The 57,671-nt window shown below is 54.4% G+C and carries 55 protein-coding genes, 1 tRNA gene and 1 riboswitch (2 of these 57 running past the window's edge); of the genes, 21 read left to right on the forward strand and 35 right to left on the reverse strand.

Annotated elements, in window-relative coordinates:
* From NM686_RS17345 to NM686_RS17370, 6 genes are all read right to left on the reverse strand, one after another.
* A protein-coding gene (locus NM686_RS17345) for an MxaP protein (protein ID WP_269021875.1) crosses the window boundary here: on the reverse strand, positions 1-67 show its start. 575 nt of this gene lie to the left of the window's left edge; only the first 67 of its 642 coding nucleotides appear in the window; its start codon is at positions 65-67; its stop codon lies beyond the left edge, outside the window.
* 765 nt (positions 68-832) lie between these two features.
* Positions 833-1,852 (reverse strand): AAA family ATPase, encoded by a 1,020-nt coding sequence (locus NM686_RS17350; protein ID WP_255190443.1) that lies wholly within the window; start codon positions 1,850-1,852, stop codon positions 833-835.
* Between the two features lie 164 nt (positions 1,853-2,016).
* Entirely contained in the window at positions 2,017-2,298 is a 282-nt protein-coding gene (locus NM686_RS17355) for a methanol dehydrogenase [cytochrome c] subunit (protein ID WP_255189109.1), read from the reverse strand.
* 60 nt (positions 2,299-2,358) lie between these two features.
* Positions 2,359-2,835, reverse strand: coding sequence for a cytochrome c(L), periplasmic (gene moxG, locus NM686_RS17360; protein ID WP_255189110.1), 477 nt, complete (start codon positions 2,833-2,835; stop codon positions 2,359-2,361).
* A gap of 13 nt (positions 2,836-2,848) precedes the next feature.
* Positions 2,849-3,691, reverse strand: coding sequence for a methanol oxidation system protein MoxJ (gene moxJ, locus NM686_RS17365; protein ID WP_255189111.1), 843 nt, complete (start codon positions 3,689-3,691; stop codon positions 2,849-2,851).
* A 246-nt stretch (positions 3,692-3,937) separates the two neighbouring features.
* Positions 3,938-5,746, reverse strand: a complete 1,809-nt coding sequence (locus NM686_RS17370) for a methanol/ethanol family PQQ-dependent dehydrogenase (RefSeq protein ID WP_255189112.1) — start codon at positions 5,744-5,746, stop codon at positions 3,938-3,940.
* A 371-nt stretch (positions 5,747-6,117) separates the two neighbouring features.
* On the opposite strand from NM686_RS17370, the gene NM686_RS17375 reads away from it, so the two are divergent.
* Entirely contained in the window at positions 6,118-6,780 is a 663-nt protein-coding gene (locus NM686_RS17375; protein ID WP_255189113.1) for a response regulator, read from the forward strand.
* 101 nt (positions 6,781-6,881) lie between these two features.
* Here the strand turns inward: NM686_RS17375 and NM686_RS17380 are convergent, their stop codons facing one another.
* From NM686_RS17380 to rplU, 12 genes are all read right to left on the reverse strand, one after another.
* Positions 6,882-7,382: a hypothetical protein gene (locus NM686_RS17380; protein ID WP_255189114.1), complete on the reverse strand. Its 501-nt coding sequence runs from the start codon at positions 7,380-7,382 to the stop codon at positions 6,882-6,884.
* A 20-nt stretch (positions 7,383-7,402) separates the two neighbouring features.
* Positions 7,403-7,927 (reverse strand): SRPBCC family protein, encoded by a 525-nt coding sequence (locus tag NM686_RS17385; protein ID WP_255189115.1) that lies wholly within the window; start codon positions 7,925-7,927, stop codon positions 7,403-7,405.
* Between the two features lie 146 nt (positions 7,928-8,073).
* Entirely contained in the window at positions 8,074-9,990 is a 1,917-nt protein-coding gene (locus tag NM686_RS17390) for an ankyrin repeat domain-containing protein (RefSeq protein ID WP_255189116.1), read from the reverse strand.
* A gap of 306 nt (positions 9,991-10,296) precedes the next feature.
* Positions 10,297-10,680, reverse strand: coding sequence for a hypothetical protein (locus NM686_RS17395; RefSeq protein ID WP_255189117.1), 384 nt, complete (start codon positions 10,678-10,680; stop codon positions 10,297-10,299).
* A complete protein-coding gene (locus NM686_RS17400) occupies positions 10,680-12,419 on the reverse strand; it encodes an Hsp70 family protein (protein ID WP_255189118.1) in 1,740 nt (579 codons plus the stop codon). Before NM686_RS17400 ends, NM686_RS17395 begins: the two co-directional genes overlap by 1 nt.
* A 16-nt stretch (positions 12,420-12,435) precedes the next feature.
* Positions 12,436-13,086, reverse strand: coding sequence for a nucleotide exchange factor GrpE (locus NM686_RS17405; protein ID WP_255189119.1), 651 nt, complete (start codon positions 13,084-13,086; stop codon positions 12,436-12,438).
* Positions 13,083-13,418: a J domain-containing protein gene (locus tag NM686_RS17410; protein ID WP_255189120.1), complete on the reverse strand. Its 336-nt coding sequence runs from the start codon at positions 13,416-13,418 to the stop codon at positions 13,083-13,085. The genes NM686_RS17405 and NM686_RS17410 overlap by 4 nt, the downstream gene beginning before the upstream one ends.
* A gap of 9 nt (positions 13,419-13,427) precedes the next feature.
* Positions 13,428-15,923: a hypothetical protein gene (locus NM686_RS17415; RefSeq protein ID WP_255189121.1), complete on the reverse strand. Its 2,496-nt coding sequence runs from the start codon at positions 15,921-15,923 to the stop codon at positions 13,428-13,430.
* 65 nt (positions 15,924-15,988) lie between these two features.
* Complete coding sequence (gene proB, locus NM686_RS17420) at positions 15,989-17,110, reverse strand: glutamate 5-kinase (protein WP_255189122.1); 1,122 nt, start codon at positions 17,108-17,110, stop codon at positions 15,989-15,991.
* The gene (cgtA, locus tag NM686_RS17425; RefSeq protein WP_255189123.1) at positions 17,097-18,155 is read right to left on the reverse strand and encodes an Obg family GTPase CgtA; all 1,059 of its coding nucleotides are present in this window, start codon (positions 18,153-18,155) and stop codon (positions 17,097-17,099) included. Before cgtA ends, proB begins: the two co-directional genes overlap by 14 nt.
* Positions 18,156-18,241: 86 nt before the next feature.
* Positions 18,242-18,499 (reverse strand): 50S ribosomal protein L27, encoded by a 258-nt coding sequence (rpmA, locus tag NM686_RS17430; RefSeq protein ID WP_255189124.1) that lies wholly within the window; start codon positions 18,497-18,499, stop codon positions 18,242-18,244.
* A gap of 17 nt (positions 18,500-18,516) precedes the next feature.
* The gene (gene rplU, locus NM686_RS17435) at positions 18,517-18,828 is read right to left on the reverse strand and encodes a 50S ribosomal protein L21 (RefSeq protein ID WP_013819936.1); all 312 of its coding nucleotides are present in this window, start codon (positions 18,826-18,828) and stop codon (positions 18,517-18,519) included.
* A 210-nt stretch (positions 18,829-19,038) separates the two neighbouring features.
* On the opposite strand from rplU, the gene ispB reads away from it, so the two are divergent.
* Positions 19,039-20,043: an octaprenyl diphosphate synthase gene (ispB, locus tag NM686_RS17440; RefSeq protein ID WP_255189125.1), complete on the forward strand. Its 1,005-nt coding sequence runs from the start codon at positions 19,039-19,041 to the stop codon at positions 20,041-20,043.
* A 3-nt stretch (positions 20,044-20,046) separates the two neighbouring features.
* On the opposite strand, the gene NM686_RS17445 is transcribed toward ispB, so the two are convergent.
* A complete protein-coding gene (locus tag NM686_RS17445) occupies positions 20,047-20,451 on the reverse strand; it encodes a hypothetical protein (RefSeq protein WP_255189126.1) in 405 nt (134 codons plus the stop codon).
* Positions 20,452-20,649: 198 nt separating this feature from the next.
* Positions 20,650-20,760: riboswitch (TPP riboswitch) on the forward strand.
* A 32-nt stretch (positions 20,761-20,792) separates the two neighbouring features.
* Between NM686_RS17445 and thiC the strand changes: the two genes are divergently transcribed.
* The 3 genes from thiC to NM686_RS17460 all read left to right on the forward strand — a co-directional run bounded on the left by thiC (position 20,793) and on the right by NM686_RS17460 (position 26,749).
* Positions 20,793-22,661: a phosphomethylpyrimidine synthase ThiC gene (gene thiC, locus NM686_RS17450; RefSeq protein ID WP_255189127.1), complete on the forward strand. Its 1,869-nt coding sequence runs from the start codon at positions 20,793-20,795 to the stop codon at positions 22,659-22,661.
* Between the two features lie 574 nt (positions 22,662-23,235).
* Positions 23,236-24,765 carry a metallophosphoesterase gene (locus NM686_RS17455; RefSeq protein WP_269021876.1) on the forward strand — a complete coding sequence of 510 codons (1,530 nt, stop codon included), beginning with the start codon at positions 23,236-23,238 and terminating at the stop codon, positions 24,763-24,765.
* 1 nt (position 24,766) lies between these two features.
* Positions 24,767-26,749: a CHAT domain-containing protein gene (locus NM686_RS17460; protein ID WP_255189129.1), complete on the forward strand. Its 1,983-nt coding sequence runs from the start codon at positions 24,767-24,769 to the stop codon at positions 26,747-26,749.
* A gap of 50 nt (positions 26,750-26,799) precedes the next feature.
* On the opposite strand, the gene NM686_RS17465 is transcribed toward NM686_RS17460, so the two are convergent.
* Complete coding sequence (locus NM686_RS17465) at positions 26,800-27,201, reverse strand: hypothetical protein (protein ID WP_255189130.1); 402 nt, start codon at positions 27,199-27,201, stop codon at positions 26,800-26,802.
* 232 nt (positions 27,202-27,433) lie between these two features.
* Between NM686_RS17465 and metG the strand changes: the two genes are divergently transcribed.
* From metG to NM686_RS17500, 7 genes are all read left to right on the forward strand, one after another.
* Positions 27,434-29,452 (forward strand): methionine--tRNA ligase, encoded by a 2,019-nt coding sequence (metG, locus tag NM686_RS17470; protein WP_255189131.1) that lies wholly within the window; start codon positions 27,434-27,436, stop codon positions 29,450-29,452.
* 6 nt (positions 29,453-29,458) lie between these two features.
* The gene (locus NM686_RS17475; protein ID WP_255189132.1) at positions 29,459-30,019 is read left to right on the forward strand and encodes an RnfABCDGE type electron transport complex subunit B; all 561 of its coding nucleotides are present in this window, start codon (positions 29,459-29,461) and stop codon (positions 30,017-30,019) included.
* Positions 30,020-30,077: 58 nt separating this feature from the next.
* Positions 30,078-30,154, forward strand: a tRNA-Arg gene (locus NM686_RS17480).
* Positions 30,155-30,536: 382 nt separating this feature from the next.
* Positions 30,537-30,686, forward strand: coding sequence for a hypothetical protein (locus NM686_RS17485; RefSeq protein ID WP_255189133.1), 150 nt, complete (start codon positions 30,537-30,539; stop codon positions 30,684-30,686).
* A 214-nt stretch (positions 30,687-30,900) separates the two neighbouring features.
* The gene (locus tag NM686_RS17490) at positions 30,901-31,557 is read left to right on the forward strand and encodes a thiopurine S-methyltransferase (RefSeq protein ID WP_255189134.1); all 657 of its coding nucleotides are present in this window, start codon (positions 30,901-30,903) and stop codon (positions 31,555-31,557) included.
* 167 nt (positions 31,558-31,724) lie between these two features.
* Positions 31,725-33,314 (forward strand): alkaline phosphatase, encoded by a 1,590-nt coding sequence (locus NM686_RS17495; RefSeq protein WP_255189135.1) that lies wholly within the window; start codon positions 31,725-31,727, stop codon positions 33,312-33,314.
* 199 nt (positions 33,315-33,513) lie between these two features.
* Entirely contained in the window at positions 33,514-34,269 is a 756-nt protein-coding gene (locus NM686_RS17500; RefSeq protein WP_255189136.1) for a hypothetical protein, read from the forward strand.
* 68 nt (positions 34,270-34,337) lie between these two features.
* On the opposite strand, the gene NM686_RS17505 is transcribed toward NM686_RS17500, so the two are convergent.
* From NM686_RS17505 to NM686_RS17525, 5 genes are read right to left on the reverse strand one after another with little or no spacing between them, the layout of a single operon-like run.
* Complete coding sequence (locus NM686_RS17505) at positions 34,338-35,048, reverse strand: phosphate signaling complex PhoU family protein (protein WP_255189137.1); 711 nt, start codon at positions 35,046-35,048, stop codon at positions 34,338-34,340.
* A gap of 50 nt (positions 35,049-35,098) precedes the next feature.
* Entirely contained in the window at positions 35,099-36,628 is a 1,530-nt protein-coding gene (locus tag NM686_RS17510) for a carbon-nitrogen hydrolase family protein (protein WP_255189138.1), read from the reverse strand.
* Positions 36,600-36,956, reverse strand: coding sequence for a hypothetical protein (locus NM686_RS17515; protein WP_255189139.1), 357 nt, complete (start codon positions 36,954-36,956; stop codon positions 36,600-36,602). Before NM686_RS17515 ends, NM686_RS17510 begins: the two co-directional genes overlap by 29 nt.
* 53 nt (positions 36,957-37,009) lie before the next feature.
* Entirely contained in the window at positions 37,010-37,279 is a 270-nt protein-coding gene (locus NM686_RS17520; RefSeq protein WP_255189140.1) for a hypothetical protein, read from the reverse strand.
* Positions 37,272-37,919: an HAD family hydrolase gene (locus tag NM686_RS17525; RefSeq protein WP_269021877.1), complete on the reverse strand. Its 648-nt coding sequence runs from the start codon at positions 37,917-37,919 to the stop codon at positions 37,272-37,274. The genes NM686_RS17520 and NM686_RS17525 overlap by 8 nt, the downstream gene beginning before the upstream one ends.
* Before the next feature lie 365 nt (positions 37,920-38,284).
* Between NM686_RS17525 and NM686_RS17530 the strand changes: the two genes are divergently transcribed.
* On the forward strand, positions 38,285-39,244 hold the full coding sequence (locus NM686_RS17530) for a GNAT family N-acetyltransferase (RefSeq protein ID WP_255189142.1): 960 nt from the start codon (positions 38,285-38,287) through the stop codon (positions 39,242-39,244).
* Positions 39,245-39,694: 450 nt separating this feature from the next.
* Here NM686_RS17530 and NM686_RS17535 read toward each other — a convergent pair whose 3' ends face one another.
* Entirely contained in the window at positions 39,695-39,988 is a 294-nt protein-coding gene (locus NM686_RS17535) for a hypothetical protein (protein WP_255189143.1), read from the reverse strand.
* A 549-nt stretch (positions 39,989-40,537) separates the two neighbouring features.
* On the opposite strand from NM686_RS17535, the gene NM686_RS17540 reads away from it, so the two are divergent.
* Positions 40,538-40,888, forward strand: a complete 351-nt coding sequence (locus NM686_RS17540; RefSeq protein WP_255189145.1) for a hypothetical protein — start codon at positions 40,538-40,540, stop codon at positions 40,886-40,888.
* A 3-nt stretch (positions 40,889-40,891) separates the two neighbouring features.
* Here NM686_RS17540 and NM686_RS17545 read toward each other — a convergent pair whose 3' ends face one another.
* A complete protein-coding gene (locus NM686_RS17545; protein WP_255189146.1) occupies positions 40,892-41,512 on the reverse strand; it encodes an SOUL family heme-binding protein in 621 nt (206 codons plus the stop codon).
* Positions 41,513-41,955: 443 nt separating this feature from the next.
* Between NM686_RS17545 and NM686_RS17550 the strand changes: the two genes are divergently transcribed.
* Complete coding sequence (locus tag NM686_RS17550) at positions 41,956-42,816, forward strand: sugar phosphate isomerase/epimerase family protein (RefSeq protein ID WP_255189147.1); 861 nt, start codon at positions 41,956-41,958, stop codon at positions 42,814-42,816.
* Positions 42,817-42,921: 105 nt separating this feature from the next.
* Here the strand turns inward: NM686_RS17550 and NM686_RS17555 are convergent, their stop codons facing one another.
* The 7 genes from NM686_RS17555 to NM686_RS17580 all read right to left on the reverse strand — a co-directional run bounded on the left by NM686_RS17555 (position 42,922) and on the right by NM686_RS17580 (position 47,012).
* Positions 42,922-43,581: an SOS response-associated peptidase gene (locus tag NM686_RS17555; protein WP_255189148.1), complete on the reverse strand. Its 660-nt coding sequence runs from the start codon at positions 43,579-43,581 to the stop codon at positions 42,922-42,924.
* Positions 43,582-43,626: 45 nt separating this feature from the next.
* Positions 43,627-43,863 (reverse strand): TIGR02450 family Trp-rich protein, encoded by a 237-nt coding sequence (locus NM686_RS17560; RefSeq protein WP_255189149.1) that lies wholly within the window; start codon positions 43,861-43,863, stop codon positions 43,627-43,629.
* Positions 43,864-43,917: 54 nt separating this feature from the next.
* Entirely contained in the window at positions 43,918-44,226 is a 309-nt protein-coding gene (locus NM686_RS21830) for a DUF6515 family protein (RefSeq protein ID WP_407942362.1), read from the reverse strand.
* On the reverse strand, positions 44,147-44,314 hold the full coding sequence (locus tag NM686_RS17565) for a hypothetical protein (protein WP_255189150.1): 168 nt from the start codon (positions 44,312-44,314) through the stop codon (positions 44,147-44,149). Before NM686_RS17565 ends, NM686_RS21830 begins: the two co-directional genes overlap by 80 nt.
* A gap of 86 nt (positions 44,315-44,400) precedes the next feature.
* Positions 44,401-44,751 carry a Spy/CpxP family protein refolding chaperone gene (locus tag NM686_RS17570; protein ID WP_255189151.1) on the reverse strand — a complete coding sequence of 117 codons (351 nt, stop codon included), beginning with the start codon at positions 44,749-44,751 and terminating at the stop codon, positions 44,401-44,403.
* A gap of 114 nt (positions 44,752-44,865) precedes the next feature.
* Complete coding sequence (locus NM686_RS17575) at positions 44,866-45,564, reverse strand: response regulator (protein ID WP_255189152.1); 699 nt, start codon at positions 45,562-45,564, stop codon at positions 44,866-44,868.
* A 2-nt stretch (positions 45,565-45,566) separates the two neighbouring features.
* Positions 45,567-47,012, reverse strand: a complete 1,446-nt coding sequence (locus tag NM686_RS17580) for an ATP-binding protein (RefSeq protein ID WP_255189153.1) — start codon at positions 47,010-47,012, stop codon at positions 45,567-45,569.
* A 96-nt stretch (positions 47,013-47,108) separates the two neighbouring features.
* On the opposite strand from NM686_RS17580, the gene NM686_RS17585 reads away from it, so the two are divergent.
* Genes NM686_RS17585 through NM686_RS17600 form a run of 4 tightly spaced genes read left to right on the forward strand, consistent with a single transcriptional unit; the run spans position 47,109 to position 53,535 of the window.
* The gene (locus NM686_RS17585; protein ID WP_255189154.1) at positions 47,109-50,783 is read left to right on the forward strand and encodes an ATP-binding protein; all 3,675 of its coding nucleotides are present in this window, start codon (positions 47,109-47,111) and stop codon (positions 50,781-50,783) included.
* Positions 50,776-51,408 (forward strand): condensin complex protein MksE, encoded by a 633-nt coding sequence (locus NM686_RS17590; protein WP_255189155.1) that lies wholly within the window; start codon positions 50,776-50,778, stop codon positions 51,406-51,408. The genes NM686_RS17585 and NM686_RS17590 overlap by 8 nt, the downstream gene beginning before the upstream one ends.
* Positions 51,405-52,637 carry a hypothetical protein gene (locus NM686_RS17595; RefSeq protein ID WP_255189156.1) on the forward strand — a complete coding sequence of 411 codons (1,233 nt, stop codon included), beginning with the start codon at positions 51,405-51,407 and terminating at the stop codon, positions 52,635-52,637. Before NM686_RS17590 ends, NM686_RS17595 begins: the two co-directional genes overlap by 4 nt.
* 1 nt (position 52,638) lies before the next feature.
* A complete protein-coding gene (locus NM686_RS17600) occupies positions 52,639-53,535 on the forward strand; it encodes a DUF7281 domain-containing protein (RefSeq protein ID WP_255189157.1) in 897 nt (298 codons plus the stop codon).
* 216 nt (positions 53,536-53,751) lie between these two features.
* On the opposite strand, the gene NM686_RS17605 is transcribed toward NM686_RS17600, so the two are convergent.
* A complete protein-coding gene (locus NM686_RS17605; protein ID WP_255189158.1) occupies positions 53,752-54,012 on the reverse strand; it encodes a hypothetical protein in 261 nt (86 codons plus the stop codon).
* Positions 54,013-54,264: 252 nt separating this feature from the next.
* Between NM686_RS17605 and NM686_RS17610 the strand changes: the two genes are divergently transcribed.
* On the forward strand, positions 54,265-55,857 hold the full coding sequence (locus NM686_RS17610) for a phospholipase D-like domain-containing protein (protein WP_255189160.1): 1,593 nt from the start codon (positions 54,265-54,267) through the stop codon (positions 55,855-55,857).
* A gap of 251 nt (positions 55,858-56,108) precedes the next feature.
* On the forward strand, positions 56,109-57,671 hold the beginning of the coding sequence (locus tag NM686_RS17615) for a CHASE domain-containing protein (protein WP_255189161.1). The gene runs 2,415 nt beyond the window's last position; 1,563 of the gene's 3,978 nt are visible here — the first part of the coding sequence; the start codon lies at positions 56,109-56,111; its stop codon lies beyond the right edge, outside the window.

The following is a 57,671-nucleotide window of genomic DNA, read 5'->3' on the forward strand; positions in this document are numbered from 1 at the left end:
GGCTTAGGCCGGATTTGGGGATGGCTTGTTGTGCGAGTTCTTTGATGTTCATGAGTTTTGGGCTCATTGGCTTGTTCTTGTTATTTGGTGTCGCTGTCGCGACGGTTTATTTTGTAAGTCGGGTCTCGGCCCGACAGCCGAGGTACTTTTCTTTGCTTGTCCAAAGAAAAGTACCCAAAAGAAAAGACACCCCGATGCCGCTTATTCCCTGCGCTCCTCAGGTTTGAACGGGGTTTTCCGAAGGGGCTTCCCAGCCCCTACGTAAAACGCGACGCATCCCTGCGTCGCCCCCTAACGGGCAAATCCGTTCAAACCCTCCAGTGCTCGGCGCGGCAGAGGGGTGAAAAAACCACTCCACATTTAACATTTGATCCGTTTTCTTAGTCTTTCTCTTTTCAAGGCTCGAAATTTCATAGTTTGTTAGAAAAAGTAGGGTACGCACCGCGCACCTTTTACTAACAGCCTCTGCGATCGGGACGAACTGATCCCCTGATGCCGCGCCTAGCACCGGGGCTTTTGTCAGGAACAGCCCGAAGGGGTGCGGCATGGATGCCGCACGTTTTTCGCAGGGGCTGGGAAGCCCCTTCGAAAAACCCCTGACAAAAGTCACGGCGCGCAGGATTGACGCGGCATGGGGTGCCGTTTTCTTTGGGTACTTTCTTTTGGGCAAGCAAAAGAAAGTACCTCGGCTGTCAGGCCGAGACCCGACTTCAAAAACAATCCGTCGCGACAGCGACACCACACATCAAGCCTACAAGCCTCTCAAAAGCTCAACCCCGGAAACGCCTATCGGCTTATTCCGGGCTACAAATCTAAGAAATCATCGCCGCTATCACGGCGCCGCAATCCCCTCCAAAATCCCCTTCACCAATTCCGGCATCAACTCCTCCTTCCGATATCCATAAACCGGATGCAAGAATATCCTGTGCGCCATCGTCACGTTGAATACCGCCTGCATATCCTCCGGCAACAGCATGTCGCGGCCTTCGAGCCAGGCCCTGACTTTGGCGGCGCGCAGGAAAAAACTCATGCCCCGAGGGCTGGGGCCGGCCTGTAATAACTGTTCCATGTCGACATCGCTCAAGCGAATGCCATAAACACCCGGACGGCTGGCGGCCTTCCATAAATCCAACGCGTATTGGTGCAACGTAGGGCTGGTCTTGATGCTGCGCTGCAGCAGCGCCGCGAACTCGTTCAGTTGGTAGTAAGGCACGATGTCCTTGTCTATGCCGGCTACCAGCGTGTCGACGTCGTGAAATCTGGGATCGAACATCAAGGCGTCCAGCACCGTATCGTCGGTCGGCGCGTCCATGCCGATTTCCATCATGAATCGGTCACGGGCCGCGGCCGGCAATTCGAAGGTTTCCTCGCGCTCGACCCGGTTACGGTCGGCAAACACCTGCACATGCGGTATTTGATATTCGCGGTTGAAGGCGCTGACGCTGCGTTCGGCCATGACCCTGAGCAACAACGAATGCACCTGTGGGCGGGCGCGGTTGATTTCGTTGAAGAAGAAAATCGACAGCTTTTCGCCTTGTCTCAACAAAGGCCCCGGGTCGACACACGGACGGCCTTCGCTGTTCAGATAGGTGTAATAAATCAAATCGGACGGCATTAAATCTATGGTGCCCTCGATGCGCTGGTAATGGCCGCCCAGGCCTTGGGCCACGGCGCGTAACAAGGTGGTTTTGCCGACACCGACTTGCCCTTCCAGCAATACATGGCCGCGGGCGAACACCGCCAACAACAGATGGCGGACGACGGCTTGCTGACCGATCACGGTTTGATTGATTTGCCGTTCGAAATGCAGCGCCTTGTCGCGCCAGTCGCTGAGTTGATGCTCTGAATTCATAGTCATAAAAAAACTCCGACGCATTGCTTTGCCGGAGCAGAGTGGTTTTAATCTTAAGGGTTGGCGTTTACCACAGGTTCCGTTGCGGCAAACGCCGGGGGGTAGCAAAGGACGAATCAATTCGTCCCTACAGCCGTAGGGTACGCAATGCCTACCTACGTTTGTTATTGCTCTTCGACGTCGTAAACAAACTTGCCGGTTTTGGCCATGAGCTCGACACGTTTGGCATTACGGGCTTCCATTTCCTTGATCGATTGCGCTTGCTTGTCCAGCTCGGCAGGATCGTGTTTCGGGTCGTATTTGCTGCCCGCCACTTTTTCAGGGTAACCCGGCTTGGGTTCCCAGCAGTTGCCGGCTTCCTTGCATTTGGTACCGTCATAAGCCTTCGCGGCGCCGTTCAAGCCCAAAAACAACAGCACAGCGCTCAAAATCAATAATCGTTTCATGTTGATCTCCTGATAAATCAATTGGATTTCCCCTCACCCCGGAGGGCGAGGGGCGAGGCGTTATTTCAACCATTCAGCCTTTTTCGGATCGCCTTTGTAAATGCTGCGCAGGAAAGCCATGATGTGCAGCATGTCGTCGGTGCTGAAGTTGACGTATTGCGGGCCCATCATGCCATTGGCACCGCCGAACAGGATTTCGAACAAGCCCTGGTCGGTCAGGCCGCGCGGATAGGTCCAGTAGTCGTCGGCCAGACCGGGGCCCAATTTGCCTTCGGCTTCGTGGCCGTGGCAGCCGGAGCAACCGGTCATGTACAGGCTTTCGCCTTTTTTGGCGGCCTCGGCATCGCCGTTGTAGGGGTTTTTACCGGTTTGCATGAACTGCTTGAACTTGTCGGTATTGCCGCCTTTTTTGGCGAAGCTCAAATCCAGCACTTCGCCGGTCAAGGCGTGACGCAAGGTAATATCGGCCTGGGCGGATGCCGCTGCCGTGATGGCGAACGTCACCGCGACGCCGCGTAAAAAGCTCTTCAATTTCATTCAATGTTTCCTGTTAATTGATGGACAAGGCGGTTTCGGGTTGTTCCAGCAGCGGAATGCCTTCCGCTTCCAGCAGTTCCTCGATGTCGTCTTGTTGGTCTTTGATGATGTTGTTCAACTGCGCCAGCAGCGCGCTATCGCCTTTACGCACCCCGATCGAAGTGCTGTAGTGAAATCCGACCGGCTCGCCGTCGGCCCGTTTGGCATTGTCGGGAATCACCGTCATGGTCAGCGGCGTCGCCGATGCCTTGACGTAACGCGCGGCAGCCGGCCCCCAAAGGATCGCGATTTCGGCTTTACCCGAAGCCACTTCGTTGACCAGTTTGTCGTTGTCGTACTTGACGTACTGGTTACGCCGGGATTTGAAACCGACCAACTCTTGCTGGTAGTTGAACATGTCGTTATAGCGACCGATCGCCCGCAACATGGTTTCGGCTGGGGTTCCAGGCGCGAAAGCGATGCGTTTGGCGCTTTTCAAAGCCGGACTGTTCCAGTCTTGCAAATCCAGCTTGTCCTGTTCACGGCTGATGAACACGTAGCCGGAACGGTAATACGGCGCGGTGGTCAGCAAACGTGGGTCGCCGGCATCGACACCCATCGCCACGTCGCACAAGCCTTTGTCCAGGTAATCGCGGATAAAGTAACGCGGATCGGACCAGGTGACGGTTTCCAGCTTGCGGCCCAATTGCTCGGCCAGATATTGCGCCAGCTTGTTCTCGAAGCCTTCGCCGGCCTGGTTGGAATACGGCATTTCGTTTTCGGCGGTACAGACTTTCAGCGCTGGCTGCTCGGCTTGTGCCGTCGCGAAACCCAGACCCAAAGCCAATGCGGTAAAAATGCGTGTCGTTGTTTTCATTGATGTTATTTGAATAAATTTCTAGGTTGGGTTAGGCGAAGCCGTAACCCAACTATTGGCAATCAATGTCGGGTTACGCTATCGCTAACCCGACCTACGTTGTTCTCATGGATACTCTTCAATTAACGTAGGGTATGGTTCCCATGCTCAGGCGTGGGAACCCAGCCGGGGACGCTCCAGCGTCCCGAACCGCGGAGCGGTTCAGCGTAAGTTCCCTCGCAGAGCGAGGGAACGATGACCGTTTACCTACAGGGAGAACACCATCACCCCGCCGCCCATTTGGGTGTAGTGCGCCAATTCTTTGAACGCGCCCACCGCACCCAGACCTGCGGTCGGATCGGCCAGGTCGAATACCAGACCAACGCCGGGCCAGCCGCCGACACCGTAATAAATCGCAACGTATTGTTTGTTGTTGTGTTTATAGGTGATCGGGTGGCCGATGACGCCGGAAGGCAATTTGAACTTCCACAGCTCTTCGCCGGTTTTGGAATGGCGGGCCTTGATGTAGCCATCCAGCGTACCGTAGAACACCAGATCACCGGCGGTGGCCATGGTGCCGCCCCAAACCGCAAATTTCTCCTGAACTTCCCATTCCATTTTGCCGGTCACGGCGTTCATGGCTTTGACTTGGCCCAGGGTGCCCTTAGGACCCGGATACATGTTCAAGGTCGCACCGACGAAGAACTGACCCGCGCGGTAAGGCAGCATGAACGGTTCCCAGTCCATGCAGATATGGTTCACGCCCATGAAGAACAATTGCTTGTTCGGGTCGTAGGATTCGATACCCTGGTTGTGGTAACCCATCGCCGACGGGCAGATGCCGGTGGCTTGGTGGTCCATGTGGGTCGAATACTCGGGATCGCGCACCGGCAAGCCAGTTTTCAGGTCGACTTTTTTCACCCAGTTGACGGTGTCGTCGATCTTGAAGGCGTTGACCAGGTCGCCGTTTTCGCGGTTCAGCGTGTAGACGATACCGTTACGGTCTGGGTGAGTCAGCAACTTGGTCATTTTGCCGTTGACCATTTGCTCGGACAACCCCATGTAGTTGACGCCGGCGTAGTCCCACTCGTCATGCGGGGTTTTTTGGTAGCCGAATTTGGCTTCGCCGCTGTTGATGTCGCGACCCCAGATGGTCATGGTCCATTTGTTGTCGCCGGGACGCATGGTTTCGTTCCAGGGCGCGGGGTTGCCGGAGCCGTAGTACAGCATTTCCAGGTCGCTGTCGTAGGCATACCAGCCCCAGTTGGTGCCGCCGCCGATCTTCCAGGCATCCCCTTCCCAGGTTTTCAGGCCCAGTCCGAACTGGCCGTAGTGCGGGTTGTGGCTGTTGAAGTCTTTCGACAGTTTGATGTCTTCGTCCGGGCCGGTCGCGTAAACCCGCCATTCCTGCTTGCCGTCCTTGATGTTGAAAGCGGTGGCGTAGCCGCGCACGCCCAGCTCGGCGCCGGAAGTCCCGACGATGACCTTATCCTTGGCCACGAACGGCGCGACGGTCAACGTAGAACCCATGGCGATGTCGGAGTTTTCCATTTTCCAGCGCACTTCACCGGTCTTGGCGTTCAGCGCGACGATGTGACCATCCAGCTGATTCAGGAAGATGGTGGCAGGGTAATCCTTGCCAGCCGGCGCATAGGCCAGGCCGCGGTTGACCACGTCGCAGCAAGCCACGGCGCGAGCCGCCGGGTTTTGCTTGGGCTTGAACTGCCACAAAATTTTGTCCGGCTCGTCCAGGCTGATCGCGAACACGTTGTTGGGATACGGAGTATGCACGTACATAATGCCGTCGACGACCAAAGGGCCGCCTTCGTGACCGTTCAATACGCCGGTCGAGAACGACCACGCCACTTTCAGGTTTTTGACGTTGTTGGCATTGATGTCGATCATTTCGCTGAAATGGGTCGATGCGTAATCTTTGGTTTGCATGACCCAGTTGGTGTTTTGCTTGGAGAGCTGTTCCAGCTCCTTGTTCGCCGATGCGGGTTGCGCCACGCTCAGAAGGCCACCAGCCAACAAGGCCGCGGTTTTCCCGACTATGCGCAAATCGAGTTGTTGCATGTTTCCTCCAGGATTTTTATCGCTATAAGTGAGGCGCGACCTGAAGATCAGAATTAGTCGTTGAAAACCAGCTTTGTTGATCATAACCGCATCACGGGTTACCGACCACCAGGCCACGCTGGCGCAAATGTTATAGAAGCCGGGCTGGCTAACGTTACGGAACAATCCATGAATTCGATGGGAAATTGACGCAATCATGCACGGAAATATTCCTATCTCGGCAAGAAGCGAAATTGGAAACGGGAAAAGCTCCCATGGTTTAAGCACGGATAAAGCGTCATCATAAAAAAAGGCACACCAAGTCCGCCTGGCATCAGACTGGACTTGTCCCATATCTTTATCCCTTGACGACCTGAGGAGGAAATTTTCCAGTGGCGAGTAAAATCAGCGTTTTATTGGTAGATGATCACGCCGTGGTTCGTACCGGCTACAAGACCTATCTATCGCTGTCGGATCGTATCGGCGAGATCTATGAAGCCGATCGTGGCGAGACCGCTTGCCAACTCTATTCAAAGCAATTGCCCGATGTGGTGGTCATGGATTTATCCATGCCCGGCCTCGGCGGATTCGAAAGCATACGGCGCTTGATCAGCAGACACGGCAATTGCAGGATTCTGGTATTCAGCATTCACAACGAACTCGTGTTCGTCACGCGCGCCATCAAGGCCGGCGCCAAGGGTTACATCACCAAGAGCAATGCGCCAGAGACCTTGATCACCGCGGTTTGCACGATCGCCGAAGGCGGCACCTACGTCGACCCCGAACTGGCGCAACAATTGGCCATAAGCTCGGCCATCGAACAGGACGAGGCCGCCCGGATCAAATCGCTATCACCCAGGGAGTTCGATATTTTTTGTTTGTTGGCAACCGGCGTGACCACCCGACAAGCCGCCGAAAGTTTATGCTTGAGTTATAAGACTGTCTGTAACCACAGCACGGTGATCAAGGAAAAGCTGGGCGTGAAAACCCTGTCCGAACTGGCCTTGCTGGCCACTCGCCAAGGCATCGTCAAAAGCGCGGAGACTTCGATTTAACAAAGCCAGGGAGCCAAAACAATTGCACGCCTGGCTTTGAGCCACGACGTGCAAAAGTTTTGGCTTTTTCGGTGAAACGCTGGCTGGCTCGAAGCGATTGCTTACAATTTTTGCTGCCTGGCCAAATATTTGGCCACGCCCGTGACCGGCGTTTCCACCTGCCGCTCCAGATACTTCTCGACTCCGGTTTTCTGCCGCGGCAGTCCTGCAAGGTATCGCTCCACGCTGGTTGGCGTAGCCGTTTCGGCACAAACACCAACCGGTTGCAAACCTTGTTTGCGCCGGCTTTTTTGGAACACGAAAAAAACGGCAGCCAGCAAAATGCCGGGCAACCAGATCATTTTGCTGGATTTAGCGGATTCTTGAGCTGGAGACTCGGCGCGCCGGCTGGATGCTGGTTTCTCGACGTGCTGTTTTTCAGCCGTGGCGTTTGGCTGGTTTACGGCAGCTTTGGCTGACGCGGGCGCAACAGCCGCTGGCGACGCGGCATAATCGATTTGCGGCCGGTACTCGGCTAGCCCATAGCTTTCTTCGGCAAAAACCGCGGCACTAACCAGTAGCAACAAACCCGTCGCAAGCTTGGTATGCGATCTGATATTCATACTCTCCCCCTTCTTTCAATTCACTCGACTTTCTGCTTCAGGCCAGCCAAACCGTTTTTGAAAAACTGGGTCATGGCTTTGACGGCCGCTTCGTCATTCAGATTTTCCGGTGGTGTATTGCCGGTATCGCCGCGATAGAAACGGCTTTTCAGCGTCACCGTGCTACTGCCCTCGCCATCGCCATCGCTGACTTTCAACTCCACGGTATGGGAACTGGTTGGAAAAGCCTGCGGGTTTTCGGTTTTCAACCTGTAGCTGTACTCGTGTTCCTGCTCGTTGTAATAATCCAGCTCCTCCACGATGCTCTGATCATTTTGAAAGGTCAGCGTGCGTTTGCCGCCCGACTGATTGCTGCCATCGCCTTCGCTCTTTTTCAAATCCGGGTGCCAGTTGGCTATCGCATCGAATTGCTTGACTTCCGCCCAAACCTTGGCGACCGGCGCATGAATGACGATGGATTCCTTGGCTTTTTGCGGGGTGGGGCCGTGCGCGTAAGTGGGCAGAGTGGCGCAAAACAGCGCAATGGATAAGCAGAGATTTCGCATATCGTTTCCTTTTAAAAAAAGGATAATTATCATGCGTTTACTCCTACGGACATCGGGATAAATTCTCGACATCGCCGGGGATATTTCATTTTTTCATAGCTTTCTGGCAGCTTGGCCTGCAGCCTGAATAGATGTCCAAGCCCCCCTCACTGAGACTTCAACAACTTCACCAGTTTTTTATGGCCCGCAGCGTCGGCGATGCCCAAAGCCGTGTCGCCTTCGTCATTGCGCACGGCGGCATTGGCGCCATGCCGCAGCAACAATTCGGCGACTTCGACGGCGCCCGCCTTGGCCGCGTACATCAAGGCCGTCCAGCCTGCATCGTCGACGGCGTCGAGCTTGACGCCGCTGCTGAGCATCCACTGCAGTTGTTGCTCGTTCAGCACGAAATAGCGAGAAGCGGCGGCCTTCATCAAAACGGTCTCGCCGGCATCGTTGGTGACGGTGACATCGGCGCCAAAGGCTTTAAGCAATTCCAGGAGTCGATCGCCGTCGGGGCTGTCCGCCGCGATCAACAAAGCGCTATCGCCGTCCGCGTTTTTGAAATTGACCTCGGCACCCTTTTCCAGCAAGGCGTTGACCACCGCTGTCATGCCCTTCTCTACCGCCAGCGTTAATGCCGACGATCTCGCGGTTCCATCGGACTCGACGGATTTAGCGTTGACCTGGGCGCCTTTATCTATCAACAACAAGGCAGTTTCGGCTTGATTGCGATGTATCGCGCTCAGTAGCGGCGTCGGCTTGAAGTCATGCATCCAGTTGGCCCGCACGCTGGTGTCCGCGCCTTTTTCCAACAGCATTTGCACGACTTGCAAACGTTCCGCTGCCTGTTCATCGCCGCTCAACGCCGAGACTATCGCCTCATGCAACGGCGTGGAACCGTCCGCATTGTTGCCATTGACATCCGCGCCATGGGCCAGCAACAGCTGGACGATTTCGCCATTCAAGCGTCTGGCAGCGACGATCAGCGCTGAGTGTTTATCCTCGCTGCCGAGCTGGTTGACCTCAGCGCCTTGGGCCAACAACAAACGAACGTTTTCCAATTGCTGGTGATCGCAGGCCTCTATCAAGGCCGTCGTGCCGCTTTCCGGATCGACGAAATCGACTTTTGCGCCCTTGCTCAACAACAATTCAAGCACCTCGGGGTACTTTGCAGCCGCTGCCCTGTGCAGGGCGCGATTGAGGGATTCTGGGCCAGGCCCGTGCTGCAACAGAGTGAGCAATATCGCCTTTTGCCCCCGGTTCGCCGCTACCGGCAAGGCTTTGTCGATGTCCGCGCCGCGTTCGATCAGATAATTCACCAGCTTGTCATGACCGTTCGCCGTCGCCCACATCAACGCCGTTTCACCGTTTTGATCCGGCGCCTCGGGCGCCATGCCGGCATGCATAAATAACTTGATGGCCTGCATGTCGTTATGCTTGGCCCGCTCGACCAGGGTGTCGGCGTTGAATGACAGCCCCATTTGCACCAATTGGATGCGGGCTTTTTCCGGCGTGAAGGCGATTTCGGGATAAATCCAGACAGCCGTCAGCGTCAACAATACAATTGCCGCAGCCGCATAGACCGGCCAACGCGCGAAGATACGCACCAGTTCATAGCGCCAGCTCGGGCCGATATTTCGGATCAGTTGCGTGGTATCGAGATCGAAATTGGTATCCCTGATTTCTATCGCGTTTCGTTGCGCCAGCTTGCTCAACTCGCCAGGCAGATCTTTGGCCTTGGGCATCGTCGCACCCTGTAACAGCACCGGAATCACGCGAATATTGCGGTTCAACGCCGAAACGATCTCGACGCGCACCAAGTCATTGGGATCGGCCAGACGCCAATGTCCCTGCTCATCGGTCGCTGTCAACCAGCGCGGCCCGATCAACGCCAGCAGGATGTTGGATTGATTGATTTTTTGTCGCACCGCCTCGACGAAATCCGCGCCCGGCGGAATGGTGTCGATGTCGCGGTAGACATGATCTTCGCCAAAGCGCTCGGCCAAGCGATCATATAGCCGTCCGGCATGGCCGACGCTGTCTTCCCGCCGGTAACTGATGAAAATGGTTGGACTCGCCATTGTTTCCGCTCCTGTCCGCTGCCACCAACGGAATGCCGGATCGTTTCAAATCCGGCGCCTCAACTATCGATTCATCCTAACGCTCATGAAGGCTCGGCATCGCCCCGGCAAGTGAAAATAGTCTTCAGGGTAAGATTGGGTGTCGCAATTTAACCGGATAACCGTTTGAAACATTTCGTGCCTTTTGTGTCATTCGTGGATCGAGAGCTTTTTCTAGGTTCATCCCCAAACCATCCAGAAATATTGCGATTTGGCTAGAACCAAATCGGCTCAGGGACTTGATGTCCATACCTATGACGGATTCAGTCAGTCTGCGGCGGAAGCATATTCGATCAACTCGTAAAACCTGCGTAGGGCCTCGTTTTCTCCCTGTAGCAAAACCAGGCATGCCAGGGCATCACGCGCGGCTTGCCAGTGCTGGCGCCGTACATTGCGGTAAAGCGTATCGTACTGATGTCGGATCAGAAACCCCTTGACCAAGCTGGCTTCCGGAGTTTGCTTGAAACTCAATGAGCGCCGCACCGCGTTGGCGGCAATGTCTGCCCTGCCCGCCTGTAGCGTCTGCAATGCCACACTCAGCCATGTCCTGGCCAAATCTTCACAGCGAATCATGCGGCTCAGATCGGCGCCACAGCGCGGACATTGCGGCGCTTCGCCCAAACGGGCATTGCAGGCCGGGCAACGCCGCATCAGGATTCCAGATAATAGATGATGTCGTTCAAGCGCTCGACCGACTCCTTGAGCCCGGCATCGTCGCCGCTTTCAAGGCAATTCGTAATGGTTTCGATTAGATCGACCAGGTCTTCCTTGTCTTCGGTCGATACGGTTTCGAACAGCGACTCGGCTTTCTTGATCAATTTTCGCGCTTCGGCAGCCAACGCGCTTTCCGGCGCACGTGCTTCGCCCTCGCTTTCACTTTCACCAAACAAACCGCCGATACGCTGTTTGGCGGCGCTCAGTTCCTCGGTTTCGAAGCGGGAAATGGCGTTGCTGATAGTGATGGCTTTTTCCTTGCCGGAGGCTTTTTCCCGGGCCGACACATGCAAGATGCCGTTCAAATCCAAATCCAGCGTCAAGGTGATGATATTACCGGCCGGTACGTCCAGCAAATCCTCGACCATGAACTCGCCGATTTCGACATTGTTCAAGGCATCGGGGTCTTCGCCCTGAAAGATACGGACCTTCACTTCACGCTGACCGTCCTGAAAGGTCATGAAGGCTTCCGACTTACGCGCCGGCAACACGCTGTTCTTGTGAATGATGGGCACGAATTGAAACGGATACGGCATGCCGTCCAGATAACCCAGCGCGCTGGTGCCGTAGGTGTACGGCGTCACGTCGACCAAAACCGTGCCGATTTCCTGGCCGCCTATCATGGCCGCCTGCATCGCGGCGCCCATCGCCACGCACAAGTCGGGATCGACTTCGCCGTGCGGTTCGAAGCCGAATTCGTCGAACAGGCGCTCGCGTATGCACGGCGTGCGGGTCGAACCGCCGACCAAAATGATTTCGTCGATGTCGGATGCGGTCAGCTTGGCGCCTTTCAGCGCGATGTGGGTCGCGTCCATCGTCGCGTTGATATAGTCCTCGATCATGTCTTCGTAGGTCGAACGCGCCAATTCCAGGGTCAAATGAATCGGCGCCCCCTCGTGTTCGAGCAGATATTCTTCCTCGATCTGCACGAAAGGCTCGTCGGACAATACCAGTTTGGCCTTTTCCGCCGCGCGGGTGATGCGGGCCATCGCCTTGCTGTGCGCGTCGATCTCGATGCCATGCTTTTCGCGAATACGGCTTTGAATATGCTCGACGATCAGTTGATCGAAATCGTCACCGCCCAGATGGTTGTCGCCGTGGCTCGACAAGACTTCGACGACGCCCCCCTGCACGTTGACCACCGAGACGTCGAAGGTACCGCCGCCCAAGTCGTAGACCAGCATGCGCTTGGCTTCGTCCTTGCCGGTGCCGTAAACCAGGGCCGCCGCGGTCGGCTCGTTGACCATGCGCACGACGTCCAGCCCGGCGATTTCGCCGGCTTCGCGCGTGGCTTGGCGCTGGGCGTCGGAAAAATAGGCCGGCACCGTGATCACGGCCTTGCGGATCGCCTGGCCGACGTAGTTCTCGGCAACGGCTTTCAGGCGCTTCAGAATGATCGCGGAAATCTCTTGCGGCGTGTAATTTTGCCCGGCCATGACGACATGGGTATCCTGCCCCATCAGGCGTTTGATCGATTTGACGGTGCGCTCCGGATAGATCAAATATTGATTGCGCGCGGTTTCGCCGACCAGAATGTCGCCGTTGTCGGCTATGCCGACGACTGACGGCAGGATTTTTTTGCCGGCGTCGGCGATCACGCTGACTTTGCCGTTTTCGACGATCGCCACTTCCGAGTTCGTGGTCCCAAGGTCTATGCCGATGATGATGTCGTTCATAAATTTCAGTGTGAGGTTAGAGTTTATTGACTTTGACTTCGGCCAGACGCAGCACTTGCTCGTCGAACAGAAAGCCTTTGCGTAATTCTTCGAGTACGACGGCGTTATCGAACCTTGAATCGTTGCCGATCGCAATCGTCGTCATCGTGTGCGCATCGAACGGCTTGCCGACGCAATCGACGGCAAACACCCGCCGGCGCTGTAGCAACTGTTCCAGGCGTTTCAGTGTGATTTCCTGGCCTTGCGTAAAGCTTTCGATGAAACGCACATCCTGTTTTTTGGAATGGTTGAACAACGTATCGACCGGGCGATAGTTTTGCAAGGCCTTATAGCCTTCGCTGAGGCGGTCGTAAATATCGACCAACTCCAATAACATACCCCGTTCGACTTGCTTGCGCTGTTGCTGCACGCGTTCGTTGGCGGCCGCCAACTCGGCACTCAAGGCTTGGTTGTCGGTTTTCAGGGTTTCGACGGCCTCGCTCAAGCTATCCAGCGTGGCCTTGAATTGGCGCGACTCGGCCTTGACCTCGGTTTTCAATCCGGCCAGATCGCTGAACAGCGCGGTCAAATCCGGCTGATCGACCGCAGTCAGATGGGCAAAATCGGTTTCCTGTAAATACTGCTGCAAGGCTGACAGCATTGAGTCTTGCTGATTGTCTGTAGTCATGACGGTTTTTGCTTGAATTTCGCGGGCATTTTATCGATGGAAATCGTACCCAACAGCTTAAGAAAATCGTCTGCGGGCAGCGGCCGCATCGGGCCGTCCTGGCCGAAGGCGCGATCCAACAAGGCGTCGAATTCGACGTTCGGAACATGAAACAACGCGTAACGCAAGCGGCTGTCTTCGTCCTTGATCAGGTCGAAGGCCTGCTGGATTTGCCGAAAGCGCGGCGGGTCGCGTTCGGGCGGATGCTCTTTGACAGCCTGCAAATAGGCCTGTTTGATGTCGGCGTCGCTAGCCTGTTCGCTCACGCCCAGAATTTGATAGGGTGAATTCATCGACACTGCTCAAAAAAACGGTAACTGAAATTGCGGGGAGTCGTCCACGAAGCGCTCGAGGATGTCTTCAAAACTGACGCCGATATCGATTTTCAATTCTTCCGCGGCGACAAGCACCATGACAGCTCCCACGAAGTCCGGATTCATCAGCAATATCCCCAATCTTTGCGGATCGATACGCTTACCGTATTGGCTGATACATTTAGCCATAAATCGCTCAGGATCTGTTTTTGCCATGATGTCCTGAGTTTTTTTGCCAATCCGCCTCATGATGGATTCCGGGAGATGCCCGAACAAATCGTCTATCGGATCATCGTCAAACTCTTCCTCATCGAATTCATCGAAATCATCTTCGAACTGAAACGGGTTGATGGCACCGCTGGCCTGCTCGATGAGGCGCCCGATCAGCACGGCTGTCTTATCATCGTTATCCGCTCGCGCTTCTTCCAGGGCATTTTGCAGCATGAACAAGGTCATGAAATCCAGGCGACTGGCATCAGCCTGGCAATCGGCCACCGTCTGATAATAACGCCAAAGGGGTTTCCGCCACCTGACATTGCCCATTTTGGCGCAGTGCTTCAATAACTCGAAATGAGCGATCTTTTCCAGGGCCTGGCACCAGGACAGCAATAATGCTTCATGGTCGAGCAACCATTGCAGCGATTTTTTCAGCGGCGCCTTGATTTTGTCCAGAGCTTTGAACAGTAAGGTCCTATCGTCCAGCTGCTCGTCGTAATATTCCATAGCCGCGATCAGCCGCTGTAGTTCCGGTGCGGACAGCAAATAATCCTTGAACGCCGGCAACGCGCGGGTCAAGGCCGCGGTCGGCAGTTCCAGCAACCCGGCTTCCATCTGCGCCTGAAATTGCATGTTGATGGGATCGTCGTTGAGTTTGGCCAGCGCATCGGCGATCTGCTGCAAACCTTGCTTTTTGTCTTCCGCCTGCCATAGATAAAAGCCGCGCAGCAATTCGGCCTGGCGGCGCAGATTTTTATCGATGCTCAATTGTTCGGCCGCCTGGATTTCCTTTTCCACCAAATGAAATTTTTCGGCTTTCAGCAAACGGCGGGCATGGGCCATGTGATTGGCAAACAACATCTGTTTGGCCAAGGTATTGACCGGGTCGACTTTCAATAAGGCCTTGGCATAGGCCGCCGCCTTTTTGAAGGCTTTTCTGTTGGCGGCGGATTTGGCCGCCCGTACCAACAGATCCGTATCGGCAGGAAAGCGCTTCAGGCTACGCTCCAACCACTCTTCGTATCTGACCGGATCCGGCCGATTTTGCTCATAAATACTCAAGATAGTCAGGTAACTTTGCCTGTCGTCGGCATCGTATTCCAGGCTAGCGGCCAGCAACTCCGCGGCGGCGTCATAAGGCGCCTTTTCGGCCATGTGCCGGAATATCAGCGCGATTTTTTTATCGTTTGCCGGCCGGTTCCTTTTCAGAATATCGATACAGCGTTCCCAGTAAAAACGGGCATCGTAACTATTTTTGCCTTGCTCGCACAGCAAGGCTTGTAGCCGATTTTCCTCGAACGGGTCTTTCAGCGCAAAGTGCTTGCGATAATCGTTATAACCAGCAGGATAATTAGCCAGCGCGCCTTGACAATAAGCTTGCGCGGCATGTGTTCCGAACACCTCCTGATATTGCATGGCCAGATTGAAGCGCATCTTGTCGTTCAACGGGGTTTTCTGCTTCAGCAAGGTTTCCAGCAAATTCATCTGCTGGGCGGAAAAACCCTTGGCATGGGCGACAACGCGCCGCTGAGGGTGTTCGAGACCCGCCATGGTGGCAATGAAGTCCGCGCCCATTTGCAGATACGCCAGGCAGGTATCGGCCAACGCTCGATAAGGCGAGGCGGCCGGAATTTTGGCCAACATGGCCGGTGCCTGCTCAATCGAAGCCGCATCGAGCAATTGCACCTTCAGCAAGGCGCGTAAATCACGAAACGCCGAACGAAACGGCAGCTTTTTCAAGGCTTGTTCGCACTGTTCCCGCTCGCCATCGCGATAAGCCGACAGCGCTTCGTCAACCCATGGCCAATGCCTTGGCAACGCCGAATCTTTCGGCAGATGCGCCAGCATGTCCGTACAATCGGCTACCAGCAAGGCGCCTAGATGAGCCGCCAGCTCGGGATAGTCTTCATCCAATTGCCGCGCCTCGAAACTTTCGAGCACCGCATAGGCTTTGCGGTTGTTTTTGCAGGCGAGCAACCATAGTACATAGGTATCTAGGGCTTGCAGCGGCGCTGCGCCGTATGTGGAATAGTTTTCCCACAGCACGCAAGCTTCCTTGTACATACCCTTGTCGGCCATCGCCCAGGCTCTTTGCAGATAACAATCCGCCAGGCACCGTTTATGCTCGACATCGTTCGACTGTTTCAATAACTCCTTGAACAAATCCGTCGCTTCTTTAAAGCGTCCGGCTTCATAGTGTGCCCGCGCCTTTTGCGGCAACGTCAACTCATTGAGTCCAGCCGAAATTTTTTGGATGATTTTTTTCATTGCGATAGTGGCATCGACCTATGCTATGGAGGTTCATTATAAACAGCCTCGCCATCCGCCGCTGATCAAATCAATACCATATTATCGCGATGGATCAATTCGGCTTCGTCGGCATAACCCAACAGTTTTTCGAACTCGCTACTGGATTTGCCGGCAATCTTGGCCGTCTCGTCGGCGCCGTAATTGATCAAGCCGCGGGCGATTTCGTGGCCTTGCAAGTCGCGACACGACACCAGGTCTCCGCGCTGGAATTTGCCCTGCACGGCCTTGACGCCGACCGCCAGCAGGCTCTTGCCGGCCGATTTCAGGCTATTCACCGCACCGTCGTCCAATGTGACGCTACCCTTGACCTGCAATTGGCCGGCCAGCCATTGCTTCCTGGCGGCCAACGGTTCCAGATTCGGAATCATATAAGTTCCCAGTGCTTCACCCTGATACACACGGGTTATGACGTCCTCGAGCTTGCCGGAAACAATCACCGTCGCCGCGCCGGAACGCGCCGCCAAGCGTGCCGCCCTGACCTTGGTGTACATGCCACCGCGCCCCAGGCCGCTGATGCTGCCGCCGGCCACTTCATCCAACAGGCTTTCGTTGACGCTGATCTCGGAAATCAGCTTGGCGTCGGGATTCAGGCTGGGATTGGCGTCGAACAAACCCAATTGGTCGGTCAGGATGATCAACAAGTCGGCTTCGACCAAATTGGCAACCAGGGCACCTAACGTGTCGTTGTCACCGAAACGGATTTCCTCGGTGGCTACCGCATCGTTTTCGTTGATGACGGGCACCACGCCGAAATCAAGCAAGGTCAGCAAGGTGCTGCGGGCGTTCAGATAACGCTGGCGGTCGGATAAATCGTCATGGGTCAGCAAGACTTGGGCGGCCAACAAATCGTGTTGGCCGAATTCGTTTTCGAAACAGCGGACCAGACCCATTTGCCCGACCGATGCGGCCGCCTGCAATTCGTGCAATAGCTTGGGACGCGCTTTCAATTTCAAGCGGCTGACGCCCTCGGCCACCGAACCGGACGATACCAGGACCACATCGACACTGCGTTGACTCAGCGTCGCCATTTGCGCAACCCAGCCGGCGATGGCGGTTTTATTCAAACCTTTACCGCCGTCGGTCAATAGCGAACTGCCGATCTTGATGACGACACGTTGGGATAGACGAAAATCACTCCGGCTCACCGCTAAGCTCCTGCAGCTGGAATTGTTGCTGCGCTTTTTGTTGTTGGAGAAATTCCATGATCGCGTACATCAATTCTTGCGTACCCTGGTTTTTCAGTGCCGAAATCTTGAATACGGGACCATCCCAGCTCAATTCATCGACGATGGCCTGGCAATGCTGCTCGACTTCATCATCGGGCACGTTGTCGATTTTGTTCAGCACCAGCCAGCGCGGCTTGTTGGCGAGGTCATCGCTCCATTTTTCCACTTCCTGAATGATCTTGCGCGCCGCCGACACGGGCGTTTCGTCGCTTTCATAGGGAACAACGTCTACGACGTGCAATAAAAGCCCGGTTCTGGATAGGTGTTTCAAGAATTGCAGGCCCAATCCAGCGCCTTCGGCGGCGCCCTCGATGACGCCCGGAATATCGGCGATCACGAAGCTGCGCATGTCGTCGATGCGCACGACACCCAGATTGGGATGTAAGGTCGTGAAGGGATAATCGGCGACTTTCGGCCGCGCCGACGACACCGCACGAATCAAACTGGACTTGCCGGCATTGGGCATGCCGAGCAGGCCGACATCGGCGATCACCATCAACTCCAGGCGCAGCATGCGATGCTCGCCGGCCGAACCTTTGCTGAATTGTTGCGGCGCCCGGTTGACGCTGCTCTTGAAGCGGGTGTTGCCCAGGCCATGGAAGCCGCCCTTGGCCACCAGCAACTTTTGCCCGATGCGGGTCAAATCGCCGATTTTTTCGCCGGTGCTGGCTTCATAGACGATGGTGCCGGGCGGCACGGCCACGAAACAGTCCTCGCCTTTCTTGCCGGTGCAATTGCGGCTGCCGCCGTTTTCGCCGCGCTGCGCCCTGTGTACCGAATGGTAGCGAAAATCCACCAGTGTGTTGACGTTTTCGGTAGCTACCAGATAAACACTGCCGCCGTCACCGCCGTCGCCGCCGTCCGGCCCGCCCAAAGGGATATATTTTTCGCGGCGGAACGAGGCCTTGCCATTGCCGCCATCGCCTGCTTCTACGCGGATTTCCGCTTCGTCAACAAATCTCATGCTTGTCCAATCGGTATAAACAAAAAAGCCCCGCTGAAGAACGAGGCTTTTCGTATCAGTTGTGCGCTAAGCACAGCCAAAAAATGTTATGCGGCTGCAATGCTGATGTATTTGCGGTTTTGCGGGCCTTTCTCAACGAAAACCACTTTGCCGTCGGTCAATGCGAACAGCGTGTGGTCTTTGCCCATGCCAACGTTGTCGCCGGCATGGAATTTGGTGCCGCGTTGGCGGACCAAAATGTTGCCTGCTTTAACCACTTGACCACCGAAACGTTTCACGCCCAGTCGCTGAGCATTAGAATCGCGTCCGTTGCGGGTACTACCGCCTGCCTTCTTGTGAGCCATTTTCTAAACCTCGTGTGTTATGCAGAAATGCCAGTAATCTGGACTTCTGTGTAATATTGACGATGCCCCATTTGTTTCATGTGGTGCTTACGTCTTCTGAATTTAATGATCCGGACTTTTTTGTGTCGACCTTGAGAGACCACAGTCGCAGTGACTTTGCTGCCTTGGACATAAGGTTGACCGACTTTTACAGCGTCACCTGATTGAACCATCAGCACTTTGTCAAACTCTACGCTGTCGCCGGCGCCCAACTCAAGTTTTTCGATTTTTAAGGTAGTACCCTCTGCGACACGATACTGTTTACCACCTGTTTGAATTACCGCATACATCGCGCAAGCTCCATCAAGCATATATCTGTTAAAAGTGAACAGCGGATTATATTTTCAAACACTTGCGCCGTCAAACCAAAATTTACACCGCTTTGACGCCACCAATCAGACAACGCCAATGATACTATTGACAGTACCCGCCATTATAAATAGCATGGCCGCCATTTTACTCAAAGCCATGCGCTACCGAACGAACTTTTTACGACTCACATGACAGCAGCACACTCATCCACCGATTCGGTAACCATTGATTTTGATTCGATCAAAAACCTGACCGCGGCCGAAACCAGCGCCGTCGATCAATTGATTCTCAACGAACTCAGCTCTGATGTGGTACTGATCAATCAAATCGGCCACTACATCATCGGCAACGGCGGCAAGCGCCTGCGGCCAATGCTGCTGTTGCTCGCCGCCAAAGCACTCGGCAAAGCTGGCGACCATCACTTGATATTGGCTGCCGTCATCGAATTCATCCATACCGCCACGCTGCTGCACGATGACGTCGTCGACGAATCGGTTTTGCGCCGCGGCAAGGAGTCGGCCAACGCGGTCTGGGGCAATGCCGCCAGCGTCCTGGTCGGCGACTACCTGTATTCCAGCGCCTTTGAAATGATGGTGCGCACCAACAACATGCGGGTGATGGAGATCATGTCCAAAACCACCACCGCGATTGCCGAGGGTGAAGTCTTGCAGCTTTTGAACTGCAACAATCCCGACACGACCGAGGAAAAATACCTGGAAGTCATCGCCCGCAAGACCGCCATCCTGTTCAGTACCGCAACCCGCCTGGCCGCCGTCGTTTCCGGCGCGGATTCCGCCACCGAAGAAGCTCTGGCAATTTACGGCCAACAACTGGGCGTCGCTTTCCAATTGATCGACGACGCGCTGGACTATAAAGCCAGCACCGAAGAACTCGGCAAAAACCTGGGCGACGACCTGGCCGAAGGCAAGCCTACCTTGCCATTGATTTACGCCATTGCGCACGGCACGACTGAACAAGCACAAACCATCATAGACGCCATTCGCCACGGCTCGCGCGACGCCTTCAATGACGTCTATGCCATAGTAAAAGCTACCAACGCGATCGAATACACCGAACGCTGCGCCGAACAGGCCGCGGAAAAAGCCATCGCCGCTTTAGCCTGCTTGCCAAGTTCGGAATACAAAACCGCGCTGGAACAATTGGCCAGATTCTCGGTACAACGCCAACATTGATGCTTATTCCGCATTCAGCAGCGCGACAAGCTGCTGAATGCTTTCGCTCATCCGAGCGACATGCTGCTCCACCTTATCCAGCAACTGCCGCAACAAATCACCGAGCTCACGGGAATCGACACCCCGCAGCGAGCCCGCGAAGCGCCGCTCCAATTCGCTGACCACATCCTGATCGACCAATTCATCAAGCCGCAGCAACGCGTCCTCCTGCAAAATCTGCTGAACAAACGCTTGTTTAGGCAATTCGGCTACGCGTAATCTCAAGGACTCGCAAGCGCATAAAGCCCTATTCGCCAGCGACTCCACATCCTCCAGCAACGCAATACCTTGCGCAAACCCTCTCAAATCGGCCGCTTGCCGTTCAACCACAGCTAACAGCAACTTGAAACGTTTTTTTGTCGACCTCATCCATCCCGCCCCATTAAAAAATATTGCACATATTAAAACCCTTGCCAACGGGAAGCCCATCGCCATTTTGCCCGGCAAATCATCGTGCCCACAATACGAAACACAGACAAAACCCATTGTTTTATAAGCTTTTTATCAATATTCGCCTTTAGATCAAACTTGCATTTACAGCATTTATCATTTACCTTAATCCACTACCTTGAAGGCTAGGGGTGCTTTCGTTTCGGACGATATGACCACGAAAGCTGAGAAAAACCCTTTGAACCTGACCCGGTTAATGCCGGCGTAGGAAAGCCAAATCTTCCCTGCGCTCGCGATTTATTGATATTTTGGAGATAAGCATGAGCGCTGTCCGCAATGAAATTACTACCGACACCGGCAGTAGCGTAAGAATCGATTCCTATCCCGCCTCGGAAAAAATCTATATCCAGGGCAGCCGCCCCGACATGCAGGTGCCGATGCGCCAGATCAACCTGTCGGATACGCCCGCCCATTTCGGCGCCGAGAAAAACCCGCCGATCTTCGTCTACGACACGTCCGGCCCTTACACCGACCCCAACATCGACATCAATCTACACCAGGGCCTGGGATCCGTGCGCGGCAAATGGATAGAAGAGCGCGGCGACACCGAAGTCTTGAGCGGCCCGACCTCCAAATACGGCCACGAGCGCCTGCACGATCCAAAAACCGCGCACCTGCGTTTCGAATTGACCCGTCAACCGCGCCGCGCCAAGTCCGGCCACAATGTCTCACAGATGCATTATGCCCGCAAAGGCATCATCACGCCGGAGATGGAATACATTGCGATCCGCGAAAACCAGAATCTGGAAGCGATGCGCGACCGTTACCAGGGCCAGCATCCCGGTTTTTCCTACGGCGCGAATATCCAGTCGTTCATCACGCCCGAATTCGTGCGCTCGGAAGTCGCCAGAGGCCGCGCAATCATTCCGGCCAACATCAACCATCCAGAACTGGAGCCGATGATCATAGGCCGCAACTTCCTGGTCAAGATCAACGGCAACCTGGGCAACTCGGCCATTACCTCTTCGATCGAGGAAGAAGTCGAAAAAATGCTGTGGGGCATCCGCTGGGGCGCGGACACCATCATGGACTTGTCGACCGGCAAAAACATCCACGAAACCCGCGAATGGATTCTACGCAACTCGCCGGTACCGATCGGCACCGTGCCGATTTACCAGGCGCTGGAAAAAGTCGACGGCAAGGCCGAAGAACTGACTTGGGACATCTTCCGCGACACTCTGATCGAACAAGCCGAACAAGGCGTCGATTACTTCACGATCCATGCCGGCGTGCGTTTGCAGCATGTACCACTGACCGCCAAACGCCTGACCGGTATCGTCTCCCGCGGCGGCTCCATCATGGCGAAATGGTGTCTGGCTCACCACAAGGAATCCTTCCTGTACACGCATTTCGAAGAAATCTGCGAAATCATGAAGGCCTACGACGTGTCGTTCTCGCTCGGCGATGGCCTGCGTCCGGGCTCGATTTACGACGCCAACGACGCCGCCCAGTTCGGCGAACTGGAAACCCTGGGCGAATTGACCCAGATCGCCTGGAAACACGACGTGCAGACCATGATCGAAGGTCCCGGCCACGTGCCGCTGCAAATGATCAAGGTCAACATGGACAAACAACTCGAAGATTGCTTCGAAGCACCGTTCTACACATTGGGACCTTTGACCACCGACATCGCCCCCGGCTACGACCATATCACCTCCGCGATCGGGGCCGCCAACATCGGCTGGTACGGCTGCGCGATGCTGTGCTACGTGACCCAAAAAGAACATCTGGGCTTGCCCAACAAGCAGGACGTGCGCGAAGGCATCGTCACTTACAAGATCGCCGCCCATGCCGCCGACCTTGCCAAAGGCCATCCCGGCGCGCAAATTCGCGACAACGCCATGTCCAAGGCCCGCTTCGAGTTCCGTTGGGAAGACCAGTTCAACCTGGCGCTGGACCCGGAAAAGGCACGCTCGTTCCATGACGAAACCTTGCCGAAGGAATCAGCCAAAGTCGCGCACTTCTGCTCGATGTGCGGCCCACATTTCTGCTCGATGAAAATCACCCAGGATGTTCGCAACTATGCCCAGGAAAAGGGCCTGCAGGAAGAAGAAGCACTGAAAAAAGGCATGGAAGAAAAATCCGAGCAATTCCTGAAGGAAGGCGCGGCAATTTACCACGAAGTTTAAGGTTAGCCCCGACTCACCCCATCCGTTCGAATTGAACCAGCCGACAAGGCCTTTCTGATTCCAGCCGAAGGCTAAGGATTTGATTGAAAATAATTTCCCGCACTCCGGGACCATCGTTCCCTTGCTCTGGGTGAGAATGCAGCCTGGACCGCTCTGCGGTTCGGGACGCTAGAGCGTCCCTGAACAGGTTCCCATGCAGAGCATGGGAACCAATTTCTGACGAAATCCTGTCTAAGTGTAAACGGATTCAGCGCCTCCAAAAGCTCTCTTGTGCCTTGCAGGGGAGCCCTTCTCGCTTGCCTATCCATCTTCTTTCCAAACCGGGACGCCCACACTTTCTCAAATAAACGGCCGGCCCCATCAATCCTCGGACTTATCGATGGCCGAGGCAAAAAGCTTTACTTGGCAAACCATTCCGCGATTTGCCGATCATTTCACTTTTTTAGAAAGCCTACTATGCTTGCTCAAAGCCCGTTCACTCAGCGGGACCGAGATATCGAGCCAGGCGACTCTATATTCCTTACAGCTCCAGCCGAAACATCCCGCAATCCACAAAGTCACTAAGCGAGGATCAATGATGACTGATTTCAAAGAATTCCCAGAATACGACGAACTGCATGTGATCTCGGATATCCACATGGGCGGCAAACCGGGCTTTCAAATCCTGCGAGAAACAGGGCGGCTGGCCGGCTATATCGCTTGGGTCGCCCAACAAGCCCCAGATGGCAAAGTGGCACTGGTGTTGAATGGCGATGTGTTCGACACGTTGGCGGAGGATATCAAAGGCTATGTAGCGATCGACGATGCCGTCACGACAATCCATCGCATCATGAAGGATGACGCCTTTAGCGGGATCTGGGACGCCTTGGCCGAATTCGTCGCCCAAGAAGGCCGCACCCTGGTTTTCGTGATCGGCAACCATGACATTGAAATGGCCTTCCCGACCTTACAAAACCTGATCAGTTGGCGATTGGCGGGCGATGATTTAGTGAAAAAAGCCCGCATCGTGTTTTCCACCACGGGCGCCGGTTATACCTGCACTGTCGGCGATGCCAAGGTCTATTGCACCCACGGCAACGAAGTGGATGCCTGGAATTACAACCGCTACGAGGATTTGGCCAAGGTCTCCCGGCGTTTGAACGCCGACCAACCGCTCGACCCCAAGGAATGGTGCCCGAATGCCGGCACCCGCATGGTCAAGGAAGTCATGAACGAGATCAAGAAGACCTATAAATGGATAGATCTGTTGAAGCCCGAAACCACGGCAGCCGTCGGTACGCTAGTGGTGCTGGACCCGTCGCAGGCCTCCAAGATCACAAAATTGCTATCCATCGTCGGCGAAAAGTCCAAAGGCAGCCAGCAAGTAGACCAGCGTCTTTCGGCGGAAGGTTTCAAGCCACATGCCGAGCTGGAAACGACTCCGCTCGGACTCGAACAACTGCTAGGCCCGAATCTAACGGCCGGCGTCCGAGCTCAGCAAGGCCACGACGCCGAAAGCGTCGACGACATGCTGTTGAATGCCGAAAAGAATCTTCACAATCCGGCCGCGTTGGTGGCAACGCCAGAAGAAGCATTAGGCACCGGGGAGTTGATCTGGGACCGTTTAACCGGGTGGATAAGAGGCGTGGGCAAAGACGAAGCCTTGCGCAGAGCCTTGCAGGATTGGTTGAAAAACGACAAAACCTTCGTCATCGATGACAAGGACGACACCTTCAAGGACGTGACCGCCGCGGCAGGCTCATCGATAGACTTCATCGTGACCGGCCACACCCACCTGGAGCGGGCAATCGATATGGGGAACAACCGCTTTTACTTCAATTGCGGCACCTGGATACGCTTGCTGCGCTTTACCGATGCCATGCTGAAGGACAAGGCCTCATTCAAGCCGGTTTACGATCTGCTGGTCGATCAGCAGGGCCGCATGGAGTTAATCGATGACGCCCAGTTTCCGGATGCCACCGGAACAAAAACCTCCTTCGTCCTGAATCAAACCAGCGCCGTATCGATAAAAAAGGAACACGGAAAAGTGGTTGGCCGCCTCACGCACATAGAAGGGGACGGCAAAGGCCAACCCAAGGAAATCAAAGCTTTCGCGAGGGCCTGACATGAAAACCACCAACACCTCCGCCGCGATTGGCTACGTCAAGCTGGAGCTGTTGCGCCCTGGCCCCGCCCACAATCAGCTGCTGTCGCCGCTGACGCCCTACATCGCGTTATGCGGCGCCGATGGCCCGGTAACGATCCGGATTCCATTCGAACATCGGCATCTGCTGATGCGTTTGGCGCGCTTACGCTATCCGCAGGGCAAGGACCCTGCCACGGACGATCAAAGACAAGCCGAAATCCGCGATATCGGCGAAACCATAGGCAGCATCTTGAGCCAAGTCCCGGCGTTACTCACCGAATTAGGCAACGCCAATGTCGAAAACAAAAAACTGATCCATTTGAGACTCGCCCTATCCGGACTTGAATTGGGCATGATACCGTTCGAGGCCGCGGTGGCGCCGGATGGCTTTCCAGGGTCGGGCTCGCCGCTGTTCTTGCAAATGCGCACGCCCATCAGCATCACCCGCGAAGTCAGACACGGCAAACAACCACCAGTCGATTGGACCCGCCCGCCGCGCATCCTGTTCGCCTTTGCCGCGCCCGACGGTTTGTACGTGCCGGCCCAGGCTCATTTGCAGGCATTGCGCGAGGCGATTGATCCCTGGGTACAACAGAAAGACAACGACAACGAGCGGTTGCCGGAAGTCAAAAAATTACTGACGGTGTTACCCAATGCAAGTCTGGAGCAAATACGCAAAGAGTGCACAAAGAACGAATACACCCATGTGCATATCCTGGCCCACGGCGCCACCTTCAAGAATGCGGGCGAGGAACGCTACGGGCTCGCTCTCTGCAAGGAACTCGATCAAACCACGGACATCGTGGATGGTGAACGCCTTGCCATAGCCCTGACCGCCCACGACGCGTCTGGCACCACGCGAAATCGTCCGACGCTCGTCACGCTCGCCACGTGCGACTCGGGAAACGTCAACACGGTCATCACGCCTGGCGGCAGCATCGCCCATGAACTGAACGCCGCGGGCATTCCCTGGGTCATCGCCTCGCAGTTTCCCTTGTGGATGAAAGCATCGGCCATTGCCGCCAAGGTACTCTATAACGGCTTGCTCAAGGGCAAAGACCCTCGCTGGGTACTCTATGAACTTAGGCAAAGACTGCGAACCGATTCCCCCGGCACTCACGACTGGGCCAGCATCATCGCTTATTCGGCGGTTCCGTGGGATTTTGACAAGCAAGTCAGTCGCTTTCGTGACCAGCAGACCCGGCGAAAAATGAATGTCAAATTCGCCCGAATAGACGAATTAGTCGGTGTCGATCACAAGGGCGAACCCAGCAAACCTCTGGACAAACTCGATGCCAATCGCATCACCGAGTTGGAAAGCCTTTGCGAATCGATTCGTTGCGACCTGAAGAAATGGCATGATGAATTGCCCATAACGACCGAAAATCAAAAACAAAAGGCGGAACGCCTCGGCATCGGCGCGGCCAGCGAGAAACGCATCGCCATTGCCTACTTTTTAATCAAAAAAGACGACGAAAGCATAAAAGCCTACGAAACCGCGCGCGACCTTTACCGCGCGGCATTGGAGGCCGATCCAACCAATAACTGGGCCATCACCCAGCATTTATCGCTCATGACCATACTAAAAAATCTCAATGGAGAAACCGACTTTGCTGAATTACGGGATGACTATGGAAAATTATGGATCGCCGCGCACGAAATTTCACAATGGCAATATCGCAACTCCAAACCAGAAGAGCGGATCTATGCGCTCGGCACACTCGCGGAATTACACCTGTTGAGCCCGATATACGCCGATGAAATGGAACAAAAACACGCCAAAAGCGAAATCAGGCGTTGCTGCAAGGAAATGCGCGAGATCGTAGCCGCTGACACTTTCCCTTTGTTTTCAACCAAACGCCAGTTCAGGCGTTATTTGAATTATTGGCGCAATCCTTTGTGGGATGACCTGGCCAGGGAAGCACTCAAATCGCTGGGCGATAAAGTACCTCCAGCGGCTTGAGCAGACTCCCCGGACACAAGTACAAGGCATCGTGTCCGGAGAAGCGGGATTTATTTCACCTTGAGCAGCTCTTTGCCGTCACTGGTAAAGTGGCAAATGCCGGCCGCAAAATAATTACAATCGTCCGACTGCTCGATTTTGGCACCGTCTTGCGTCAACTGAACCTTCAAGGAACAGTAATGGGTTTCGCCGGGAATCTGCTTTTTCATGACCAGTTCTGTTTCAGAAACCATCTTCGCTTCGCCCGACACTTCCGCCGAACAGGCATGCTTGCCTTTCTCATCGGCACTCGGTTCGAAATCGACGTCGGCGCTTACCCGAATGTCTTCGCCTACTTTGGTAATCTTCATGTGGTAGACATGATTGCCATCACGCAACACATAGTGATCGGTCGCGGCCACGGCCGTACCTGAAATCAACAGCGCCATCGCCATAAACAAGGTTTTTTTCATGGTTTTCACCTGATTTTTAATTTTAAGCCATTGCAACGAAACAGCTTTCACCGACCTTCGTTACCCCATTAGCCAACAAAAAGGATTTTGTCGGCGCGCGGTCATCCTAACCACTGATAAAAACGTGTCAAGCGATAAACACGTCCTGTTGGGCACGCGGGCAACAGCTGCCATGAAACCCCAGCGGATTTATGACATAATCCGCCCCTCGATTTTCAAGCCGTTTTTGTCCATGTCCAACAGAAAAATTCTCGTCACCAGCGCCTTACCCTATGCCAACGGCCCCATTCATTTGGGCCATTTAGTCGAATACATCCAAACCGACATCTGGGCCCGGTTCCAAAAAATGCGCGGCCACGAATGCCATTACGTCTGCGCCGACGACACCCACGGCACCCCCATCATGCTGCGCGCCGACCGCGAAAACATCACGCCGGAGCAACTGATTGCCCAAGTCGAACAAGAACACCGGGCCGATTTCGCCGAATTCGGCGTAGCTTTCGACCATTACCACAGCACCCATTCCGAAGAAAACAAAACCTTGTCCGCGCTGATTTACCAACGCCTGCGTGACGGCGGCCATATCTGCAGCCGCAGCATCACCCAAGCCTATGACCCGGTCAAGAACATGTTCCTGCCGGACCGTTTCATCAAGGGCGATTGCCCCAAATGCGGCGCACAAGATCAATACGGCGACAACTGCGAGGCCTGCGGCGCGACCTATTCACCGATGGAACTGAAAAACGCGGTGTCGGCGGTTTCCGGCGAAAAGCCCATCGAAAAGGATTCGGTGCATTACTTTTTCAATTTGAACGATTTTGCCGACATGCTGACCGACTGGACCCGGGCCGGTCATTTACAACCCGAAGTCAGCAACAAGATGGCCGAATGGCTGGAAAACGGCCTGCAACAATGGGATATCTCCCGCGACGCGCCCTATTTTGGCTTCGAAATTCCTGACGCACCCGGCAAGTATTTTTATGTCTGGCTGGACGCGCCCATCGGCTACATGGCCAGCTTCAAAGCTCTGTGTGACAAAAAGAGCCTGGATTTCGACCAATTTTGGAGTGAGGACAGCACGACCGAGCTGTATCATTTCATCGGCAAGGACATCATCTATTTCCACGCCTTGTTCTGGCCGGCCATGCTGCACGGCGCCAAATTCCGCACGCCCAGCGCGATCTTCGCCCACGGCTTCTTGACCGTCAACGGCGAAAAAATGTCCAAATCCCGCGGCACCTTCATCAAGGCCCGCACCTATTTGGACCACTTGAATCCTGAGTACCTGCGCTATTACTTCGCCGCCAAACTCAGTTCCGGCGTCGACGATATCGACTTGAGCTTCGACGACTTTACACAGCGCGTCAATGCCGATCTGGTCGGCAAGGTCGTCAATATCGGCAGCCGCTGCAGCGGCTTCATCAACAAGCGCTTCGACGGCATGTTGTCGACAACTTGCGTCGAACCGGACTTGTTCCAGGAATTTGTCGATGCCGAATCCGACATCGCCGAGCTCTACGAAAACCGCGAATTCGGCAAAGCCATGCGCATGATCATGGCGCTGGCCGACAAAGCCAATCTGTACATCGACGACAAAAAGCCCTGGCTGATCGCCAAGGAAGAAGGCAAGGACCAAGAACTGCAAGATGTTTGCAGCGTGGCATTGAACCTGTTCCGCATGCTGGTAGCCTATCTGAAACCGGTGATTCCGGCCCTGGCCGCCAACGCCGAAGCCTTTTTGAACCTTCCAGCCCAAGCCTGGCCGGCTGATGCCAAGCCCTTGGTTGCGCACAAGATCAATCCGTTTACCCCGTTGATGACCCGCGTCGAACCGGAAAAAATCGCCGCCATCGTAGAGGCTTCCAAGGAAAATCTGGAAAAAACTGCGCCGACGCCGCCAGCCAAACGCTTCGATCCGATCGCAGAACCCATCGAAATCGACGACTTCGCCAAGATTGACCTGCGCATCGCCAAAATCCTGAAAGCCGAACACGTCGAAGGCGCCGAGAAACTGCTGCATCTGACCGTCGACATCGGCGACGAAACCCGCAGCATTTTTGCCGGCATCAAATCGGCCTACGCACCGGAAGACTTGGTCGGAAAACTGACCGTGGTCGTCGCCAACCTGAAACCGCGTAAAATGCGCTTCGGCCTGTCCGAAGGCATGGTGTTGGCCGCAGGCCCCGGCGGTAAAGACTTGTGGGTATTGTCGCCGGACGCGGGCGCGCAACCGGGCATGCGGGTCAAATAATTACCGATGTCCTTGACACTGGCCGAACGAATCGACGCCCTGCTGCCGCAAACCCAGTGCCGCAAATGCGGCTTCGAGGGCTGCAAGCCTTACGCGGAAGCGATGGCTCAGGGCGCAGCCGACATCAATCACTGCCCGCCGGGCGGCCAGGCCGGCATCGCCAAGCTGGCCGATTTGCTCGGCGTTGCCGCCAAACCATTAGACCCAAGCTGCGGCACGGAAGGCCCGAGACTGGTCGCAGTGATCAACGAAGCCGACTGCATAGGCTGCACCAAATGTCTGCCGCCCTGCCCGACCGACGCGATACTCGGCGCCTCCAAACACATGCATACCGTGATCGCGGCCCTTTGCACCGGCTGCGAACTCTGCGTCGCGCCCTGTCCGGTCGCCTGCATCAGCATGATCCCCGCGCAAGCCAATGAATGGACAAGCGAAGACGCCGAGCGCAGCCGACGCCGCTATCAACTGAAAAATCAGCGCCTGGCCAGACAGGAAGCCGAAAAAGTCGAACGCCTGGCCAAACAAAAACAACTGCTGGCCAAGCTCAAAACAAAAACTCAACTTTAATCCGCTCAGGCAATGACTAAAGTCGCATTTGGCTTTATAATGCCGCTTCTCATCATTTGCGCCCGTAGCTCAGCTGGATAGAGCGCAGCCCTCCGGAGGCTGAGGCCAGAGGTTCGAATCCTCTCGGGCGCGCCATAAAAATTGAAACGTCTGAATAAATCAGCCACTTGAAATACTTTCACCCGTCGAGTTAGGCGGCATAGAGAGCTTAAAAATCCTCTGCTGATGGCTAACAAATCACGGTGAATTGTCTGTTATGCGCCTTGCCCATAAAGGTCCCCATGTTGCCTGTCACGAAAACCACCGGACCGCGACAATTTTTTCGAGCAACTTAATAAAGTAACGGAACTGGACAATCCTATCGTTCAGAAATAAGCTAAGGAATGAACATGAAATAACCTATGCAAGTATTCGGTGTAGGCGCGGATTTATCCGCACGGTGCGAATGAATTCGGATCTACCATTGCCTGGCTTATTTCTCACATATTCCTAAACCATTTTTAATAAGGGGCGACTTATGGGAACTTGTTATCGCGGCATGCCAAAATTCATTGGCGCATTTTTCGATACGGTATATCAACATCCGTCCATGGCGCTGTTCTTTATAGCCGGGGTGACGGCCTTGGCGGGCTCCTGGTGGTACAAGACCAGTAAAAAACCGGAATAGGCCTTGCCCAGGGAAATGCTAATTTATTCTCTTCCGTTCGAGTCGTGCCTGTCGAAGCCCTTGTTCATCATGACCAGCCCTTCCACACGCTCAGGAAGATAATGCTTTGGCGGCTATAACGCCAGGCGGCTTGACCATTACAGCCGCAGTCATTTCTCGGCAACCGCCTGAAGCCATGTTAGCATCAGTTGTCATCTAATTTCGGAGCAAAACCGTGCAGCACGAATTCTGGCATGAACGTTGGCAACAAAATCAGATCGGTTTTCACAAACAGGAAACCAACCCGTTCTTGCAACGCTATTGGCCCAAGCTCAAGACGAATCCGGCGGATCGCGTATTCGTTCCGCTTTGCGGCAAAAGTAACGACCTGTTGTGGTTGCGAACGCTGGGCCACTTCGTCGTAGGCGTTGAGTTGAGTCCGCTGGCCGTGGCGTCCTTTTTCTCGGAAAACGGTCTGCAACCTCTGGTGAATAATCAAGGCAACTTTTCCAGCAACGAAATTGATGGCCTGAAAATCCTGTGCGGCGATTTTTTTGCGTTGCGACCGACTGACATAGGCCCCATTCAAGCGGTTTATGACCGCGCCTCATTGGTCGCCCTGCCGCCCGACATGCGCGTCGAATACGCCATGCATCTAGCGGCCCTGGTTCCGCCGAAGACACAGATACTGATGATCACGTTCGACTATCCTCAGCATGAAATGCCGGGCCCGCCCTTCAGCGTAAACAGAGCGGAGATAGACAGCCTGTTTGGCCATTGGTGCGACATCGAGTTGCTGGCCAGCGAGGACGTGTTAACCCACGAAGCGCACTTCAAGCAAAGAGGATTGAGCAGGCTGGAAGAGAATATTTACCACCTGCTCGTCCGCTAAACCGGGCCACCTTGCTTTCAAATCAAACCTCGTCCTGTCATACCAGTTAGAGGAGACATTCAAATCATTGATGCTGCCGCCTGAGTCCGCTTGTCGATCTTTAACGGATTTGTAACATCGGCCGGCTAAAGTGGACGTTCTTCGCAAACTCCAAGGTGCAGCAGAACATGAAAAATCCAATCAATTATCGTCTAAAAGCTTTGGCCATCGGCATGGGCGCGCTGAGCGCCACATTATCGGTCGACGCGATAGCCAGAGATCATAAACCCGGCCAATCGGATCAAGTGCCGACGTCCGCAACCGAATGGTTCAAGGCCGGCCAATCCGCGGTTTTACTGAATAAAAGCGATTTACCCAAATTGCGCAAAGCCAAAAACGTGATTCTGTTCGTCGGTGACGGCATGGGCGTTTCCACCGTGACGGCGTCCCGCATCTTGGAAGGACAATTGCAGGGGCGCGACGGTGAATATAATCGTTTGGGCTTCGAGAAGTTCTCTAATCTGGCATTGTCTGTCACGGCCAGCGCCAATCAACAAACCTCCGATTCGGCGCCAACCGCCACCGCCATGGTGACAGGCATCAAAACCAACGATGGCGCCATTTCCGTCGATCAAGACATCGATCGGATGGAACCCAGCGCCGACATCACGGCCGCGCATAGCGTCAAGACCATTCTGGAACGCGCCGAAGAGCGCGGCATGTCTACCGGCGTAGTCACGACCGCTCGTTTTACCCACGCCACGCCGGCCGTGAACTACGCGCATATTTCCAACCGCGATTGGGAAGCCGACAGCAACTTGCCGGCGAACGCCAGCGTCAAGGACATTGCCCGGCAACTGCTGGAATTTCCTTACGGTAACGGTTTGGAAGTAGCCATTGGCGGCGGCCGCAGCTATTTCATACCCAATAACCAGCCCGATCCGGAATATCCCAGCCAAAAAGGCCGCCGCAAAGACGGCCGGGATTTGACCCTGGAATGGTTATCCAAATACAACAATTCGGAATACGTCTGGAACAAGGACCAATTCGATGCAATAGACCCCAAGAAAACCGAGCATTTGCTGGGTTTGTTCGAACGTTCGCATATGCGTTACGAAGCGGACCGCAAGGACGATGCCGCCGGCGAACCTTCATTGGCGGACATGACCGAGAAAGCCATCCAGATTCTGCAAAAAAACAAAAAAGGCTATTACTTGATGGTTGAAGCGGGCCGCATCGATCACGCGCATCACGCCGGCAATGCCTACCGCGCCCTGACCGATGCGATCGCGTTGTCAGACGCCGTCAAAAAAGCCAGAGCCATCACCAACGACAAAGACACCTTGATCTTGGTTACGGCCGATCACAGCCATGTGTTCACCATCGCGGGCTATCCTTCGCGCGGTAATCCCATCTTGGGTAAAACCGCGGTCGATGGCGTCGAGCTGACCGACTCCCTGGGTTTGCCTTACACCACCTTGTCATACGCGAATGGCCCCGGCTGGACGGGGGGCGCTCAACGCAAGGAGTTCAATCCGGCCAACGAAGGCACCGTGACCGCGACCTACGCCGGCAACGCATTGCGTCCCAACTTGACCGCGATTGACACCACCAATCCGAACTACCTGCAGGAAGCCACCGTGCCGATGGGATCGGAAACCCATGCCGGCGAGGAAGTCGCCATTTATGCCGACGGTCCGGGGGCTTATCTGGTGCGCGGCACGCTGGAACAAAACGCAATTTATCACGTGATGGCGGACGCGCTGGGCTGGCATTAATCGGCTTTACACCCTTCCTCTCCGCTCAGGGACGCTCGTCGTCCCTGATTTTTTTGACTATTCGGCAAGTTATCCAAGGCCGTTGAGGCAACGGGACAAGAGCCCCTGTTCCGCCGGACGGCAACCCTTCGTCGCAGACCTCTTTTTGCCGATGCACACCGAATAGCGGCATTTTTTTTGAGCGTAAATTTGAAGAACCATGAACAAGCCTGTTTTTAAGACCGTATTCCCAGCCATAAGCCTCATCGCCATAGCCGTCATCGCGGGTTGTGGCACTGCCTCAACGTATCCAACGGCAAATGCCACTATCATCGAACCCACGTCGGCTACGTTACCCGCTGTCGCGGCGGAATTTTTGACGACGCGTGAAAGCGACGAAGATGAGCATTCGCATGATGAGCACGAAGCCCAAACCCGCCCAGTCCATTGGCGTTTCTGGCGCAACAGCAAGCAGATCGACATAGAAAGGCCGCAGCTCGACGTGGGGGAATCGTGGCAACAGGATGGCCGTGCCATCATCCACCGCAAGCTATACCATGCCGATCAGCGGGCGATAGAATTTCAGCAGGACGATTTAAAAATGCTGCAGGCGGCACCGTCCTGGCACAAACTGTCATGGTTACTGGATCAAAGCCTGCTGCAGCAATTGAGCGCCAGCGACATCGAGTGGTCCGAAGGCTTTCCCATCCGCGACTATCAAGGCACGGTGAATGGAACCGCCTGGCATATCGTCATGCGCATGGACATGGCCTTGCCGATTCTGGTCGAAAGCCGGTCCGCACAGGCATCCGAACGCACCGAATTGCTCAATGCCTACGCGCTGTCCGCGGCTCCCTGGCAACCGACGCCGTCCGATGCTTATGAGGTCATCGATTATGCCGATTTGGGCGACAAGGAATACGACCCGTTTGTGATTAAAGTGCAAGCGCAGATGGGACACGCGCATCATCACTGAGCGGTTTGCATCAGCGGGCGTAGTCAACGCATGACCGCCTATCCTGACGGGATAGGCGTTTTTTGTGCCTAATCGGCCAAGGCAAAATGCCGGACATCCTGGCCATCGATCATGAAGATGCTGTATTCGGCCAGATTTTTACAATGATCACAGCAAATTTCCAGGGAGTTCAGAATTTGCAACAGCGTCAGCACCGGCCTGATCTGGCGCGAATCCCGGTGGACAAAAGCAAATTGATGCTTGATGGCTTCCTGGATGCCTTGGCAAGTACCGGCCTCGTTTTGCAACAGCCCATGCGCCGGGCCCGATTCCAAGCCGTCCAGAACACCCATCAAACTACCCAACACACCTTGCATGTCTCGACATATCTTGACGATGTCAATCAGCATTTGCGTGGTAGGCGTACCGTTTCTGGGTTCGTACAAGGTCAGGCTCAACTTGGCCATCTCGGCTATTTCATTGCCCAGATATTTCATCACCGCTGAAATTTTTGAAATCGATAGCGCCATGCGCAAATCGCCGGCGACCGGATTTTCCTTGGCCAACAGCGTCAAAATGGCATGATCTATGTTGGTTTCGTAAGCGCGCACCTCGGCGGCCTGGGCAACGACCTGCAACGCCGAATCCAGATTTGCTTCATCCATGGCTTCGGTCATGCATTCCCATTGCCGTAGGATCAAACTGCTCATTTCCACCGCCAAACGATGGACTTCCTGCAACTCTTGATCGAATTGATTGAATATATGAGGCCTGGCGCGGGCGTCGGTATGCAGTTTCATAACTTGTCAGATAGTCACAATATCGGGAAAAATGAAAACCAGGATCTCCGTCAAATCCATTCCAGCCGATACAAATCAAGCCGCCTGTGGGCGAGATTGCGCGCGGCCCCCTGGCTGCGCGTCTGTTTCAGCAAATCCAGATTTACATCGGCTATCAAGGTCATTTCGGTATTCGGTGTGGCTTCGGCCAGAATGGCGTCGTGCGGAAAGGCGAAATCGCTCGGGCTGAAAATGGCGGCCTGGGCATATTGAATATCCATGTTTTCCGCATGCGGCAAATTCCCGACGCTGCCACCGATGGCGACATAGCACTCGTTCTCGATCGCCCGCGCCTGCGCGCAATAACGCACCCGTTGATAGGCATTTTTGGTGTCGGTCCAGAACGGCACGAAAATGATCTGCGCGCCATTCAAGGCGGCCAGGCGTGCCAGTTCCGGAAACTCCGAGTCATAGCACACCAATACCGCTATCTTGCCGCAGTCGGTGTCGAACACCTTCAAGGCATCGCCGCCTTTCATGCCCCAGTAACTGACCTCGTCGACGGAATTATGGATTTTATATTGCGCTTCAAAAGTGCCGTCGCGCCGCAATAACCACGACACGTTGTATAACTCGCGATTGCTGTATTCCGGCATCGAACCGGCGATGATGTTTATGTTGTAGGACATCGCCATTTCCAGCAAGCCATTGCGAATCTCGCGGCTGAATCCGGCCAAGGCGCGTATGGCATCGGCGGGATTTTTGTCATTGAACAGCCCCATCAACGGCGCACTGATATACTCCGGAAACAACACGAAATCGGCGTTATAGCCGGCGACCGCATCGATGAAAAATTCGGCGTGTTGCAGCAATTCGTCCACGCTGGTCAGCCGGCGCATCTGCCATTGCACCACGCCCAGGCGAATCACGCTTTTGGGATGACCGAGCTTTGGGAGGTTTTCGACATAATCCAGATTGATCCATTCCAGCAAGGTGGCGTAACCGTGCGAATCGACATCCACCGGCAAATAGCCAGTCAACAATTTCCGCACGTGGAAGCCATTGGCCAATTGAAACGACAGCACCGGATCGAAAATTTCCTGGCTCTTGACTTGTTCGATATAGCGTACCGGCGTCAGCGAATCGGCGTATTTGGCATAGCCGGGAATGCGGCCGCCGGCGATGAAACGGCGCAGATTGAAGGTACGGCACAACTCCTTGCGCGCCACATACAATCGCCGTCCCAGGCGCAAGCCTCTATGCTTGGGATGGACGAAAATATCGACTCCGTACAAGGTGTCGCCATTGAGGGTGTGGTGGGTGATGTAGCCATTGTCGGTGATTTGGGCGTAGGTGTGATTGTCGCCAAACCGGCTGTAATCCACGATCATGCAGAATCCCGCCGCCACCAGCACGCCATTGTCCTCGATGCCGATCTGCCCTTCCGGAAAACGGTTGATTTGCGCGGCGTATTGATCTTTTTTCCAGGCTCCGCCCAGGTTGCCGTACACCTGCTCCATGATGTCGGCAATTTGCGGATAGTCTTCCAGCGTCAAGTGCCGCAGCAACAATTTATGCTTTTTGTTTTTGGTTTTTTTCATTGCAGGTATCGCTCCCGTTCAAACCGCTACCGATGGCATTGGGTCGAGATTTTTTGCACGGCATCGGATGCCGGCTCGGTTGCTGGGTGATTTCTTCCAGTAGCGTCAAAACCATCGCCATCTCGGCATGAGCACCGCTATGGCTAAACACAAAAACGGATTCTTTAAAGGGCGTGCCGCGAATGGAAAATGAACCGGCTCTATGAGCATGGCACGGAAAGTCGGTATCCCGCAGACCTATGAAGCTTTGGTTTAGCATCAGCGTTTGCAGAAATTCCGTCAACCGCTGGCTTTCTACGATGTGGGTCAATTCAGCCTTTAGTGTCATATCGGCAACTTTAAATTGGGTTGCCGACAGATTAAGCAGCGAATGTGACAGTTTTATGAATGTCGCTGACAGCGGTCCGATGAAGACTGCCTAAACTCGCAAGGCGTATGATCCTTTCCAGGCTCGCGATTGCAATCATGCAAGCGCTGCCGATAACAGATCACGCAACGATTCAAGCGGCGCAGATAACGGCCATAGGCCGATCTGATCATTTGATTCAGACGATCGATCGGGCTCTTTCCTTCCAGGGTCAGTCGGTATTTTTTAAGCAGCAAGGTGGCATAAAGTTTTCTGGCCTGGTTTATCAATGTGTCGTTATCCATTTTCCAAGGCCTCAAAATCGGGATTGACGGCTCGATTGCCCGGCACCAAGCCCTGACGGTTCAAGACCGCCAGCAACGCATCAAAGCCATCGACATGAAACGCGCTCATGCCCAGGCTTTGCGCGGCATAGACATTGAACAAACAATCGTCGAAAAAATATACCTCGCCCGCCTCCACCCTGCATTCGCGCAAGGCCACGGCAAAAATCTCGGGATCGGGCTTCACCATACCCAGTTGGTGAGAGAACAGCGCAAGATCAAATACGTCTGCAAAGCCGGAGAATCGCTGATGATGCAAGGGATTGGAATTGCTCAGACAAGCAATTTTGTAGCGTGTGCGCAAAATCCCAAGAACTTCGCGGGCACCTGGATGAAAATATCGCGGCCAGGACGCAAAAACCCGCAAGAAGGCGTTGGGCCTCTGCCTGAGCCCCCACTCGGCAATGAAACTTTCGGCAAACTCATGAGCCGTCATGGCTCCACTCTCGAATTGGAGCACCGACTGAGATGATAGCCAGCGCGCCTTGAGAGCGCTGGTTTCCAGCGGTTTATCCAATAAACGATTCAAATGCTGGAATACCGAACTGTCTATCAATACCCCGCCGAGATCGAACAATAAAAGCGAAGGTACATTCATCATAATTTCCTCTACTCGATACCTATCTGCGTATCGCTATAGCTTAGAGGATGAATGTGTCGGTAATATGTCAACGCACAGAGATTTTTTGCCGCCGAGTCACGGCTGATTTGCAATTGGCAACGCCGTACCCTGTAAAATCGGTTAGGCTAGTTTCACCGCTTGTCGCCGGGCACACTATCAAATCAACCTGGAAAAAGAATTTGGCCCACGAAAGACACAAAAAATCACGGACAAATGACACCCAACAGGTAAATGCATATAGTTGATAACTCATTTGATCGCTTACGTGCTTTTCGTGGACTACTGATGTTTTTAGGATCAATGGCTCGGAAAAATCCCCGTTTCACTCATCAGAATATGCGCTCATGAACATCCTAAACGTCTACCTCGAACCCGCCACCTATGACGTCGATTACGAAGATTTGCATTACGTGCGAAATTTAGTGTTCGTGGAGGAACAAGGGATTGCGCCCGAACTGGAGTTCGATGACCAAGACAGGCAATGCCACCATGTCATCGCCCGCGATGTCGACCACCGACCCATCGGCACCGGCCGGCTGTCTCCAGAAGGCAAAATCGGCCGGATGGCGGTGTTAGCGCAATGGCGAGGTCAGGGTGTCGGCGCGTCCTTGCTGCGCGCCCTGCTTGAAAAAGCGCGCGGACTGGGAATGGCGCAAGTGACGGCCAATGCACAAACCAGCGCATTGGGTTTTTATCAGAAATACGGTTTTACGGCGGAAGGCGTGGCGTTTCTGGAAGCCGGCATTCCGCATCAAAGCGTGCGGCTGACGCTGCAACCGCTACACAAACCCTTGCGCGCAACACCCAAGTCTCGCCCGGCTTCGGTTGACGCCGAGCGCCTGGAAAGCGTCGAGTCAACCTTGGCAGCGACCCGGCAACTAATCGATGGCGCGCGCCGCCAGCTTTATATCTATAGCCGCGACCTGGAATACAGTCTGTACGGTCAGAACACGGTCGTCGAAGCCTTGAAGCAATTTGCCTTGCGCAGCCGTAACGGCGGCGTGCAAATCATCATTCAAGACCCGGCGAGCCTGCAGGGCCAAACTCATCCGGTTCTGGTATTGGCGCAAAAACTCAGTTCCTATTTTTTGCTGCGCACGCCGGAGGAAAGCGAGGAACAAGCAAATCTTTCGGCTTTTGTCATCAACGACGCCGACGGCTATTTATTCCGCCTGCTCGGCGACCGCTTCGAAGGCCACTGGAGCCCGAATTTACCGGCGCGCAACCGTCAATTGCGGGAAGAATTCGAACGCCTGTGGCAACGCTCGCGCCCTTGTAGCGAATTTCGGGCATTGGGTTTGTAAATAACTAAGCGCTACGCTGAAAGCCATGGACGAAGCTGCGGAACAGTTGGAAAAAGCGAAAGCTTTTCCGCTCCCAAACCACGTCAATCTGGAAAAATCATTTGGTCCACGAAACACACAAAACCTGTCCTGAGCGGGGCGGAAGGGATCACGAAAAGTTGCAAACAGTTATCACACCCAAGGGCAGCACCGAACAGGTGAATCGACAAATTTCATAACGCAATGATTTATTTCGTGTATTTAGAGGACTTGCTGCCGTTTTTAGGGGCCACCGTATCCACCTTTTTAATACCGTTGTCCGTGCGAAATCCGCGGCTTCTGCGACAACTTGACTCGCGACAATATGCCACATTTTTAATATAAGAAAGCCCTGATAATCTATGTGCCATTGCAGAGATGTTCATTGCAATAACTTCCTCCTCATAAATCCGGCTTCGCGCCGGATTTTTTTTAGTCTGCCTCCCTGGCTTTTTTCCGCTCGGCTTCGTATTGGCTCGGGCTCACGCCGGCACGCGCCAAAAACTCTCGGATATGCTTAATCTCTTGCTTATTACAGACGCCGCCGTGGTGGGGATGGTGAATCATGTCCTCTATGCCGTTCAATGTCACACGAAATCGCGCTCCGTGATTGGGCTCTATCTTGGCCCCTAAATGATGCAACAGCGACTCGATGTCCCGCCAATGCATGTTGCCGCTGACAGGGTCTTGAAATATTGCTCGTAGCAAATTTTGCTGGTGACTCATGCGCTTGTCTCCTCAACCAGATTGTTGGCGCAACATTACGCCAATCACGTCAATAAGCAAACAATCTGTAAAATCCATTTGGTTTTTGTTTCTTATTTGGAATCAAACCATGCAACAAACAACCCATTGTAAATATTTTTAATGGGCTTATAGTTAAGTCGTACTCAACAAAATGACTGTATCCAGTCAAGGCGGCAATGATGAATGCTTCAAAAAACCTCTATCGGGACATTATGACGGGACTGTTTTTGTTTTCCGGCATTTTGAGTTTTATCTCGGGTCAGTACATCATGTCGACACTGTTGTTTGGCGCCGCTTCGGTATGCAGCAATTTGAATCTTGCTATCCCCGCGCGTATTTAGTTTTTTGTCGGACCTCCCTCGTTGTTTAGCGGCGGTTAAATTGCCGCGTACTATACGGCCTCTATCTTTGCTCAAGGTAGAGGCTTTTTTTGATCCAAATCCATTTCCGCGTTACTCGCCTTAATGACCAAATTCGACTAAGGTAACATTTCCATACGATTGGTTCTTCAAAGGTCGGTCACTACTCATGATCAACGCCGCGCAATTGAAATGTTTTGCTCTATTCCCCCTCTTCGCCCTGATCGATTTCGGTCCGGTGTCGCCGTGGTGCTTGATGGGACTGTATATCGTATTGATGCGTCCAGAATGGTTTCTGCACCTGGTCAAACGCATTTATAGCCATCCCAGGCACTCCGCCTTCATTACGACGAAGCAAACCCGAATCGCGCGCTTCATGAGTTTTCTGGCCTTGTTGGGCCTATTGATAATCGACATCGCCCCCTTGCCGGTTTCTTCGCTTTTGGCCTTGGCGATCCTGTTGGTCAAACCGAAATGGTTTTATCGTACCGTCATCGACATCTATGGCGAGATCGTATAGGCATCATGCGATATCGATATGAATTTCATTACGACGCAGCGCCGGCAAGGTCCAGGGCGGATCATAGGCGGCGGAACGAGGGTTCGATAGTGGTTTCAGCCCTTGTCGCTCCAGCCATTCGGACAAGCGCTGACTATTTTGGCCGATGCTTTCCAGGTTCAGCGGCCCCGAATAACGCAGTACTGCGACTTTTCTGGCCGGCATAGTCTTGAGTACCACCTCGGGGTCCAATGGCTTCGGCAAGGTTGCAAGATCGTAGCCAGCCGGCATCACAAAGGCCATCATCCATTTGCCGTCGACCCTTTGCTGCAACACCGGCGCGGTCATTGCAATATTTTCGCCCACCGCTTCCCGAAATACCGGTGCGGTCATGGCCATACTCTGTTTTTGCAGATTGCCGCCGAAGATATAGCCCGCCAAGCGCTTGAATCCAATGTTTCCGGCCTTGGCGTAATCGGCTTCCATGAACGTCTCTGCGACCAACAAAGCAGGATAGGCCCTGATCTGAATATCGCCATGGTCGGACAGCACTTGGCAGCTTGGCTCTTGACTGCTTCTAACCCCCATCACCGTGCATCCGGCCAAAATCAGGCTTATCAATGAACTGAAGAGTTTTTTCATCATTTCGCATCTGCTTTCAACTAACCGCCCTGCTGGCGCTTGACCCATTGCTCAAGAAAATACTTGTCATAATGCCAACCGATTCGACGTGCTGGTGGTGTTGGGCGTGACATGGCGAGATTCCTTAACTGATTGTCGAATAAAAAATCCCCTTCCGACCGGGACCTTGCCGAAGCGACAAGAATGCAGCGTCGAAAGGGAAAGGGCAATACAGTGCCCGATTAATGGCAAAACACGCAGGATCAAATGCCTTAGGAAGTTACCAGTGAATTCGGCAAAAGCAAGATCACGCAAAGAATCCGGCAATATTTTGTCATTGGCGGCGGATATGCGCGATTTCCAGGCTGTCGAGCACGACGCGAAGGAGCTAGCCCAATTGCTCCGTCCGATTTGCTTAGTTTAGAATCAAATCAGTCTCAACTCTAAATCGCACACAGGAACCGGATATGACAACAACCAAACCCTTGGAATACGGCGGCCACGCCCTCGTTTGGTCGGGCGATTGGACGCCCGAAGGTGCCCGCAAGGCCATCAGCGGAGCTGCGCGCGCCGGCTATGACTACATCGAGATTGCCCTGCTTGATCCTTGGAAGGTGGATGTGGCTTTGACCAAGGACCTGCTGCAGGAATATGACCTGCGGGCGCATGCCTCGCTGGGGTTGTCCACAAGCACCGACGTGACCAGCACCAATCCGGCCATCATCGCCAAAGGTGACGAACTGTTACGCAAGGCAACCGACGTGCTGTACGCGATCGGCGGCAAGGAGCTTTGCGGCGTAATCTATTGCGCGCTGGGTAAATATCCAGGCCCGGCCTCGAAACAAAACCGGACCAATTCGGTGGCCGCGATGCAAAGGTTGGCGGATTATGCGGCAGACAAAGGTATTAACATCAACCTGGAAGTCGTCAACCGTTATGAAACCAACATCATGAATACCGGCCTGGAAGGCCTGGCTTTCTTGGACGAGGTCGATCGTCCGAATGCTTATCTGCATCTGGATACGTATCACATGAACATCGAGGAAGACGGCATGGAAAAATCCGTGCTCGCCGCCAAGGAGCGCCTGGGCTATGTGCACATCGGTGAAAGCCATAGAGGCTATCTCGGTACCGGCAATGTCGATTTCGACAAGTTCTTTGCCGCACTCAAGCAAATCAATTATCAAGGGCCAATCACGTTTGAGTCATTCTCGTCGGAAGTCGTCGATCCCAACTTGTCCAATACCTTGTGTGTCTGGCGCAATCTATGGCACGACTCCGATGATTTGGCTAAAAAAGCCTTGCTGTACATCAAAGAACGTTATTGACAGCCCTGACGCAAACCTCCGGCCAAAGCCGTTGGCGATTGGGGCGTCGCCAAAATGGCTTCCAGGTTTCAGTCGATATAGCGGCGGGAAGAAAGACAAATAATCTCAAACTGCCTCGATGCAGCGCCGGCCGTCGTGCAGCGGATTATTGACCCAGTCGCTGACCGGCGTCGCCGCCATGTTGACATAGGCTTGGTTGTCCAGCAAGGCGTAGGCCTTGTCGGCGTCGACCGTTTTGTCCAGCCAGCGCTGGTAATTCTCGACCGCGATGATCACCGGCATCCTGTCATGAATCGGTAGCATCAAGTCGTTGGAGACGGTGGTAATGATGGTACAGGAATACAGTGTTTCGTTTTCTTGCTGCCATTGTTCCCATAAGCCGGCAAAGGCAAACGGCCCCTCGTCGCCGCGGTGAATATGAAACGCTTGTTTGCCGGTCTGGCCTTTTTGCCATTCGTAAAAACCGGTCGCCGGGATCAAACAACGCCTATGCTTGAAGGCGGAACGAAAGGACGGTTTTTGTCGGACCGTTTCCGCTCGGGCGTTGATCAGATGAGAACTGTTCTTGCTATCCTTGGCCCAAGACGGCACCAAGCCCCAAAACAGATTGACGGCCTTGCGCGAGCCATCCTCCAGCGCGACCACGGTGAGGATCTTCCGGGCTGGCGCGACGTTGTAACTGAGCTGAAAACGCGGCAACCGCGCCAGTGCAAAATGCTCGGCCACACGCTCCGGGGTTGCCGCAAGGTTGTAACGCCCGCACATGCCTGTTTCTCGCTCCCTAGGTGCTGGCTGAGACAGAACTCTGCTTCAGCGCCAGCCTTGCAGCCAATCCTGGGTATTGGTCAGCTCACGCCAGGATAAGGCAAAGCTTCGGCCCGAATACACGGCCTCCAACTCTATCAGATCAATCGGTAAATCCTTGCTCTCCGGCTGGATGATGTTAGTGACGATGAAGTGTTTTTCCTTATTGCGAGGACTGGCCGAGGTCCATTTACTGCGGATCAGCTTCTTCGGATTGAGGTGGCGTGATTTTGCGGGTGACATGATGATGCCTCTTTGACTCCATTGCCCATGCATTGCGGCCGTGCCGTTCCGACTTTACCAACGATGGCGCGATCTCGGATCAGGTATGACGACATAGCCCCTTGGATGTTTGCGGTAAAAGGAATTACCCACCACATAATAGGGCCGCCCCTGCCAATGGGCAACCCGATTGTAGCGCGGCAGATAACTCACTACCGTGCCCATCGGCGCATCTATGACCACATGGCCTGGACGCACGGGCTTGTAAAACGTCGACGGCTGACGATAATTGCCTCTGCCGAACTCACCGCCTGGTCGCCAGTACTCCGGTGCCCTGATACCTCGTTCTGCATGGCGCCAGCCATCGGCCCATGCGTTCTGCATGGCGCCAGCCATCGGCCCATGCGTTTTGCTGACTCCACAACAACATCGCGGCGACACCGAACAACAATTTCAAATTCAGTTTAAACATGTTGATCTCCTGGAAACGTAAACCGTTTTGACAACCGCGGCAAGCCATTGTCCACCGCGGTGAGCTGATGCCGGCTGGCCATTTGTTTAGTGTGCCGGTGCGTCGGTTTTTAGATGCCCTCTTTCACCCTGGTGTTTTTTCCACTTTGCGTGACGCTCCTTTTTCAGTTCGTCAAACTGGGTCATCTGCTCGGGCCTCAAAACCGCCTGCAAGCGTTGATGGGTTTCCTGGCGCAGCGCTTCCTGTTTTTCCCGTTGTTGCTGGAAAATCTGCGTGACTTGCGTCTTTTGTTCGGCGTTCAAATCCAGCTTTTCCGCCAAACGTTCCACGCGTTGCGCCCTATGTTCTTCACTGTCGCCAGGTTGAGCGCCGGGGAAAGCGGCTACGGTCAATGGCAAGGCCAAGGCTGCGACGATGATTGCGATTTTGGTATTCATGAGCGTTCTCCGTTGATTTTAGGATTTTCCAACGGCTGATTGCCGTTTTCGGGTTCTACTCTAAGCGTCAAAATCGCAAACAATGGGGAGCAATCAAGGAAAGATTGTGCAAATCTAGTCTTGGCCGGAGGCTGGCGGCTCGTAGCGATAGCCGGCGCCGTACACCGCATGTATCAGCTCCCGGCCGGGCAGCAATTCATCCAGTTTTTTGCGTAATTTCTTGATATGGCTATCAATGGTACGGTCCGATACGATGCGTTGATCCTGATAGATCGAGTCCATCAGCTTGCTACGGGAAAAGATATGCCCCGGTTGACGGTAAAGGGTTTGCAACAATTGAAACTCGACCGACGTCAGCTCTATTTCCCGGCCCGCCGCCGCGACCCGGAAACGGTTGGCGTCCAGGCTCAACGCATCGGCATGAAACGTTTCGAGGCTGGCGGATTGCAAGCGCCGCAACACGGCTTTGACCCGAGCGACCATTTCCCTTGGGCTATAAGGCTTGCAAATGTAATCATCCGCGCCCAGTTCCAGCCCCAGCAAACGATCGATTTCCTCGACCCGGGCCGTAACCATGATAATCGGCACGGCGCTAAAACTGCGGATTTCCCGGCAAATCGACAGGCCATCGCGGCCTGGCAACATCAAGTCCAGCAAAATCAAAGCGGGATGCTGCTGCCTGACCCAGGGCAAAACGGCGTCGCCATGACTTATGATCTCGCTGTCAAAGCCGGCATTGCGCAGATAATCCGCGGCCAATTTGGCCAGTTTGTCTTCATCTTCGACGATCAAAATTCGGCTAGCATTGCTCATCTTCACCCCTGTAACGGTAATTCAATCCGTATCGTCAGACCACCCAGCTCCGACGGCAACGCGCTGATGTTGCCGTTGTGGGCGGCCACGATGTTACGGCAAATGGCAAGCCCTAACCCTGCCCCGCCGTGGTGTCGGCTGCGCGATCCCTCGACCCGGTAAAAACGCTCGAACAATTGCGCCCGTTCGGATTCCGCAACCCCTGGCGCACTATCGGCCAACTCGATCAGCAAACTGGCTCCGGTGCTGAACACGGTGACTCTCAAGCGGCCGCCCGAATCCGTATAGTTCAGGCTGTTGGTCAGCAAATTCCTGAATAATTGCGCCAAACGATCGGGATCGGCATACAAGGCGACATCCGCCTTGCACTGATCCCGCCATTCAACCTGTAAGCGTTTTTGCTGAAATTGCGGCATCAGCGCCGCCAGATCGGCTTTCAACGCCTCTCTCGGGTCCAGCAGAATTTTTCGATAACTCAAGGCGCCTTGATCGGACAGCGATAATTGATAGAGATCATCGGTCAGCCGATTCAGCCGCAGCACATCGGTTAGCAAGGAATCGACGGCTTCGGCATTCATGGGGCGAATGCCGTCCTGCAAGGCTTCCAATTCGCCACGCAGCACCGCCAAAGGCGTGCGCAATTCATGGGAAATATCGGCCACCCAGCGTCGGCGGGCTTGTTCGGATTGCTCCAGCGCCGCCGCCATTTCATTGAAATCGCGCGCCAGCTGCCCCAATTCATCCCGGGATTCGACCGGCAAGCGAATGGCATAATCCCCCACCGCCAAGCGCTTGGCCGCCGCCGCCATGCGTTTGACCGGTTTGCCCAGGGTATAAGCCAGCAACAGCGCCAATACGGCGGATAAGGTGACCATTAACAACGCGATCCAGGCAAAGGCCTGCATTTGTCGCTGCATGAAACGCAAATCACCGAGTTGATTGTCCGGCCGGCCGGGCAACAGCCCCAGAAATCCCACGATTTTGTCGTCTGCTTTGAGCGGGTGCAGCGTCAATTCAGCCAATAGCTCTTGCCGGCCAAAGATGATCGAGCGATCGGCAGCCAGCAGCATCGCTCGCATTTCCAACGGCACCCAACGCCGATTGCGATAAACACCGGCGTCCAGATCGGGCGGCCAAAGTGTCGCGGGTTCGGACAAGTCTTGCGTCATCCAGGCTTGCGGCTGGCGGTGACGGCGGCTATCGGATTGCAACAACAGCTTGATCCATAGGCGTTTGTTGCCGGCCAAGCCTTCCCAACTGCCATGCGTCGCGTAATGCTCGCTCAGGCTGTCGATCAAATTCTCCACCCGTTCGCGCTGGCGAGACTCGACCAGCTCGTTGAATCCGCGATCCAGCGACCAGCGGGTAAAGAAGTACATGCCGGCCACCACCAGCAAGGTGGTCAGCAAAAAAGTCAGGAATAATTTGACACGAATGGATTTATGCACGGCGAGGCTCAGTTATCGGGAATGGTATTATGGTGCGAAAATGCACAAACATCGACGTATTTTGGCCCGCAGCCAAGCCTCGGAATTCAATAAAACATGTCCACCGAATATCAACTTAAAAAAATCATTCTGCTAGACAGCTTCTGGCCCGGCAAAACCGTTTTACTGAAACTGGACGGCCATACCAATCTCAGCGGCACCAACGGCGCCGGCAAAACCACGTTCCTGCGTTTGATGCAGTTATTCTGGGGCGAACGCCCCAGCAACATCGTCGGCGGCAGCGGCAGCAAGAAAGGCTTTCTGGATTATTATCTGCCACGCGCCAGCAGTTATCTGGTGTACGAATACCAGCGTCCCCATGGGCAAGTCTGCCACGTCATGGTGCAAAGCGACGGCCGCGCCGCCCGATACAAATTCATCGACGCCGCCTACCGGCAGGACTATTACATCGCCGAAACCGGCTTCCCGCGCGATCCCCAAAGCATAGAGCGCCTGTACCGCCCTACCGCGGAAGTCTCGCGCTTTCTGGCGGTCGACGATTATTGCAACGTGATCCAATGTCATCAACTGACGGGCGGCAAGAAAGAGTTGCGCGTCCTGCAAAACCGCTTTGCGATGGCAGCTACACCCATCAACCATATCGAAAAAGTCATAGGCTCGGTGATCGAGAAAATCGGCGATTTCGACGTCATCAAGCAAATGCTGATCGACATCTCCCGCGGCAAGCTCAGCCAGGCCTTTTTGCAGAACGAAGACGAGCAACAACCCTTCCAACTTAACAAACAGCACATCGAAGCCTGGCTGGCCGATCTGAACGCCTCCCGGGAAATCGAAACCCGGCGCGCCGATTTCGACCAGTTATTGCAAACCATCGCCGAGCTGAAGCAAACCCTGAAAACCTTATCCCACCTGCACTTTCTGACGCGGGACAAACACAAACTCGCCCAGCAAGAAACGGAAGCGCTGGAAAATAGCCTGACGCAACTGCTCCAGCAACGTGACCAGTTGCAGCAGAATCACAAGCAAGTCTTGGAGCCCAAGGAAGACGCGTTGATCGAAGCCAATAGCCGCCTGAAAGACTTGAGCTACCAAATCGAAGCCTTAGAAACGCAAAAGCAGGCTTATGAGGAACAAGGTGCCGAAAGCTTTACTCTCGAAGCCGCCAAGGCAGAGCAATACGCCAAACAGCAACAGGATATTCAAGCCGAGCTGGATGCGCTGGAGCACAAGACCCAGCAAATCAAACAGTTTTACGAGAAGCAATTAACAGAATTGCGGCACAGGCACGAAACACAAACCCAGCTCTACCAACAACAAGGTTCCGACGCCCAACTGCAGCAAAGCCAAAACCTGCGAGAAGCGGATGCCGAATTTCAGCTACGCAAGGAACAGTTGCAGCAGAACAAGGAACACCGCCTGCAACCCGTTATAGAACAACGCGCACAATTTTTAACGGAGTTTCAAGTCAAACAAAACCAGCAAAAAAATCCGCCGCTACCGGACGGTTTGCTCGCCGATCAGCAAAAAAACCGCGAAGCGCTGGACGCCGCCAGCAAGGAAAGCAAACTGGCTTATCAAGCCCAGACAGAAGCCCAAAGCGACTATCAAACCCGGCTGAGCCATTACCAACAAACCGAACAGGAACTCAAGGACAAAAAGGCCGAACTGAAACGTAGCCGGGAGCGCCATACCGATTGCCAGAAACGTTTGCGACCCGACCCCGGCTCGCTGCAATATTTCCTGGAACAGGAAGCCGAAGGCTGGCAGCACAGCATAGGCCGGGTCATCGCCCCGGAACTGCTGGACCATACCGGGCTCGATCCGCAATGGAATGGCCAAGACAGCCAGGACTTTTACGGTCTCAGCATCAACCTGGCAGCAATCGCTGGCCGCAGCGATTTGACCGAAGACAAGGTCCGCCTGGAACAGCAGGAAAAAGAGCTGTTCGAGCGAGTGACCAAACTCAACAAAGAAAGCGAAGCGCTGGAAGCCGCTTTGCAAGCCGCCAACAAACTGCGCGAGCAGGCCAAAACAGTGCTGGACAAAGCCCAACAACGCGTGCAGCAGGCCGAAAAGCTGGAGGAAAACCTGCGCGGCGAGGCCCATGCACTGGCCGACCAGATCAAGGCCGAAACCGCCAGGGCCAAGCAACAGTTGGAACAGGCAATCAACCAACTGTCAGCCGACATCAAAGTCTGCGATCAAACCTTGACCGACATCGAAAACCAGCACCAGCAAGCACTGCTGGAACTGCAAAACGAGCATCTGGCCCGCAAAGGCATCATCGAATCGGATTGTAAAAATCTACTGGAAACAATAAACGAGCATAAAGAAGCACAGCGCGCGCATTTCAATCGGGAGCAGGCGCACATCAATCAGCAGTTGAAAAGTGACCTGAAGGAAAGCGGTGCCGACGAAACCATTTTTACACGGACAAAAGAGCTGGAGATGCTCAAAGGCAAGGAACAAGACGCTCGCAGCTTCCAACGCAAGGCCCAGGAATATCAAGACTGGCTGCGACAACGCTGGCAACAGCACCCGGAACATTGCCGACAGCGGGATGAATGCCAGCGCCAGATGCAACAATTGAACGACGAAATCAAGCAATTGAAGCAAGATTTCCAACGGCAACGCACACAGTTGAATCAGCACATCGGCGAGTTGGAGGAACAACTGAAGAAAAACAACGGCCTGCTGGCGCAACTGGAACAAAGCCTCGAGCAATTGCGCAATTGTCCACCAGTCTACGCGGAGGAATTATCCGAATATGCAGCCGGCACGCTACCGCGCCTGACGCAAGACAGCCTCAAGGATCGCAAGCGCCACGAGCGCGAAATTCAAGGCGGCAAGCAAACCCTGGTGCAGTTGTTCAACAGACACCAGCGCAGCCAGCTGGCGGAAGCCTGGTCGCAGGCTTTGAATGCAGCAGCCAACAGCAACGAGTATTTTCAAGCCGAAGCGCTGGAAATCGAGCAACCGTTGATCGATGTGCTGCAGATGGTCGGCCATGTAAAACAGGCCACGGCCCAACAGATCGAACTGCACGCCTCCAGCGTCAATACCTTTTATCTGCATTTGCATAACTTCGAGCGCGCGATCAAACAAACCGGCAGCGAGCTGTCCAAATATGTCAGCGAGGAACGCTATTTCGCCGCGCTGGGCGAGATCACCGTCAATATCCGCTCGAAGATGAGCGATCTGGAATACTGGCAGGCCCTGAAGAAATTCGGCGACCATTATGAACAATACCGCGACAATGCCGAACTGAGCGGATCACATGAGATTCCGGAAGGCTTGGTGCAAGCCATGGGCGAACTGACCGCGCTGCTGCCTGCCACCGGCGTCAAGATCAAGCATCTTTCCTTATTCGATATCGAATTCAGCATCTTCGAAAACGGCCAACTCAAACATGCCCGCAACGCCCGGGAACTGAAGGATGTCAGCTCCACCGGCCTGTCTTATCTGGCCTTGATTACTTTCTTCACCGGCGTCACCGCCATGCTGCGCAAACAAAACCCGACCGTGGTCTGTTGGCCCATCGACGAACTGGGCGACCTGGCGCCGGAAAACATCGAGGCCATGATGAATCTATTGGCCAAACAGAATATCCAAATCCTGTCGGCTACCCCGACCGCCGACCGTCACGTGCTCGGCCTGTTCAAGCGCCGCTATCTGATCAACCAGCAAAAGCTGCACGAAGTCGATTTGCCGCCCAGCAAGCTGGAGCAACTGTTGAACGCGCAAACGGAACAGGAGACCGCTCATGTTTAAGCAAGTCGCCGAAGCGCTACTCAGCGGCCATTTCATTTGCCCGACCGCCTACCCCGATGCCTTCGAGTATTTGTCGCAAGCGTCCAATGCCGACAAGATCAACGCGTTTTTAAAACTCTTGGACCGGGAACTGTTCGATCTGGACGGCGAATTGTTTTATGCGGCCTACACCGTGGTCGACGACAGCAATCGGCCCGCAATCAGAGAAGCCTTTTCCGAAGTCCGCTCGCAATTGCGCCCGGTAGTGGAATGGATGGACATGGTCATGACCGCGCTGGGCCAGGACATGCCGATCCGGGCCCGCGACGAAATCCGCCTGCATCAGTTACTACAGGCCCTGGAACATGAACCCTCGTTGGCTGAACAACTGAACCGGCTGACCCAATTAACGCTGTTCAAGACCAGCAAAACTAGTGTGCACGATCAATTGCTCTGGGTACTGCAAAAACTGGAACAGACCGGCTATCTGGCCCGACCCAATCAACAGGCCTCGATGTACATCGCCACCGGCAAGATCAATTATCTGCATCAGGTCATCGCCTTCCTGAACGACGCCGAAAACCTGGAGCTGGATCAGCACGCGACCGGCGGGAGCGGCGGCGAACAGCAGGAATTGTTTTTATGAGCTTCGACCACGAGCAGATTGCCGGCTTGATTCGTAAGCTGGCCAGTGCCGACCAATTGCTGGCGCAAACGTATATCAACGGCGCGGTGTTTGCCGACGACGACAACCGGAGCACGATCGACAGCTTGAAAAAATCCGGCATCTTGCGCACGGCCGATGCCAGCGATGAATACCGCTTGACCGGCGACCTCAAGCGTCTGATCGACCGTCTGCTGCTACGCAACCAGCGCTACCAGCAAAATATCAACATGGCCAAGCTGATCCTCAGCATAGAAGAGGACATCGAAGATTACCGCCGCGCGCTGGAACATAACCAGCAGGACGAAGCCCAGTTTCATCTGGAACAGATCGACGATACGCTGTACGAAGCCATCGAGGCTTTGGAAAACAGCCTCGGCGTGATGTTCGCAGCGATCACCAGTCAGTTCGGTTTCGTCAGTTCCTTAAATGGCAAAATCCGGCAAAATCAGCGGGCACTGGCTTATGCGCAACAACTGGTGCGGGAACTCAACCACGTCAGAATCGATAATTGCTATGACTGGCTGAGCAGTTGGAGCACCATTCCGCCGGAACTGAGCCGCAAGATCATCTATTTCATCGACCAATACAAAAGCATCGTCGAACGTCTGACCGCCATCGTCGGCCGCATGAAAACATTGCTGTTCAAATTGCGGCTGCAGGAACAAACCGCCAACCGCTGCCGGGCCATGGCGCAGTTCTTGAGACAGCATCCGGAATGGGAACCTTTGGACTGGAGCGCAAGCGCCGCCATTCCCGACCTGTTGCGCCGAGGCACCGGCCTGAACTTGCAGCCTGGTATCAACACGACCAATCCGATCTTGCAGGCCGATCTGGCCGCCATCGTGCAGGAATTGCGGCGCCAGGCCAAACCGGTCGCGCCGCTGGCACGGGACAGCGCGACATCGCCGCTGGACACGCAAATTCCGGGGCAAATCGAATACGATCAAGACCTGTACGAAAACCATATCGAAAACCTGTTTGCACAGGCATTGGCACGGCAAGGCCGCAAAGTTTCGGCGCTGCGTTACTGGCGCGAGCAAGGCCTGGAAATCCAAGCCGAACTGTGGCTGGACATGGTGTTTGCGCAATATTGCTGCCTGCCGGGGCGCATGCGCCGCGCCATTGCATTGGACATGCAAGGCGAAAACCTGGCAGGCTTCGACGGCAACCAGATCATAGAAGAAATCCAGTTGCAACGGGTGGCATGACATGGACGGCAAGATGTATCAATGGCTCAGCGCCCTGGTCAGGGACAAGCCGGACCAAGCTACCAGCCGCGCGCTTACCCAATTGGGCCGGCAAGTACAAGCTCACTATGGCTGCGGCCATATCAGCAAGAACCGTTTGCTTTTCAGCGCCGAAGACAAACGCCGCCTGCGCCAGCTAGTCCTGGATGAAGTCGGCCTGGACCCTTTCCTGGTCGAACGACTGCCGGAAAGCCGTCTGCAGATGGCCCACTATCATGGCAACGAAAAACTGGCAGCCAAACCCGCCAGCGCAGGCCACCTGCTGCTGAACAGCGCCGACGGCATGCTTCGCATCAACGGCGTGCAAATAGCACTGCACCCCAAAAGCATCCTATCGGCCGGCCTGCTATGCCTGAATTCCAGTATTGAAACGGTCGAACACAAAACCCTCGTCGTCATCGAAAACCTGGCCATCATGCAGCTATGTCACACGTGGCCACTGCCGCTGCTGGACCAACAATCACTATGGATCTATCGCGGCGACCACAAAAGCGGCGCCACGGCCCATGCCTGCCGCGACTTTGTAGAACGTTTCGGCGCCGACAAAACCGTCATCGTCTTCAGCGACATGGACCCCATGGGCCTTCAAATAGCGTTGACGATGCCCCACGCGGATTACTGGTTGGGGCCTGAGCAAATGGCATGGCGTTCCTGCCTGCAAAGCAAGCTGGCCAATCGCGAGGGATTTGATGTGCAAGCCGGCGCGCTGGCTTATTTGCAACAGCTATCGGATCAACTGACGCTGACCAGGGTTCTGCATGAACTGTTGATGTGTTTTAGACAAGAGCGGAGTTCTTATCGACAGGAGCACATGTATAGCCAGCGAGTCGGGCTGGCGTTATTTTCGGTGACAAGGTAAACATCTGATTTATGCGCCCTCATCCTAACCTTCTCCCGGCGGGAGAAGGCATTTTTATGACAACCGCCAAAGCATCCCGTCATGCACAAAGGTCGTCATTCCGGCAATCCCTGCCGGAATGACGACCTTGTATATAGAGATTTGCCTTAAAGCAGAGGCTATCTGATGTAACTGGCGCTTCGAGCTGGAAACGGTATAGGCTATGTAAAACGCGCCTTAGGCCATTTTCTCCGGCTTGAAGGCTACTTGGCCCGGCAATAACGCGCGGACGTCTTCCGTCAAAAATCGCTTCAAGCCGCGTCCCAGTCTTTGCGCCAATAGCGACACGGCCTGATCCTTATTGACGAAAATCGCCGCTTGTCTGCCTTTACGGTATTTGCTCAACGCCCTACGAACCGAGGCGCATAAATAGCATTCGGTTCCAGGCGGTAACGTGGCATCGAGGTCTCTCAATAAATGAGGGGTTATTTTATTCATGGCATCCTCCTTTTCTAAACAGAAAATCAGTGGTGAATCCATAAACCAAGTAAAGGTCCTGTTCCAAACCTGTTATTTGAAAAATAACGGTTTCAAGTTAACACTGCCGCAGTAAAAATCAATAGTTTTTTGGCCGATTTTTTTGCCAGGCATGATTGACAAAACAGCAAAGGCTTGACTTACCCATTCGAATTCTGAATCCATGCCGCATTTGGTGCATAATTCAATTTCAGTTTTATTTCGGACAACGATATGCAAATAGCGGAACACTACGCAAAACCCGTGTTTGGCAAACTTGGCGGCTATTTTCAGCGCATCAACGATTTCAAGGATACGTTCAGCCTGCGTTGGGGCCGAATCGAGTTTGATATGCATCACGGCATGTCGGCCAATCTGAAAGTGATCCTGAAGGTCTATCGCGACAGTATTTGCGAAACCTTCATCGTGGATACCGACGCCTTCGATATCGAATGGGATCGGCATAAGCGCGCTACCCGCGATTTTTTCGTTCATCCCTACTCCAGCCATTTCGGCAAGATCAATTGCATCAAGTTTTCCTTCATCGTCCACTTGGGCGAACATTCGATAGCCTCGCGCCATGAATACATCTTCATGGACTGGCATCAACTGCAGGACGGCCATCATCAACAGCGCACGATCACCGATGAACATGCCACGCCCAATTATTTCCGCACCTACGAACTGAATCCGGCCGAACTGCAGGCGGATGTGGATTGGTACAACCACCATTTCGATTCCTTGCATTTGATCCCCAAATTCACCAAGGGGCAGCAATATCATCCGTATCATCCCAAGCGCTTCATCCACGACCATATCGACAAGGTCATCATGGTCAAGCGCGACAACCCCAACCGCTTGTGCACGATCAAAGTCAGCGTCGATTGCATAGACGACAACGATTTCATCAATCATTTGATACACGCCAGCCATCAGGGGGTTTGGGTGCAATGCATCGTGGACTGGCGCAAGATGACGCTGACCAACAGTCACACTTACGCCAATCTGAAACGCTCCGGCATCGAACTGATCGGCGTGTTCTGCACCCCGAAACACCACTTGATCGAAGTCGAGCCGGACATGCACACCAAGTTCATCATCTTCAATGATGAGGACGCCATCCTGGGTTCTTTCAACATCACCTTCGACCGCTGGTGGGCCAACTGGGAATCGGGCATGACCTTCCATTCCAAAGGGGTCTGCCGCTTGCTGGACAATATCTTTCAAAGCCAGCGCGGCGGCGTGATCCAGAAATACGGCATCGATCCTTTAAGCCCGTTCAATTTGCTGTATACCTTCGGCCGTCACACCATGGCCAACGGCAAGATCTATCGGCCGCACCACGCCATCCTGGCGGAAATCCACAGAGCCCGGCATTCGATCAAACTGTGCCTGTTCCTGATCGGCGAACTGGTGGGCGATCATCACGACAGCGTCGTCACGGCCCTGATTCAAGCCAAGGAACGCGGTGTCGACGTGCGGATTTTGTTCAACGGCCATCTGGCCCGGCAAGGACGCATCGGCGTGGAAAGGCCGATGCACGAAGAATTGAACCGCCCGCTGCTGCCGGCCGTGCAACGCCTCAGATGGGCCGGCATCCCGGTAGGTTTGGTCTATGGGCAGGATGACCATCCCGTGCCCTACTCGCCCATTCATTCCAAATATTGCGTGATCGACGATTACATCGTCATCGAAGGCAGTTTCAATTGGTACAATACCTCGGTGTTCTCCCATGATCTCGTCGTGGTAGCGGCCAATCATGATGTGGCGCGGCCTTACCTGTATGAATTCGACCAGATTCAACGTGCGTTTCGGGTCTTTTACTGACCCGCCACGCGCCCAGTCCAACCGGAGTTTACGTCATTGAGTGGACGTTATTGCAAAAGCGGGGCTAATTCCAATGCCGCCGGCTCTCCTCGCTTTTGTCAATGCCGAGGCCTTATGTCCTCCAAGACAAGCTGATCGGCTATTCTCGAGTTTTGCCAGCCATTCCCATGCATCGACTATTCTCTCTTGTGTTACCGCTCATTGCCTGCATCGCGCTCGTTGTCAGCTGGCACGAGCTGAATCAGCGGCACATGCGCAATCTGCAAGACCATTTCAAACTGGAATCCCAGCGTCTGGCCACCAAGATCGATGAACGCATGGCCGCCTATGCGCAGATCTTGCGTGCCGGCGCCGGCTTATTCGCGGCTTCCGGCGAAGTCACGCGCAATGAATGGCACCGCTTCGTCAAACAACTCAATCTGGATCAATCCTATCACGGCATTCAAGGCGTGGGATTTTCGCTGTACCTTCGTCCCGAGCAGCTGGCCAAGCACATTCAAGACATCCGCCGCGAAGGATTTGCGGACTACCAGATCCAACCCGATTCCCTTCGCGCCGAATACAGCAGCATCATTTATCTGGAACCCTTCGCCGGGCGCAATCTGCGCGCCTTTGGCTACGACATGTATTCCGAACCGGTCCGCAATGCGGCGATGACCCTGGCGCGCGACAGCGGCAAGGTGGCTTTTACCGGCAAAGTCACACTGGTGCAAGAAACCCACGAAAAGATACAAGCGGGTTTTTTGGCTTACACCCCGGTTTACCAGAACGGCGTTTTACCCGACACCGTCGAGCAACGCCGGCAAAAACTGGTCGGCTGGGTCTATAGCCCCTTTCGCGCCAACGATTTGCTCGATCCCATTCTCCAAAACGATCTGGGGCCGATACGGCTTGAAATCTTCGACGGCGACGACACCGAGCCGCAAGCACTGCTATACGACAGCGCCAACTATTTTCTGGATACCCCGGCCCCGCCGCCCGTGGAAAATGGCATCTTCAGTTTAGTGACCCGGTTATCGCTGGAGGGGCACCACTGGACGCTGCGTTTCAACGCCTTGCCCGAGTTCGTGTCATCCACCAAGCTTGAACCGCCATGGGTGGAGATGTCGGCCATCGGCATCATCACGCTATTATTGTTTACAACCAGCTGGGCCTTCTTCAACACCCGCAAACACGCCCAGCACATTGCCGGGCAATTGACAAAAACCCTGCGCGAAAGCGAAAACAAGCTGAAACGCATCCTGGACGACATGCCGGTCGGCATTTGCCTGGTGGAGCAAGCGGGCCAAATCTCCTTTCGCAACCAGCGTTTCAGACAATTGTTTGGCTATAGCGAAAAAGACGCGCCGTCACTCAAGGAATGGTGGCAATTGGCCTATCCAGACCCCGATTATCGCCGGCAAGTGCTCGAGACCTGGAACGGCGAAATCGCGCGCGCCGCCAGCACCGCCACCGATATAAAGCCCATTGAGTACCGCGTCACCGCAAAAAACGGACAAACGCTGGACGTGCAGATTTCCGGCATCACTTTCGGCGAAAGTTTTCTTGCCACCTTCGTCGATCAGACCGAGCGCAAACGCCTGGAACAACACCTGGCCACCCGTAGCGACGAACTCCAGGCCATATTCGATGCCGCCCCGCTGGGCATCGTGTTGCTGCGTAACCGCATCGTCCTGAACTGCAACCATAAACTGGAACAACTCTTCGGCTACTACGCCGGCGAACTGTGCGGAGATTCGACGCAAAAATGGTTCACGGACATCGCCGCATACCAGCGCTTTGGCCAGGAATTGTATCCCCATCTCGGCACGGAC

This window comes from Methylomonas rapida, assembly GCF_024360925.2.
GTDB lineage: Bacteria > Pseudomonadota > Gammaproteobacteria > Methylococcales > Methylomonadaceae > Methylomonas > Methylomonas rapida.

Bases quoted from the DNA above. Each gene is read 5' to 3' on its own strand.
- NM686_RS17515 (WP_255189139.1), bottom strand. From the start codon at position 36,956: ATGACACTAAAGGCTGAATTGACCCACATCGTAGAAAGCCAGCGGTTG.
- NM686_RS17540 (WP_255189145.1), top strand. From the start codon at position 40,538: ATGATCAACGCCGCGCAATTGAAATGTTTTGCTCTATTCCCCCTCTTC.
- NM686_RS17380 (WP_255189114.1), bottom strand. From the start codon at position 7,382: ATGAATATCAGATCGCATACCAAGCTTGCGACGGGTTTGTTGCTACTG.
- metG (WP_255189131.1), top strand. From the start codon at position 27,434: ATGTCCAACAGAAAAATTCTCGTCACCAGCGCCTTACCCTATGCCAAC.
- NM686_RS17405 (WP_255189119.1), bottom strand. From the start codon at position 13,086: ATGACTACAGACAATCAGCAAGACTCAATGCTGTCAGCCTTGCAGCAG.
- NM686_RS17575 (WP_255189152.1), bottom strand. From the start codon at position 45,564: ATGAGCAATGCTAGCCGAATTTTGATCGTCGAAGATGAAGACAAACTG.
- rplU (WP_013819936.1), bottom strand. From the start codon at position 18,828: ATGTATGCGGTAATTCAAACAGGTGGTAAACAGTATCGTGTCGCAGAG.
- NM686_RS17400 (WP_255189118.1), bottom strand. From the start codon at position 12,419: ATGAACGACATCATCATCGGCATAGACCTTGGGACCACGAACTCGGAA.
- NM686_RS17460 (WP_255189129.1), top strand. From the start codon at position 24,767: ATGAAAACCACCAACACCTCCGCCGCGATTGGCTACGTCAAGCTGGAG.
- NM686_RS17370 (WP_255189112.1), bottom strand. From the start codon at position 5,746: ATGCAACAACTCGATTTGCGCATAGTCGGGAAAACCGCGGCCTTGTTG.
- NM686_RS17570 (WP_255189151.1), bottom strand. From the start codon at position 44,751: ATGAATACCAAAATCGCAATCATCGTCGCAGCCTTGGCCTTGCCATTG.
- NM686_RS17535 (WP_255189143.1), bottom strand. From the start codon at position 39,988: ATGAGTCACCAGCAAAATTTGCTACGAGCAATATTTCAAGACCCTGTC.
- NM686_RS17600 (WP_255189157.1), top strand. From the start codon at position 52,639: ATGGACGGCAAGATGTATCAATGGCTCAGCGCCCTGGTCAGGGACAAG.
- NM686_RS17525 (WP_269021877.1), bottom strand. From the start codon at position 37,919: ATGATGAATGTACCTTCGCTTTTATTGTTCGATCTCGGCGGGGTATTG.
- NM686_RS17415 (WP_255189121.1), bottom strand. From the start codon at position 15,923: ATGAAAAAAATCATCCAAAAAATTTCGGCTGGACTCAATGAGTTGACG.
- NM686_RS17410 (WP_255189120.1), bottom strand. From the start codon at position 13,418: ATGAATTCACCCTATCAAATTCTGGGCGTGAGCGAACAGGCTAGCGAC.
- NM686_RS17485 (WP_255189133.1), top strand. From the start codon at position 30,537: ATGGGAACTTGTTATCGCGGCATGCCAAAATTCATTGGCGCATTTTTC.
- NM686_RS21830 (WP_407942362.1), bottom strand. From the start codon at position 44,226: ATGCAGAACGCATGGGCCGATGGCTGGCGCCATGCAGAACGAGGTATC.
- cgtA (WP_255189123.1), bottom strand. From the start codon at position 18,155: ATGAGATTTGTTGACGAAGCGGAAATCCGCGTAGAAGCAGGCGATGGC.
- thiC (WP_255189127.1), top strand. From the start codon at position 20,793: ATGAGCGCTGTCCGCAATGAAATTACTACCGACACCGGCAGTAGCGTA.
- NM686_RS17355 (WP_255189109.1), bottom strand. From the start codon at position 2,298: ATGAAACGATTATTGATTTTGAGCGCTGTGCTGTTGTTTTTGGGCTTG.
- NM686_RS17560 (WP_255189149.1), bottom strand. From the start codon at position 43,863: ATGTCACCCGCAAAATCACGCCACCTCAATCCGAAGAAGCTGATCCGC.
- NM686_RS17545 (WP_255189146.1), bottom strand. From the start codon at position 41,512: ATGATGAAAAAACTCTTCAGTTCATTGATAAGCCTGATTTTGGCCGGA.
- NM686_RS17565 (WP_255189150.1), bottom strand. From the start codon at position 44,314: ATGTTTAAACTGAATTTGAAATTGTTGTTCGGTGTCGCCGCGATGTTG.
- NM686_RS17385 (WP_255189115.1), bottom strand. From the start codon at position 7,927: ATGCGAAATCTCTGCTTATCCATTGCGCTGTTTTGCGCCACTCTGCCC.
- rpmA (WP_255189124.1), bottom strand. From the start codon at position 18,499: ATGGCTCACAAGAAGGCAGGCGGTAGTACCCGCAACGGACGCGATTCT.
- NM686_RS17590 (WP_255189155.1), top strand. From the start codon at position 50,776: ATGTTTAAGCAAGTCGCCGAAGCGCTACTCAGCGGCCATTTCATTTGC.
- NM686_RS17585 (WP_255189154.1), top strand. From the start codon at position 47,109: ATGTCCACCGAATATCAACTTAAAAAAATCATTCTGCTAGACAGCTTC.
- NM686_RS17390 (WP_255189116.1), bottom strand. From the start codon at position 9,990: ATGGCGAGTCCAACCATTTTCATCAGTTACCGGCGGGAAGACAGCGTC.
- NM686_RS17465 (WP_255189130.1), bottom strand. From the start codon at position 27,201: ATGAAAAAAACCTTGTTTATGGCGATGGCGCTGTTGATTTCAGGTACG.
- NM686_RS17555 (WP_255189148.1), bottom strand. From the start codon at position 43,581: ATGTGCGGGCGTTACAACCTTGCGGCAACCCCGGAGCGTGTGGCCGAG.
- NM686_RS17520 (WP_255189140.1), bottom strand. From the start codon at position 37,279: ATGGATAACGACACATTGATAAACCAGGCCAGAAAACTTTATGCCACC.
- NM686_RS17605 (WP_255189158.1), bottom strand. From the start codon at position 54,012: ATGAATAAAATAACCCCTCATTTATTGAGAGACCTCGATGCCACGTTA.
- NM686_RS17595 (WP_255189156.1), top strand. From the start codon at position 51,405: ATGAGCTTCGACCACGAGCAGATTGCCGGCTTGATTCGTAAGCTGGCC.
- NM686_RS17455 (WP_269021876.1), top strand. From the start codon at position 23,236: ATGATGACTGATTTCAAAGAATTCCCAGAATACGACGAACTGCATGTG.
- moxG (WP_255189110.1), bottom strand. From the start codon at position 2,835: ATGAAATTGAAGAGCTTTTTACGCGGCGTCGCGGTGACGTTCGCCATC.
- NM686_RS17550 (WP_255189147.1), top strand. From the start codon at position 41,956: ATGACAACAACCAAACCCTTGGAATACGGCGGCCACGCCCTCGTTTGG.
- NM686_RS17510 (WP_255189138.1), bottom strand. From the start codon at position 36,628: ATGAAAAAAACCAAAAACAAAAAGCATAAATTGTTGCTGCGGCACTTG.
- ispB (WP_255189125.1), top strand. From the start codon at position 19,039: ATGACAGCAGCACACTCATCCACCGATTCGGTAACCATTGATTTTGAT.
- NM686_RS17395 (WP_255189117.1), bottom strand. From the start codon at position 10,680: ATGCGGCGTTGCCCGGCCTGCAATGCCCGTTTGGGCGAAGCGCCGCAA.
- NM686_RS17445 (WP_255189126.1), bottom strand. From the start codon at position 20,451: ATGAGGTCGACAAAAAAACGTTTCAAGTTGCTGTTAGCTGTGGTTGAA.
- NM686_RS17610 (WP_255189160.1), top strand. From the start codon at position 54,265: ATGCAAATAGCGGAACACTACGCAAAACCCGTGTTTGGCAAACTTGGC.
- moxJ (WP_255189111.1), bottom strand. From the start codon at position 3,691: ATGAAAACAACGACACGCATTTTTACCGCATTGGCTTTGGGTCTGGGT.
- NM686_RS17500 (WP_255189136.1), top strand. From the start codon at position 33,514: ATGAACAAGCCTGTTTTTAAGACCGTATTCCCAGCCATAAGCCTCATC.
- NM686_RS17475 (WP_255189132.1), top strand. From the start codon at position 29,459: ATGTCCTTGACACTGGCCGAACGAATCGACGCCCTGCTGCCGCAAACC.
- NM686_RS17530 (WP_255189142.1), top strand. From the start codon at position 38,285: ATGAACATCCTAAACGTCTACCTCGAACCCGCCACCTATGACGTCGAT.
- NM686_RS17505 (WP_255189137.1), bottom strand. From the start codon at position 35,048: ATGAAACTGCATACCGACGCCCGCGCCAGGCCTCATATATTCAATCAA.
- NM686_RS17350 (WP_255190443.1), bottom strand. From the start codon at position 1,852: ATGAATTCAGAGCATCAACTCAGCGACTGGCGCGACAAGGCGCTGCAT.
- NM686_RS17495 (WP_255189135.1), top strand. From the start codon at position 31,725: ATGAAAAATCCAATCAATTATCGTCTAAAAGCTTTGGCCATCGGCATG.